Source organism: Rhabdothermincola sediminis (genome assembly GCF_014805525.1).
In the GTDB taxonomy this organism is placed as follows: domain Bacteria; phylum Actinomycetota; class Acidimicrobiia; order Acidimicrobiales; family Acidimicrobilacustridaceae; genus Rhabdothermincola; species Rhabdothermincola sediminis.
In genome coordinates this window covers 112,288-166,869 of sequence record NZ_JACFSZ010000003.1, presented here as the reverse complement: position 1 = coordinate 166,869, position 54,582 = coordinate 112,288, and the positions used below count along the sequence as shown (strand labels likewise).

59 protein-coding genes and 2 tRNA genes (2 of these 61 cut by a window edge) are annotated in these 54,582 nt (G+C 71.2%); 41 read left to right on the top strand and 20 right to left on the bottom strand.

All coding sequences use genetic code 11. From position 1 onward, the window contains the following. Both HZF19_RS03685 and HZF19_RS03680 read left to right on the top strand, forming a co-directional pair. Positions 1-1,050: the 3' portion of an MBOAT family O-acyltransferase gene (locus HZF19_RS03685; protein ID WP_208027389.1), read on the top strand. It extends 435 nt beyond the left edge of the window; 1,050 of the gene's 1,485 nt are visible here — the last part of the coding sequence; the start codon falls outside the window, past its left edge; it ends in the stop codon at positions 1,048-1,050. Between the two features lie 61 nt (positions 1,051-1,111). Continuing rightward, positions 1,112-2,290, top strand: coding sequence for a DUF459 domain-containing protein (locus HZF19_RS03680; protein WP_208027388.1), 1,179 nt, complete (start codon positions 1,112-1,114; stop codon positions 2,288-2,290). Between the two features lie 48 nt (positions 2,291-2,338). On the opposite strand, the gene HZF19_RS03675 is transcribed toward HZF19_RS03680, so the two are convergent. The 4 genes from HZF19_RS03675 to HZF19_RS03660 form a co-directional block, all read right to left on the bottom strand. After that, complete coding sequence (locus HZF19_RS03675; RefSeq protein ID WP_208027387.1) at positions 2,339-2,671, bottom strand: hypothetical protein; 333 nt, start codon at positions 2,669-2,671, stop codon at positions 2,339-2,341. 92 nt (positions 2,672-2,763) lie between these two features. Further along, the gene (gene queF / locus HZF19_RS03670) at positions 2,764-3,150 is read right to left on the bottom strand and encodes a preQ(1) synthase (protein ID WP_208027386.1); all 387 of its coding nucleotides are present in this window, start codon (positions 3,148-3,150) and stop codon (positions 2,764-2,766) included. 108 nt (positions 3,151-3,258) lie between these two features. Then, positions 3,259-5,325 carry a prolyl oligopeptidase family serine peptidase gene (locus HZF19_RS03665; RefSeq protein ID WP_208027385.1) on the bottom strand — a complete coding sequence of 689 codons (2,067 nt, stop codon included), beginning with the start codon at positions 5,323-5,325 and terminating at the stop codon, positions 3,259-3,261. 120 nt (positions 5,326-5,445) lie between these two features. Further along, positions 5,446-6,495: a PHP domain-containing protein gene (locus HZF19_RS03660; protein ID WP_208027462.1), complete on the bottom strand. Its 1,050-nt coding sequence runs from the start codon at positions 6,493-6,495 to the stop codon at positions 5,446-5,448. A gap of 61 nt (positions 6,496-6,556) precedes the next feature. Between HZF19_RS03660 and ychF the strand changes: the two genes are divergently transcribed. From ychF to rsmI, 3 genes are read left to right on the top strand one after another with little or no spacing between them, the layout of a single operon-like run. Further along, positions 6,557-7,633, top strand: coding sequence for a redox-regulated ATPase YchF (gene ychF, locus HZF19_RS03655; RefSeq protein ID WP_208027384.1), 1,077 nt, complete (start codon positions 6,557-6,559; stop codon positions 7,631-7,633). Between the two features lie 8 nt (positions 7,634-7,641). Further along, positions 7,642-7,998, top strand: coding sequence for a DUF192 domain-containing protein (locus tag HZF19_RS03650; RefSeq protein WP_208027383.1), 357 nt, complete (start codon positions 7,642-7,644; stop codon positions 7,996-7,998). Then, complete coding sequence (rsmI, locus tag HZF19_RS03645; RefSeq protein ID WP_208027382.1) at positions 7,995-8,834, top strand: 16S rRNA (cytidine(1402)-2'-O)-methyltransferase; 840 nt, start codon at positions 7,995-7,997, stop codon at positions 8,832-8,834. Before HZF19_RS03650 ends, rsmI begins: the two co-directional genes overlap by 4 nt. A 154-nt stretch (positions 8,835-8,988) precedes the next feature. Here the strand turns inward: rsmI and HZF19_RS03640 are convergent, their stop codons facing one another. Then, positions 8,989-9,435 carry a hypothetical protein gene (locus tag HZF19_RS03640; protein WP_208027381.1) on the bottom strand — a complete coding sequence of 149 codons (447 nt, stop codon included), beginning with the start codon at positions 9,433-9,435 and terminating at the stop codon, positions 8,989-8,991. Positions 9,436-9,479: 44 nt separating this feature from the next. Here HZF19_RS03640 and HZF19_RS03635 point away from each other — a divergent pair, with 44 nt between their 5' ends. The 6 genes from HZF19_RS03635 (at position 9,480) to HZF19_RS03610 (ending at position 14,534) form a co-directional block, all read left to right on the top strand. Beyond that, the gene (locus tag HZF19_RS03635; protein WP_208027380.1) at positions 9,480-9,845 is read left to right on the top strand and encodes a hypothetical protein; all 366 of its coding nucleotides are present in this window, start codon (positions 9,480-9,482) and stop codon (positions 9,843-9,845) included. 3 nt (positions 9,846-9,848) lie between these two features. After that, the gene (metG, locus tag HZF19_RS03630) at positions 9,849-11,360 is read left to right on the top strand and encodes a methionine--tRNA ligase (RefSeq protein WP_208027379.1); all 1,512 of its coding nucleotides are present in this window, start codon (positions 9,849-9,851) and stop codon (positions 11,358-11,360) included. An 18-nt stretch (positions 11,361-11,378) separates the two neighbouring features. After that, complete coding sequence (locus tag HZF19_RS03625; RefSeq protein WP_208027378.1) at positions 11,379-12,140, top strand: TatD family hydrolase; 762 nt, start codon at positions 11,379-11,381, stop codon at positions 12,138-12,140. A 201-nt stretch (positions 12,141-12,341) separates the two neighbouring features. Beyond that, complete coding sequence (locus HZF19_RS03620; protein ID WP_208027377.1) at positions 12,342-12,989, top strand: transglycosylase family protein; 648 nt, start codon at positions 12,342-12,344, stop codon at positions 12,987-12,989. Continuing rightward, positions 12,971-13,801, top strand: a complete 831-nt coding sequence (gene rsmA / locus HZF19_RS03615) for a 16S rRNA (adenine(1518)-N(6)/adenine(1519)-N(6))-dimethyltransferase RsmA (protein WP_372443432.1) — start codon at positions 12,971-12,973, stop codon at positions 13,799-13,801. Before HZF19_RS03620 ends, rsmA begins: the two co-directional genes overlap by 19 nt. A 4-nt stretch (positions 13,802-13,805) precedes the next feature. Then, entirely contained in the window at positions 13,806-14,534 is a 729-nt protein-coding gene (locus HZF19_RS03610) for a 4-(cytidine 5'-diphospho)-2-C-methyl-D-erythritol kinase (RefSeq protein WP_307781129.1), read from the top strand. An 11-nt stretch (positions 14,535-14,545) separates the two neighbouring features. Here HZF19_RS03610 and HZF19_RS03605 read toward each other — a convergent pair whose 3' ends face one another. Both HZF19_RS03605 and HZF19_RS03600 read right to left on the bottom strand, forming a co-directional pair. After that, positions 14,546-14,647, bottom strand: a complete 102-nt coding sequence (locus tag HZF19_RS03605) for a 30S ribosomal protein bS22 (RefSeq protein WP_208027376.1) — start codon at positions 14,645-14,647, stop codon at positions 14,546-14,548. Between the two features lie 49 nt (positions 14,648-14,696). Further along, positions 14,697-14,768, bottom strand: a tRNA-Gln gene (locus tag HZF19_RS03600). A 44-nt stretch (positions 14,769-14,812) separates the two neighbouring features. Between HZF19_RS03600 and glmU the strand changes: the two genes are divergently transcribed. Beyond that, entirely contained in the window at positions 14,813-15,898 is a 1,086-nt protein-coding gene (gene glmU / locus HZF19_RS03595) for a bifunctional UDP-N-acetylglucosamine diphosphorylase/glucosamine-1-phosphate N-acetyltransferase GlmU (RefSeq protein WP_208027375.1), read from the top strand. Between the two features lie 3 nt (positions 15,899-15,901). Then, positions 15,902-16,882 (top strand): ribose-phosphate diphosphokinase, encoded by a 981-nt coding sequence (locus tag HZF19_RS03590; protein ID WP_208027374.1) that lies wholly within the window; start codon positions 15,902-15,904, stop codon positions 16,880-16,882. A 21-nt stretch (positions 16,883-16,903) separates the two neighbouring features. Here HZF19_RS03590 and HZF19_RS03585 read toward each other — a convergent pair whose 3' ends face one another. Next, a complete protein-coding gene (locus HZF19_RS03585) occupies positions 16,904-17,188 on the bottom strand; it encodes a hypothetical protein (RefSeq protein WP_208027373.1) in 285 nt (94 codons plus the stop codon). Positions 17,189-17,286: 98 nt separating this feature from the next. Here HZF19_RS03585 and HZF19_RS03580 point away from each other — a divergent pair, with 98 nt between their 5' ends. The 16 genes from HZF19_RS03580 to HZF19_RS03500 all read left to right on the top strand — a co-directional run bounded on the left by HZF19_RS03580 (position 17,287) and on the right by HZF19_RS03500 (position 35,156). Beyond that, positions 17,287-17,949: a 50S ribosomal protein L25 gene (locus tag HZF19_RS03580; RefSeq protein WP_208027372.1), complete on the top strand. Its 663-nt coding sequence runs from the start codon at positions 17,287-17,289 to the stop codon at positions 17,947-17,949. A 12-nt stretch (positions 17,950-17,961) separates the two neighbouring features. Next, positions 17,962-18,537, top strand: a complete 576-nt coding sequence (gene pth / locus HZF19_RS03575; RefSeq protein ID WP_208027371.1) for an aminoacyl-tRNA hydrolase — start codon at positions 17,962-17,964, stop codon at positions 18,535-18,537. A 74-nt stretch (positions 18,538-18,611) separates the two neighbouring features. Next, a complete protein-coding gene (gene mfd, locus HZF19_RS03570; protein WP_372443431.1) occupies positions 18,612-22,028 on the top strand; it encodes a transcription-repair coupling factor in 3,417 nt (1,138 codons plus the stop codon). 52 nt (positions 22,029-22,080) lie between these two features. Then, positions 22,081-23,133, top strand: a complete 1,053-nt coding sequence (locus HZF19_RS03565) for a peptidylprolyl isomerase (RefSeq protein ID WP_208027370.1) — start codon at positions 22,081-22,083, stop codon at positions 23,131-23,133. 13 nt (positions 23,134-23,146) lie between these two features. Further along, positions 23,147-24,529 carry a MazG family protein gene (locus HZF19_RS03560; protein ID WP_208027369.1) on the top strand — a complete coding sequence of 461 codons (1,383 nt, stop codon included), beginning with the start codon at positions 23,147-23,149 and terminating at the stop codon, positions 24,527-24,529. Between the two features lie 45 nt (positions 24,530-24,574). Further along, positions 24,575-25,864, top strand: a complete 1,290-nt coding sequence (eno, locus tag HZF19_RS03555; protein ID WP_208027368.1) for a phosphopyruvate hydratase — start codon at positions 24,575-24,577, stop codon at positions 25,862-25,864. Then, positions 25,861-26,202: an FtsB family cell division protein gene (locus tag HZF19_RS03550; protein WP_208027367.1), complete on the top strand. Its 342-nt coding sequence runs from the start codon at positions 25,861-25,863 to the stop codon at positions 26,200-26,202. The genes eno and HZF19_RS03550 overlap by 4 nt, the downstream gene beginning before the upstream one ends. A gap of 49 nt (positions 26,203-26,251) precedes the next feature. Continuing rightward, positions 26,252-28,582, top strand: a complete 2,331-nt coding sequence (locus HZF19_RS03545) for a xanthine dehydrogenase family protein molybdopterin-binding subunit (RefSeq protein WP_208027366.1) — start codon at positions 26,252-26,254, stop codon at positions 28,580-28,582. Then, positions 28,582-29,553 carry an ATP-binding cassette domain-containing protein gene (locus tag HZF19_RS03540; protein ID WP_208027365.1) on the top strand — a complete coding sequence of 324 codons (972 nt, stop codon included), beginning with the start codon at positions 28,582-28,584 and terminating at the stop codon, positions 29,551-29,553. Before HZF19_RS03545 ends, HZF19_RS03540 begins: the two co-directional genes overlap by 1 nt. Then, positions 29,550-30,374 (top strand): ABC transporter permease, encoded by an 825-nt coding sequence (locus HZF19_RS03535; RefSeq protein WP_208027364.1) that lies wholly within the window; start codon positions 29,550-29,552, stop codon positions 30,372-30,374. Before HZF19_RS03540 ends, HZF19_RS03535 begins: the two co-directional genes overlap by 4 nt. Then, a complete protein-coding gene (locus tag HZF19_RS03530) occupies positions 30,374-31,132 on the top strand; it encodes an ABC transporter permease (protein WP_208027363.1) in 759 nt (252 codons plus the stop codon). The genes HZF19_RS03535 and HZF19_RS03530 overlap by 1 nt, the downstream gene beginning before the upstream one ends. 71 nt (positions 31,133-31,203) lie before the next feature. Continuing rightward, on the top strand, positions 31,204-31,908 hold the full coding sequence (locus HZF19_RS03525; RefSeq protein ID WP_208027362.1) for a YceI family protein: 705 nt from the start codon (positions 31,204-31,206) through the stop codon (positions 31,906-31,908). Between the two features lie 6 nt (positions 31,909-31,914). Beyond that, complete coding sequence (locus HZF19_RS03520) at positions 31,915-32,634, top strand: pirin family protein (RefSeq protein WP_208027361.1); 720 nt, start codon at positions 31,915-31,917, stop codon at positions 32,632-32,634. Between the two features lie 16 nt (positions 32,635-32,650). Further along, positions 32,651-33,739 carry an XdhC family protein gene (locus tag HZF19_RS03510; protein ID WP_307781127.1) on the top strand — a complete coding sequence of 363 codons (1,089 nt, stop codon included), beginning with the start codon at positions 32,651-32,653 and terminating at the stop codon, positions 33,737-33,739. Between the two features lie 111 nt (positions 33,740-33,850). Further along, positions 33,851-34,408: a hypothetical protein gene (locus tag HZF19_RS03505; protein ID WP_208027360.1), complete on the top strand. Its 558-nt coding sequence runs from the start codon at positions 33,851-33,853 to the stop codon at positions 34,406-34,408. Positions 34,409-34,442: 34 nt separating this feature from the next. After that, positions 34,443-35,156, top strand: coding sequence for a YcnI family copper-binding membrane protein (locus HZF19_RS03500; protein WP_208027359.1), 714 nt, complete (start codon positions 34,443-34,445; stop codon positions 35,154-35,156). A gap of 110 nt (positions 35,157-35,266) precedes the next feature. Here HZF19_RS03500 and HZF19_RS03495 read toward each other — a convergent pair whose 3' ends face one another. From HZF19_RS03495 to HZF19_RS03485, 3 genes are read right to left on the bottom strand one after another with little or no spacing between them, the layout of a single operon-like run. Next, positions 35,267-36,109 carry an FAD binding domain-containing protein gene (locus tag HZF19_RS03495; protein WP_208027358.1) on the bottom strand — a complete coding sequence of 281 codons (843 nt, stop codon included), beginning with the start codon at positions 36,107-36,109 and terminating at the stop codon, positions 35,267-35,269. Then, the gene (locus HZF19_RS03490; RefSeq protein WP_208027357.1) at positions 36,106-36,579 is read right to left on the bottom strand and encodes a (2Fe-2S)-binding protein; all 474 of its coding nucleotides are present in this window, start codon (positions 36,577-36,579) and stop codon (positions 36,106-36,108) included. Before HZF19_RS03490 ends, HZF19_RS03495 begins: the two co-directional genes overlap by 4 nt. Beyond that, a complete protein-coding gene (locus tag HZF19_RS03485) occupies positions 36,576-37,010 on the bottom strand; it encodes a DUF6941 family protein (protein ID WP_208027356.1) in 435 nt (144 codons plus the stop codon). The genes HZF19_RS03490 and HZF19_RS03485 overlap by 4 nt, the downstream gene beginning before the upstream one ends. 29 nt (positions 37,011-37,039) lie before the next feature. Between HZF19_RS03485 and HZF19_RS03480 the strand changes: the two genes are divergently transcribed. Both HZF19_RS03480 and HZF19_RS03475 read left to right on the top strand, forming a co-directional pair. After that, on the top strand, positions 37,040-37,618 hold the full coding sequence (locus tag HZF19_RS03480; RefSeq protein WP_208027355.1) for a nucleotidyltransferase family protein: 579 nt from the start codon (positions 37,040-37,042) through the stop codon (positions 37,616-37,618). After that, the gene (locus HZF19_RS03475; protein ID WP_372443428.1) at positions 37,609-38,331 is read left to right on the top strand and encodes an SRPBCC family protein; all 723 of its coding nucleotides are present in this window, start codon (positions 37,609-37,611) and stop codon (positions 38,329-38,331) included. The genes HZF19_RS03480 and HZF19_RS03475 overlap by 10 nt, the downstream gene beginning before the upstream one ends. A gap of 144 nt (positions 38,332-38,475) precedes the next feature. Here HZF19_RS03475 and HZF19_RS03470 read toward each other — a convergent pair whose 3' ends face one another. Then, positions 38,476-38,637: a hypothetical protein gene (locus tag HZF19_RS03470; protein WP_208027353.1), complete on the bottom strand. Its 162-nt coding sequence runs from the start codon at positions 38,635-38,637 to the stop codon at positions 38,476-38,478. Positions 38,638-38,766: 129 nt separating this feature from the next. On the opposite strand from HZF19_RS03470, the gene HZF19_RS03465 reads away from it, so the two are divergent. From HZF19_RS03465 to HZF19_RS03450, 4 genes are read left to right on the top strand one after another with little or no spacing between them, the layout of a single operon-like run. Beyond that, positions 38,767-39,246 carry a DUF501 domain-containing protein gene (locus HZF19_RS03465; protein WP_208027352.1) on the top strand — a complete coding sequence of 160 codons (480 nt, stop codon included), beginning with the start codon at positions 38,767-38,769 and terminating at the stop codon, positions 39,244-39,246. Next, positions 39,246-40,157, top strand: a complete 912-nt coding sequence (locus tag HZF19_RS03460; protein WP_208027351.1) for a Ppx/GppA phosphatase family protein — start codon at positions 39,246-39,248, stop codon at positions 40,155-40,157. Before HZF19_RS03465 ends, HZF19_RS03460 begins: the two co-directional genes overlap by 1 nt. A gap of 11 nt (positions 40,158-40,168) precedes the next feature. Continuing rightward, positions 40,169-41,266, top strand: a complete 1,098-nt coding sequence (locus HZF19_RS03455) for a pyridoxal-phosphate-dependent aminotransferase family protein (protein WP_208027350.1) — start codon at positions 40,169-40,171, stop codon at positions 41,264-41,266. Next, a complete protein-coding gene (locus tag HZF19_RS03450) occupies positions 41,263-41,853 on the top strand; it encodes a GNAT family N-acetyltransferase (RefSeq protein ID WP_208027349.1) in 591 nt (196 codons plus the stop codon). The genes HZF19_RS03455 and HZF19_RS03450 overlap by 4 nt, the downstream gene beginning before the upstream one ends. Here the strand turns inward: HZF19_RS03450 and HZF19_RS03445 are convergent. The 3 genes from HZF19_RS03445 to HZF19_RS03435 are packed head-to-tail and all read right to left on the bottom strand — an operon-like array spanning position 41,834 to position 44,631. Beyond that, the gene (locus tag HZF19_RS03445; protein WP_208027348.1) at positions 41,834-42,592 is read right to left on the bottom strand and encodes an enoyl-CoA hydratase; all 759 of its coding nucleotides are present in this window, start codon (positions 42,590-42,592) and stop codon (positions 41,834-41,836) included. The genes HZF19_RS03450 and HZF19_RS03445 overlap by 20 nt on opposite strands. Positions 42,593-42,595: 3 nt before the next feature. Then, positions 42,596-43,645 (bottom strand): NAD-dependent epimerase/dehydratase family protein, encoded by a 1,050-nt coding sequence (locus HZF19_RS03440; protein ID WP_208027347.1) that lies wholly within the window; start codon positions 43,643-43,645, stop codon positions 42,596-42,598. Beyond that, positions 43,642-44,631 (bottom strand): lysophospholipid acyltransferase family protein, encoded by a 990-nt coding sequence (locus tag HZF19_RS03435; protein ID WP_208027346.1) that lies wholly within the window; start codon positions 44,629-44,631, stop codon positions 43,642-43,644. Before HZF19_RS03435 ends, HZF19_RS03440 begins: the two co-directional genes overlap by 4 nt. Positions 44,632-44,670: 39 nt before the next feature. Here HZF19_RS03435 and HZF19_RS03430 point away from each other — a divergent pair, with 39 nt between their 5' ends. Then, positions 44,671-45,948 carry an MFS transporter gene (locus tag HZF19_RS03430; protein ID WP_208027345.1) on the top strand — a complete coding sequence of 426 codons (1,278 nt, stop codon included), beginning with the start codon at positions 44,671-44,673 and terminating at the stop codon, positions 45,946-45,948. On the opposite strand, the gene HZF19_RS03425 is transcribed toward HZF19_RS03430, so the two are convergent. From HZF19_RS03425 to HZF19_RS03415, 3 genes are read right to left on the bottom strand one after another with little or no spacing between them, the layout of a single operon-like run. Next, on the bottom strand, positions 45,949-46,887 hold the full coding sequence (locus tag HZF19_RS03425) for a PD-(D/E)XK nuclease family protein (RefSeq protein ID WP_208027344.1): 939 nt from the start codon (positions 46,885-46,887) through the stop codon (positions 45,949-45,951). 43 nt (positions 46,888-46,930) lie between these two features. Further along, positions 46,931-48,364 (bottom strand): bifunctional glycosyltransferase/class I SAM-dependent methyltransferase, encoded by a 1,434-nt coding sequence (locus HZF19_RS03420; protein ID WP_208027343.1) that lies wholly within the window; start codon positions 48,362-48,364, stop codon positions 46,931-46,933. Next, entirely contained in the window at positions 48,361-49,887 is a 1,527-nt protein-coding gene (locus HZF19_RS03415; protein WP_208027342.1) for a hypothetical protein, read from the bottom strand. The genes HZF19_RS03420 and HZF19_RS03415 overlap by 4 nt, the downstream gene beginning before the upstream one ends. 51 nt (positions 49,888-49,938) lie before the next feature. Between HZF19_RS03415 and HZF19_RS03410 the strand changes: the two genes are divergently transcribed. From HZF19_RS03410 to HZF19_RS03390, 5 genes are all read left to right on the top strand, one after another. Then, entirely contained in the window at positions 49,939-50,307 is a 369-nt protein-coding gene (locus tag HZF19_RS03410; RefSeq protein WP_208027341.1) for a hypothetical protein, read from the top strand. Continuing rightward, a tRNA-Leu gene (locus HZF19_RS03405) sits at positions 50,271-50,358 on the top strand. The genes HZF19_RS03410 and HZF19_RS03405 overlap by 37 nt, the downstream gene beginning before the upstream one ends. A gap of 118 nt (positions 50,359-50,476) precedes the next feature. Beyond that, complete coding sequence (locus tag HZF19_RS03400; RefSeq protein ID WP_208027340.1) at positions 50,477-52,948, top strand: spermidine synthase family protein; 2,472 nt, start codon at positions 50,477-50,479, stop codon at positions 52,946-52,948. Between the two features lie 144 nt (positions 52,949-53,092). Then, entirely contained in the window at positions 53,093-53,293 is a 201-nt protein-coding gene (locus tag HZF19_RS03395) for a cold-shock protein (RefSeq protein ID WP_208027339.1), read from the top strand. A gap of 19 nt (positions 53,294-53,312) precedes the next feature. Then, positions 53,313-53,585: a gas vesicle protein GvpG gene (locus HZF19_RS03390; protein ID WP_208027338.1), complete on the top strand. Its 273-nt coding sequence runs from the start codon at positions 53,313-53,315 to the stop codon at positions 53,583-53,585. On the opposite strand, the gene HZF19_RS03385 is transcribed toward HZF19_RS03390, so the two are convergent. Together HZF19_RS03385 and HZF19_RS03380 are read right to left on the bottom strand one after the other, a co-directional pair. Beyond that, the gene (locus tag HZF19_RS03385; RefSeq protein ID WP_208027337.1) at positions 53,563-54,072 is read right to left on the bottom strand and encodes a TIGR00725 family protein; all 510 of its coding nucleotides are present in this window, start codon (positions 54,070-54,072) and stop codon (positions 53,563-53,565) included. The two genes, HZF19_RS03390 and HZF19_RS03385, sit on opposite strands and share 23 nt — an antisense overlap. Further along, on the bottom strand, positions 54,069-54,582 hold the 3' portion of the coding sequence (locus HZF19_RS03380; protein ID WP_208027336.1) for an LLM class F420-dependent oxidoreductase. The gene runs 365 nt beyond the window's last position; the window shows 514 of its 879 coding nt (coding positions 366-879); the start codon falls outside the window, past its right edge; the stop codon is at positions 54,069-54,071. Before HZF19_RS03380 ends, HZF19_RS03385 begins: the two co-directional genes overlap by 4 nt.

Genomic DNA, 54,582 nt, shown 5'->3' with positions numbered 1-54,582 from the left:
ATCGGGCGCGGCGAGTGGCGCAAACCGATGCCGCTGCTCGACTTCGCGGTGTACCTGTCATTCTTCGCCCACCTGGTCGCGGGTCCGATCGTGCGGGCCAGCGAGTTCGCCTGGCAGCTCGACACCCGCCCGGACCCCCGAGCGGTCGAGTCTTCGGAAGCGTTCATGCTGATCTTCCGCGGGCTGTTCAAGAAGGTCGTGATCTCCAGCTACATGGCGACCATCGCGGATCCGGTCTTCCAGTTCCCGCAGGGACACAGCAGCCTGGAGGTGCTCTTCGGCATCTACGCGTACGCGATCCAGATCTACGCCGACTTCAGCGGGTACACCGACATCGCCATCGGTGTGGCCCTCCTGCTCGGGATCCGCTTCCCGCAGAACTTCGACGCCCCGTACCGGTCGCGCTCGGTGCAGGAGTTCTGGCGGCGATGGCACATGACCTTGTCGCGGTGGCTGCGCGACTACCTGTACATCCCCCTCGGGGGCAACCGCAGCTCCCGGTTGGTGGCGATGTTCGATCCCGCTCGGGGGAACCAACCCCGCCGGTGGTTCGTCTACCTCAACCTGATGCTCACCATGCTGCTCGGTGGGCTCTGGCACGGTGCCAACTGGACCTTCGTCATCTGGGGGGCGATCCACGGTGGGGTGCTGATCGGTGAGCGGGTGGTCAAGGCCCGGTGGGCCGAGCGCGAGCCGCTGGGGGTGCCGCCGCGGGTGGTGGCGGTGCTCCAGTGGCTGCTCACGTTCCATGTCGTCGCGCTGGCCTGGGTGTTCTTCCGGGCGACGTCACTCGACGGGGCGCTCGCGGTGCTGGGCCAGCTGGTGCCGGTCACGGGCGGTGCCTCCACGCTGGTGACCCCGTTGCTCGCCGCGACCATCGTGGCGATGCTGGCCTCGCAGTTCGTGCCCCCGAGCATCCCGGAGCAGGTGCAGCGCGGCTTCGGCCGCCTGGCACCGGCCCTGCAGATCGGGCTGGTGGCCGCCGCGCTGGTCGGCATCAACGCGCTCGGGCCGGAGGGCATCGCCCCGTTCATCTACTTCCAGTTCTGATGTCGAGGCGGTGGCGGACGTGAGTGCTCCCACCGGCGAGCGACCGGTACCGTTGCCGCCCATGCAGGTGGCTCGGGAGGTGGCGCCATCGCGCGGGTCGGCCCGCTCGGCTCGTGGAGGTGCGGACCCGTCGCTGCTGGCGCGCCTGCTCCGGGGCCAGCGGCCCGAGCGGCCGGGCACGATGCCGGCGGGCATCGTGCTGGTGGTGGTGGTGGTCGGGTTGCTGCTCGCCGCGCTGCTCAACGCGGACGCCACCCTGCGCAAGAGCAAGGCCCGGGGTGACGGCTTCCGCCAGCACGTGGCGCAGGCCGTTGCCGACGTCAGCGACGCGGTCGGGCTCAGCGGACCTCGCAACGCGCTCGACGAGGCGCTCGGGCGCCGCGCAGGAGGTGGGCCGAGCTACGAGGAACTGCTGGCCCAGAAGGAAGCGACCGAGGCCGAGTCCGGGCCGGCCACCACCGCGCCGCCCGTGTTGCGCCTGCGCACGCCCACACCCGCCGACCCGCTGAAGCTGTGGGTGGGCGGTGACTCCGTGGGCGGCTCGTTCGGGGTGCAGATGCAGCCGATCGCGGATTCCACCGGCCTGTTCAAATCCACCCTCGACTACCAGCTCGGCACCGGCTTGATCCGCCCCGATTACTTCAACTGGCCCGAGCACTTCGCGAAGGACGTGCTTCCCGGCCTCGACCCCGACGTCGTGGTCGTGATGTTCGGCGCCAACGACGACCAGAACCTCGAGCTCGAGGGTGGTCGGGTGGTCAAGAAGTACACCCCGGAGTGGTATGCGGAGTACCGCCGCCGGGTCGGCGCCACGATGGACCTGTTGAAGAGCCCCGACAACGATCGCCTGGTGGTCTGGGTCGGTGCCGTACCGGCAGGTCCGGGGTCGCAGATCTCGAACATGGACGTGCTCAACTACATCTACTGGACCGAGGCCCAGACGCGTCCGTGGGTCACCTACGTCGACACCTTCGCCATCCTCGGCGGGCCCGACCACGTGTTCGCCAAGGAGGTCACCTACGCGGACGGCAAGCTGCGCGGCCCCTACCAGAAGGACAACCTGCACCTGAGCACATGGGGTGCGCAGCGGCTGTCGTGGGCGACCCTGGCGCACATCGGCCGGTTCGTCGACCTCGGTGCCAGCAAGGTGCCGAACCCTCCCCCCTCGGAGACCGCGCCCGCCGAAGTGGTCGAGCGGGAGGAGCTTCCCCGGCCGGAGAACATGCCCGACGGGGTCTGAGCACTCCCGCCCGGCGGCGCACCCGGACCGTCGGATCTGGCGAACGGGTCAGGTCACGGTGAGGGTGGCGTGCATCCCGTGGGCCAGATGCGTCCGCCCGTCGGGCGCGTGGACCACGCAGAACAAGGTGTAGGTGCCCGGGTCGAGCACGAAGGTGGCGTCGCACGTCCGCCCGGGACCGAACGCTTCGAGCTCGAAGGCTCCCGCCGCCTCCAGCGCCGCTTCATCGGGTTCGCCGCCGGGCACGGTGGGCACGGGGCCTCCGCCGGGCAGGAAGGCGACCTCGTGGTCCTCCGTGCCGATGTTGTGCGCCACGAAGGTGACCGCGCCCGCTCGGGTCGCGGCATGGTCGAGGTTGATCACGTAGTCGGCGAGCTCCACGTCGATCCGGTCGGTGGCGCCGGCGGCCAGCTCGGCACCGACCGGCTCGCAGGGGCGCCCGCTCGCGTCGGTGGTGGCGCTGCTCTCGGTGGTCAGGGCGAGGGCGGGTCCGATCGATCGGGCTCGGCAGACGGGTGGCGGGCGGTCACCGTGGTGGTGATGCCACCCCGCACGTTCCAGTGGGTCTCCACGGTCATGCGCCGGGGTGCGATCGCCGCCACCAGGTCGTCGAGGATCCGGTTGGTGACGTCCTCGTGGAAGTGCCCTTCGTCGCGGAAGCTCCACAGGTAGAGCTTGAGCGACTTGAGCTCCACGATCTTGCGGTCGGGCACGTAGGTGACCACGACGGTGGCGAAGTCGGGCTGGCCGGTCATCGGGCACAGGCAGGTCAGCTCGGGGGTCTCGCAGCGCACCTCGTAGTCGCGTCCGGGGTGGGGGTTGTCGACGGCGACCAGGTCTCGTGAAGGGGTTGAGGGCACCCCGTGACGCTATCCGAGCGCTGTCGTCGCTGGATCTCGGAGAGCCGTCATAGCTGCTCGACTTACCCGCTTCTGGGACCTGACGGTTCGCACGAGTGCACAGGTCGCTCAGGTGCCGAGCTGCCAGAAGAGGAAGCCGAGGGCGTCGGCCAGCTCCTCGGCCTGCTTGGACACCGGCTTGCCCTGGCCGTGGCCGGCCTCACGCTCTTCCCGCAGCAGGATCGGACGCTCGGTGCCGCAGGAAGTCGCCGCCTGGAGACGAGCCGCCATCTTGCGGGCATGCATCGGATCGACCCGGCTGTCGCCCTCGGCGGTCGTGAGCAGCACCGCGGGGTAGCAGGTGCCATCCACCACCCGGTGGTAGGGAGAGTAGGCGTGCAGCCACTCGAACTCCTCGGGGAGGTCCGGGTCGCCGTACTCGGGGATCCACAAGCGGGCGATGAGGAAGTGGTGGTAGCGCAGCATGTCCAGCAGCGGCACCGCGATCTGCGCGGCGCGGCACAGCTCCGGGTGCTGGGTGATGGTCGCGCCGACCAACAGACCCCCGTTGCTCCCGCCGCGGATCGCCAACCGCTCGGGAGAGGTCATCCCCTCTGCCACGAGCCATCGGGCGGCGGCCGCGAAGTCGTCGAAGCTTCGCTGCTTGTGCTCGCGCATCCCCGCCCGGTGCCAGGCCTCGCCCTCTTCCGCACCGCCGCGGATGTTGGCCACCGCGTAGATCGCCCCCCGCTCGCACACCGCCACCACCGCGGCCGAGTACGCCGGGCCCATGGTGATCGAGAAGCCGCCGTACCCGGTCAGGATGCACGCAGTGTCCGGCGACGGGATGGTCTGCGCCGCCCGGATGAGGAACATCGTCACCGGCGTTCCGTCGGTGCTCTCGTAGCGAACCTGTTCGACCACGATGTCGCGCGGCGTCTCCTCCCCGCTGCCGTCGTACTGGCGGAGCCGGCTCCAGTCCTGGATTGTGCCCGGACGCCAGCGGTACATGGTCGGTGGCAGCGCGAACGAGGTGAACGAGAAGAACGCCTCGTCCCGGTCGCGGCTGCCCGACAACCCGGCGAGCGACCCGATGCCCGGCAGCTCGACGGGCTCGTGACCGGTCCCGTCGAGGCGATACCGGTCGAGGTACGACACCGCCGAGCGCGAGGACAGCACCAGCAGCGAGTCGGCGGTCGGCACCACCGCCTCCAGGACGTGATCGCTCTCGGGCACGATCGTGCACCAGTGGTCCTGCCACGCGGCCGCGACCGGTGCCGACACCACCCGGCCACGATCGGCATCGAGGGTCGTGACCCCGATGACCTGGTCGCCCACGACGGTGAACGACGAGACGGCTTCGACCCCTTCGATCATGACCGTGTGCGCACCCGTGCTGCGGTCGATGAGGTGCACGTCCACCCGGCTCCACCCCAGCGAGACGTGCAGCAGCATCCACCGCCCGTCGCGGGAGATCGCCACGTTGGTCCACGCGGTCTTGTCGGGCAGCTTGTCCCACACGAGCTCGTCCTGGCGCCAGTGCTGGCCCAGCCGGTGCCAGTAGACCTTGCGCCAGTAGCCCTGCTCCTCGTCGGGAACGGTGTGAGGCTCGGGGTACCGGGTGTACGCGAAGGCCTGCCCGTCGGGCGTCCAGGCGATCGACGCGGCGCGGGTGTTGGGGATGCGGTCGGCCAGCCGCTTGCCGGTCTCGACGTCGAGGACGTGGAGCGTGCTGCGCTCGTCGCCCCCCGACGACAGCCCGTAGGCGACCAGGCGTCCGTCAGGTGAAGGGTGGTACCAGTCGATCGCGGTGGTGGGGTCGCCGGTCAGGCGGTGCGGATCGACGATGGTGCGCGCCAGGCCCCGCGCCTTGGCGGGCCGGACCACCAGCACCGCCTGGTCGTGCCGTCCCCAGCGTTCCAGGGAGAACACCCGGTCGCCCGCGACCATGCACGCCACCGACGATCCGGCGCGCAGGAGGGTGACCAGGCGCTGGTGGAGCGCGTCGCGCCCGGGGACGACCGACAGGATGCGCGAGGTGTGCGCGTTCTGGGCTTCGACCCAGGATCGGGTGGCCTCGGAGGAACCGTCCTCGAGCCACCGGTAGGGATCGGCGACCTCGCGGCCGTGGAGGAGGTCGACGACGTCGTCGCGGCGGGTCGGCGGTGGGGGCGGGACGGCGGAGGGGGTCGCCATGCGCCTCGGCGCGAGGGCCCGTCAGCCGCGGCCGGCGTTCGGCTTGCGCCCGTGGTTCGCCGGCTTGCGGCGAGCGTTGGTCTTGCGCTTCGACGTCTTCTTCGACATAGGTGGGCAACGCTACCCCGTGGGGTGCGAGCCGGCCCATTCGATCAACTCGCCGGCGGTCCAGGTGTTGACGATGCGGCCGAGCGCGATGCGGTGGCGTGCCGCCTTCTCACAGCCGAAGACCTGCCACTCCAGTTGACCGGGAGCGTGCGCGTCGGTGTCGATGGCCACCTTGCAGCCCCAGTCGAGGGCCAGTTCGAGCAGGGGGTCGGGTGGGTCCTGGCGTTCGGGGCGGCAGTTGATCTCCACCGCGGTGTCGAAGCGGGCGCAGGCGGCGAACACCAGCTCCGGGTCGAAGCGCGACGGGGGCCGGGCCACCTCGGGGTCCGAGGCCACCTGCGCCCCACGTGAGCGCAGTTTGCGCCCCGTGCAGTGACCGAGGATGTCCACGTGGGGGCTCGAGACCGCGAGCACCATGCGCCGGGTCATCTGGCGCTCGTCCATGCGCAGCTTCGAGTGCACGCTGGCCACCACCACGTCGAGGCGAGCCAGCAGGTCGTCGTCCATGTCGAGCGTGCCGTCCTCGAGGATGTCCACCTCCATCCCAGTGAGGATCGAGAACGGGGCGAGCACCGCGTTGAGGCGCTCCACCTCTTCGAGCTGTGCCGCCAGCCGGTCGCGGTCGAGGCCGTGGGCCACCGTGAGCCGGGGGGAGTGGTCGGTGAGCACCAGGTACTCGTGGCCGAGCGCTTGCGCGGCGCGTGCCATCTGCTCGATGGTGGCGCCCCCGTCGCTCCAATCCGAGTGGACGTGGCAGTCGCCCCGCAGCGAGGCCCGGTAGGGCCTCGCCTCATCGGTGAGCGGGAGGCGGCTCTCGCGTTCCGCTCGCACCAGGCGCGCCGGCACCAGCCCGGCCAGCGCCTCGGTTATGACCTGCGCGCTCGACGGCCCGATCCCGGGGAGGTCCTCCAGCCGCCCGGCCGCCGCGAGCTGCGCGATGCGCTCGTCGCCCTGCTCGCGCACCACCTGCGCCGCCCGGAGGAAGGCCCGGACCTTGGAGGCCGGCGCCAGGGCCCGGTCGAGGTAGTAGACGATCGCCTCCAGCGCGCCGGCCGGCGACAGCGGCGGTTCCGGCAGCTCGGGCACGGATCGAGCGTAGGAGGTCAGGCGGTACCCTGACCTCGTGGAGCGCTTCGGGTTCGTCGGCTTGCCGAACGCCGGCAAGTCATCGCTGTACAACGCGCTGTCGGGCGGGAGCGCCCTGGCTGCGCCGTACGCCTTCGCCACCACCGACCCCAACATCGGGGTGGCGAAGGTGCCCGATGACCGCCTCGATCGTCTCGCCGCGATGAGCAACTCCCGCAGCGTGATCCCCGCCAGCGTGCAGTTCACCGACATCGGTGGGCTGGTGGAGGGAGCGAGCAAGGGCGAGGGGCTCGGCAACCGGTTCCTCGCCGGGATCCGCGAGGTCGACGCGATCGTCTACGTGCTGCGGGCCTTCGACGACCCGGACGTGCCGGGCTCGCCCGATCCCCTCGAGCACCTCCGGGTCCTCGAGATCGAGCTGAGCCTCGCGGACCTCGACAGCGTCGACAACCAGCTCGGCAAGCGCCGCAAGGCGGCCAGGCACGACAAGGCGATCGCCGACGAGGTGGCCGCGCTCGAAGCGGCCCACGAGGTGCTGGCTGCGGGCACCCCGATCTATCGCAGCGACCTGGCGGCGGCGCAACGTGAGCCGCTCGGGAGCTACTTCCTGCTCACCGACAAGCCCGTGCTGGCGGTGGTGAACGTCGGCGAGGGCGACCTCGATCGCATCGACGAGAAGATCGCGCCGGTGGTCGCCGAGCTCGGCGATCACGGGGAGGTGATCGGCGCCTGCGTGCAGCTCGAAGCCGAAGCCGCGCAGCTCGACCCCGACGAGCGGGCGGAGATGCTCGAGGCCCTGGGGCTCGGGGAGGGAGGCCTGCCCCGTTTCATCCGCGCCGCGTACCACCTGCTGGGTCTGCGCACGTTCTTCACCACCGGGGAGAAGGAGACCCGCGCCTGGACGTTCCGGGCGGGCTGGAAGGCGCCGCAGTGTGCGGGGGTCATCCACTCCGACTTCGAGCGGGGCTTCATCCGGGCCGAGGTCATCCACTGGGACGAGCTGCTCGAGATCGGCTCGTGGTCCAAGGCGCGCGAGCTCGGGAAGCTGCGGGTCGAGGGCAAGGACTACGAGGTGGCCGACGGTGACGTGCTCGAGATCCGGTTCAACGTCTGACCCTCGAGATGGCCTGGCTGGTGCGTGACGAGCAGGTCCTCGCGACGCTGGAGGTCGCGGAGTCGCTGCGTGGCCGCACCCGGGGCCTGCTCGGCCGTGACGGCATCGAGGGCGCCATCCTGCTGCGGCCCGCGAAGTCGGTGCACAGCTTCGGGATGCGGTTCCCCATCGACGTGGCCTTCGTCGACCGGGAGCTGGTCGTGGTGCGCACCTGCCGGTTGCGACCGAACCGGATCACCCTGCCGGTGTGGCGGGCTCACGGCGTGATCGAGGCCGAGGCGGGGGCGTTCGGTCGCTGGGGTCTGGCGCCCGGTGACCGGCTCGAGGTCCGCGGCCTCGACGGAGGCGCTCCGGGGTCCTCATGAGCGCGGCGGGAGGCGTCCTGGTGCTGGTGGGCACGCCGATCGGGAACCTCGGTGATCTCTCCCCGCGGGCCGTCGACGCCCTGCGCTCTGCGGACGTCGTCGCCTGCGAGGACACCCGCCGGGCGGGCAAGCTGCTGGAGCGAGCCGGGGTGCGAGGGCCGGGGTTCCTGGTCGTGAACGACCACACCGAGGCCGCGCAGGTCAAGGAGGTGCTGGCCCGCCTGGCGCGGGGCGAGCGGGTCGCCGTGACCACCGACGCCGGGATGCCCGGCATCTCCGACCCGGGTGAGCGCCTGGTGCGGGCCGCGCTCGCTGCGGGGTTCGAGGTCGAGGTGGTGCCTGGGCCCTCTGCGTTGGTGGCAGGGCTGGTCGTCAGCGGTCTGCCCACGGGCCGGTTCGTCTTCGAAGGGTTCCTGCCCCGCAAGGGCGGTGCTCGGGCCGAGCGTCTCGCCGCCCTGGCGAGGGAGCAGCGCACCATCGTGCTGTTCGAGGCCCCCCACCGACTGGCCCGCACCCTCGCGGATCTGGCCGCCGCGTTCGGGGAGGATCGACCGGTGGCGCTGGCCCGCGAGCTCACCAAGCTCCACGAGGAGGTCTGGCGGGGCCCGCTGGGCGAGGCCGCCCGCCGCGCCAGCGAGGTCGAGCCTCGCGGCGAGTACGTGGTCGTGGTCCAGGGCGCGCCCGCCGGCACGGGGCCGACCGACGACGAGATCCTCGGGGCTCTGGGCCACGAGCTCGCGTCGGGCCGTTCGACCAAGGACGCGGTGGCCGCGGTGGCCCGGCGCCTCGGGGCCGGCAAGCGCCGGGTGTACGAGCTCGCCACCCGCGACGGCTGAGGCGTCCGCTGGCGGGCGCCTCAGCCGTCGCCGATGGCGCGGGTGCCGCCAGGTGTCGTCAGCTGTCGTCAGCTGTCGTCAGCTGTCGTCAGGTGTCGTCAGCTGTCGTCAGCTGTCGTTGATGGCGCCGATGCCGTCGACGCCGTCGACGCCGTCAGAACCCGGTGACCCATCGGCGGATCACCAAAGGGCACGAGACCAGTGGCGACCACCCGTCGGGTGAAGGCTCCACGATGACCATCGCCCGGGAGAAACTCGGATCGATGGCCAGAGCACGGGCGATCCCCTGGTCGACGGCGGTGGCGGTCACCCGGTCGATGTGGCCCGACTCGGAGGCGTACCCGCGCACCACGACTCGGCTGCGCAGCAGGTCGACCCGGACGATCTCCCGGATCGGGCCACTGGCCCCGTCGAGCGCCCGCCAGCAGTCGTCGGGGGTGCGCAGGTCACCGGCCTGGTCGTCGATCGCTTCGGCGAGGGCGCGCAGGTCCCGGTAGGGGTAGCGGTGCAACGGTCCTGGCCCGCTGAGGCCGGTGAGCGACGTCACCACCACCAGCCCCGCGATGGCGGCACCGATGGTTGCCAGCGCGGTCCTGCCCATCGGGGCCAGTCTCGCACGGGAAGCCGGCTCGTAGGCTGGCGTCCGTGGAGCACGGTCCGGCCTTCGAGGACCTCTACGACGAGGCGACCCTCTCCGCCCTCGACGGGTGGGCGCCGGGGCACGGGCGAGAGCCCAGCACCAGGGGCCGGGTGGGGCGAGGCGGTCTGGCCGGGGTGGCGGTGGCGGGGATGGTCCTCGGGGCTCGCAACGTGCTCGACGGCCTGGACGAGGACGAGCCGGTGGTCGAGCTGCGACCCGACGGGGCCGAGCCGGGTGATCGATGGGTCACGTTCGTGTACGTGCCCGGCCTGCCGGCGCGCAGCCGGATCGTGGTGCGCCCCTGGCTGGCACCGGGTGCGTCGGGATGTGCGACCGGTTCGTCGGGGTGTGCCGCGGCCCGTAGCCTGTGAGCCGTGCCGGGCCGCTTCTACGTGACCACACCCATCTACTACGTCAACGACGTGCCCCACATCGGGCACGCGTACACCACTGTCACCGCCGATGCGCTCGCTCGCTGGCACCGACTGATCGGCGACGACGTCTTCTTCCTCACCGGCACCGACGAGCACGGGCTCAAGGTCGCTCGCGCCGCCGCCGAGCGCGGGCTCGAGCCGCTGGCCCACGCGGACGCCACCAGCGAACGCTTCCGCGAGACCTGGCGGCTGCTCGACATCTCCAACGACGACTTCATCCGCACCACCGAGCCCCGCCACCACCGCAGCGTGCAGGCGTTCCTGCAGCGCATCTACGACAACGGCTGGATCGAGAAGGGCACCTACGCCGGCCTGTACTGCGTGTCCTGCGAGGCCTACTACACCGAAGCCGACCTGATCGACGGCAACTGCCCGATCCACGGCAGGCCGGTGGAGTGGCTCGAGGAGGAGAACTGGTTCTTCAAGCTCTCGGCCTTCGAGGAGCCCCTGCTCGAGTGGTACGCGGCCGAGCCCGACGCGGTGCAGCCGGAGGGCAAGCGCAACGAGGCGCTCGGCATCATCCGCCAGGGCCTGGCCGACATCTCCATCACCCGCACCTCGATCCGTTGGGGGGTGGAGGTGCCCTGGGACCCCGAGCACGTGTTCTACGTCTGGTACGACGCGCTGGTGAACTACGTGACCGGCATCGGCTTCGGGAGCGACCAGGAACGCTTCGAGCGCTGGTGGCCGGCGGTGCACCACCTGATCGGCAAGGACATCCTGCGCTTCCACTGCGTGTACTGGCCGGCCATGTTGCTGGCCGCGGGCCTGGCGCCCCCGCACCGGATCTTCGTGCACGGCTTCCTCTTGGTGGGCGGGGAGAAGATGAGCAAGACCCGCCTCAACCAGATCTTCCCGGCCGACCTGGTGGAGGAGTTCGGCGTCGACGGGTTCCGCTACCAGTTCCTGCGTGACCAGCCGTTCGGGCCCGACGGCGACTTCTCCTACGAGGGGATGGTCACCCGCTACAACACCGACCTGGCGAACAACCTGGGCAACCTGCTCTCACGGGTCGCCACGGTGGTGGCCAAGAAGTGCGGCGGCATCGGCCCCGCCCCCCGGCCCGACAGCCCCCTCGCGACCCTGGCGGCCGACGTGTACGAGGCGACCGCCGGCGCCTGGGCCGAGGTCGCCCCGTCGCGGGCGTTGGAGGCCACCTGGCGGCTGGTGCACGACGCGAACGCGCACCTCGAGGCCAACGAACCCTGGAAGATGGACCCGGGCCCCGAGCTCGACGCGGTGATGGGCGACGCACTGGAGGTGCTGCGCATCGTCGCCGTGCTCGCGCACCCGGCGGTGCCACGGACGACCGAGGAGATCTGGCGGCGCATCGGCCTGGCGGGCTCGCCCGCCGACGAGCGGCTGCCGGGTGCGGCGACGTGGGGCCGGTATCCCGGCGGCTTGCCGGTGCAGAAGGGCGCTCCGCTGTTCCCCCGCATCCAGGCCGGCTGATCGCGAAGGCGGTCCCTCGTGCGCTGGATCGACCACCACTGCCACCTCGAGGCCGGCCCATCCGGCGACGCCCTCCTCACCGAGGCCCGGGCGGCGGGGGTGGCCCGCCTGATCGTGGTGGGCACCGATGCCGCGCAGAGCCGCCAGGCGGTGGAGGTGGCGGCTGCGCACGAGGGGGTCTGGGCGACCGCCGGTGTCCACCCCCACGACGCCAGCGGCGGTCTCGACGGGATCGCCGAGCTGCTCGACCGGCCGGAGGTGGTGGCGGTGGGGGAGTGCGGCCTCGACTACCACTACGACCACTCGCCCCGGCCGGTGCAGCGGGAGGTGTTTGCCCGCCAGATCGGCCTGGCGCACGAGCAGGATCTGGCGCTGGTGATCCATACCCGCGAGGCCTGGGAGGACACCTTCGAGATCCTGGCGGCCGAGGGCGTGCCCGAGCGGGCGGTGCTGCACTGCTTCACCGGCGGTCCGCAGGAGGCCCGGCGGGCGCTGGATCTGGGCCTGTCGCTCTCCTTCAGCGGCATCGTCACCTTCAAGCGGGCCGACGACCTCCGGGAGGCGGTGGCGTGCTGCCCGCTGGAGCGGGTCCTGGTGGAGACCGACAGCCCGTACCTCGCGCCGGAGCCGCACCGCGGGCGTCCCAACCGCCCGGCCCTGGTCCCGCTGGTGGGGGCGGCCGTGGCCCGGGCGGGCGGCTGGTCGGTGGAGGAGGTGGCCGAGACCACGTGGCGGAACGCCGAGCGCCTTTACCGCCTCCCGCCGTCATCCGCCTCCTGAGCGGCCACGGACGCCGATCCCGCCACCGGGAATCCGCTTCGAACCACGGCGGAGGGAACCATGACGGAGCGGAGACGAGCGTGTCCCCCCGTTGACGTTCGTCACAAGGGCGTTGCGAAAGTTGCGGTTGGGTTACGGGCCTCCTAGGGTGCGCGCCAGTGCCTCGGGCGGAGTAGGGCCCTTCCTGGGGCGTACGCAGTCATGGAATCCGACAACCACCAGCCCCAGCGGCGCCGGTTCTTCTACGGCGCCCTGGGTGCCATTCTCCTCGGCGCCCTCGCTGTCGCCCTCCTGCCGGTCGCGCAGGCCGAGCAGACGGTCGAAGCCGGCGCGGGTGACCCCAGCGTGCTCTCGCTCGCACCCGAGCCCAGCGTCCCCGTGACCGAGCCGCCGACCACCAGCTCGCTCCCCGAACCCACCTCCGCCACCGCGGCCCCGACCACCACCGCACCGAAGGCCACGACCACCACCACCAAGCCCAAGCCGACGACCACCACCACCAAGCCCCCCAAGGTGCCCGCCGCGCCGCCGACCACCGCCGCTCCCCGGCAGGCCGCGCCACCGCCCCCCAGCACCGGCATCGCCGGGCCCACCGCGGAGGAGGCGGCGTTCCTGGCCTGCGTCCGCCGGCGGGAGTCGGGCGGCAACTACTCGATCGTCTCGTCCAACGGCCTCTACTACGGCGCCTACCAGTTCCTGCGCTCGAGCTGGGACAGCACCGCGATGCGGGCCGGGCGCCCTGATCTGGTCGGCGTCCCCCCGAACCTGGCATCGCCCGCGGACCAGGACGCCATGGCGCTGTTCCTGTACCGCCAGGCGGGCAAGGCCCCCTGGGGTGGCGCCTGCTGAGCCGTCGCCGCATCGGCGAGCTGCTCACCACTCACGGCCTGCGTCCCAGCCGGGCCCTGGGCCAGAACTTCGTCGCGGATCCCAACACCGTGCGGCGCATCGCCCGGCTGGCCGAGGTGGGCGAGGACGATGCGGTCGTCGAGATCGGTGCCGGCCTGGGATCGCTCACCCTGGCGCTCGCCGAGACCGGCGCGTCGGTGACCGCGGTCGAGGTCGACCGGCACCTGCTACCCGTCCTGCGTGAGCAGGTCGAGGCCGCCGGCGTGCGGGTGGTGGAAGGCGACGCCCGCACACTCGACTGGAAGCGGGTGCTCGCCAGGCGCGAGCGATGGGTGTTGGTGGCCAACCTGCCCTACAACGTGGCCACCCCGTTGGTGCTCGATCTGCTGGACCAGGTGCCCCAGATCCAGCGGATGCTGGTGATGGTCCAGCGTGAAGCCGGCGAGCGCCTGGTGGCCGGGCCGGGTGACGAGGCGTACGGGGTCCCCTCGCTCAAGGTCGCGTACCACGCCGAGGCGGCCATCGTCGGCCGCGTGCCGTCCACGGTGTTCGTGCCCCAGCCGCGGGTGGAGTCGGTGCTGGTGCGGATCGTGCGCCGCCCGCGACCCGCGGTCGAGTCGGGTCCCGACCTGCTCTTCTCGCTGGTGCGCCAGGCCTTCGGGCAGCGTCGCAAGATGCTGCGGCGGTCGCTGGCGGGTCGGGTGCCGGCCGACGCGTTCGCCCGGGCGGGCATCGATCCCGAGGCTCGCCCCGAACAGCTCGGCATCGAGGCCTGGGGTCGGCTGGCCGATGCCGTCGCAGCCCTAGGGTGAGCGAGTGGCCTCGGAGATCGTCCTCGCCGCCCCGGCGAAGCTCACCCTCTCGTTGCGCATCACGGGGATCCGCACCGACGGATACCACCTGATCGACGCGGAGATGGTGAGCCTCGACCTGTGCGACACCCTCACGCTCACCGACGGCGACGGCCTGGAGGTGGTGGCGCCGGATGGTGTGGTGGTGCCCGGCGACGACGGCAACCTGGTGCGGCAGGCCCAGCGCCTCGCCGGTCTGCGGGCCCACGTCCGGCTCGACAAGCGCATACCGGCCGGCGCGGGTCTCGGTGGCGGCTCGAGCGATGCCGCGGCCATCCTGCGCGCCGCGGGCTTCGATGACCTGGAGGCTGCGGCCCGCATCGGGGCCGACGTGCCGTTCTGTCTGGTCGGCGGGCGGGCCCGGGTGCGGGGCATCGGCGAGCTGGTCGAGCCGCTCCCGTTCGTGGACCGGTGCTTCACGCTGCTGATCCCGCCGTTCGGGTGCTCGACGGTCGAGGTCTACCGGGCGTGGGACCGCCTCGGGGGACCGGTCGGCGAGCACGGCAACGACCTCGAGCCCGCGGCGCTCGCGGTGGAGCCGCGGCTCGCCGAGTGGCGCGACCGGCTCAGGAATGCGACGGGGCAGCGACCCCGGCTGGCGGGCAGCGGCTCGACCTGGTTCGTCGAAGGCGAGCACCCGGTGGAGGGTGGGCTGGTCGTTCGCACCCTCGCTGCGCAGCGGGTGCCGAGCTGACGAGCGGCGGGCTACTTGCCGGCGGCGCGGCGCTGGAACCGCGTGCGCTTCAGCATCTTCTTGTGCTTCTTCTTGCGCATCCGCTTGCGCCGCTTCTTGATCAGTGAGCCCATGGCGCCGGGCACCTTACCGGGGCCGGTGGATCCAGCACCAATGCGGGAGCTCGGGGGCAGGGACTCGAACCCCGAAGTCGAGGACCAAAACCTCGCATGTTGCCGATTACATCACCCCCGAAGGGCTCCTAGACCCTAGCGCCCGGCGCCGCTAGAACTTCTCTTATGACCGAGGACCGCCCCATCTCCGCCATCGTCCTCGCCGCGGGGGAGGGAACCCGGATGCGGTCGTCGCGACCCAAGCCGCTGCACCTCCTCTGCGGTCGAGCCATGTTGCTCTACGTGCTCGACGCCCTGAGCGAGTGCCGGGTCGATCGGGTCGTGGTGGTGGTCGGCCACGGCGCCGAGCGGGTCACCAAGAAGCTGCAGGAGGAGGCGCCCGACGTGCTGCTCGACTTCGTGGAGCAGCACGTGCAGCGAGGCACGGGCGACGCGGTGAGCGCGGGGCTCACGGCGTTTCCCGACGAGGATGTCGACGAGGGCGACCTGGTCGTGCTGCCCGGTGACACCCCACTGCTGCGGCCCGCGACCATCGCCGCGCTGGTCGAGCGCCACCGCCAGACCGACGCGGCCTGCACCCTGCTGACCGCTCGGGTCGCGGACCCCACCGGCTACGGGCGGGTGCTGCGGGGCAAGGACGAGCGGGTGGCGCGCATCGTGGAGGAGGCCGACGCCACCGACGAGGAGCGGCTCATCGACGAGGTCAACACGTCGATCTACTGCTTCCGTCGCAGCGTGCTCGCACCGGCGCTGCGCCGGCTGAGCCCGCAGAACGCGCAGGGCGAGTACTACCTCACCGATGTGGTCGAGGTGCTCCACGACGCGGGGTACCCGGTGGTGTCGGTGGTCGCGGAGGACCCTGTCGAGACGCAGGGGGTGAACGACCGCGTGCAGCTCGCGGTCGCCGAGGCCGAGTTGCGGCGCCGTACGAACGAAGCGTGGCTACGCAGGGGGGTCACCATGCTCGACCCGGAGCGCACCTACATCGACGCCACGGTCGAGCTGTCGCCCGACGTGACGATCTTCCCTGGCACGATGCTGCAGGGCCGCTGCGTGATCGGCGCCGGCGCGGAGTTGGGCCCCCACACCCGGCTGGTGGACTGCGTGGTGGGCCCGGGGGCGACGGTCGAGCAGTCGGTGGCCCGCGATGCCGAGATCGGCGATCAGGCCCGGGTGGGCCCGTTCGCCGTGCTGAGTCCCGGCTCGCACGTCCCTGCCGAGACTCGCACCGGCCCGTTCTATGCTCTGTGAGTGATGGAGCTCGTTCCGAAGAAGCGCCTGTTCCTGGTCTCGGGTCGGGCGAACCTGCCGCTGGCGGAGGAGATCGCGGCGGCGCTCGACGTACCTCTCGGTGAGCCCAACTTGGCCGCGTTCGCCAACGGCGAGCTCCACTGCCGGTTCGACGAGTCGGTGCGGGGCACCGACGTGTTCATCATCCAGACCCACAGCGCGACCGACGGTGCCACGTTGAACGACGCGCTCATGGAGCAGCTCATCATGGTGGATGCCGCCAAGCGGGCGTCCGCCAAGCGCATCAGCGTGGTCTGCCCCTACTACGGGTACTCCCGCCAGGACCGCAAGGCCGAGGGGCGGGAGCCGATCACCGCCAAGTTGGTGGCCGACATGTTCAGCACCGCGGGGGCGACGCGGGTGATCAGTGTGGATCTGCACTCCGGGCAGATCCAGGGGTTCTTCGACGGTCCGGTCGACCACCTCACGGCGATGCCGGTGCTGGTGGAGTACATGTCTTCGCTCGGTGAGGACCTGGTCGTCGTGTCACCGGACGCCGGGCGGGTGAAGGTGGCCGAGCGCTACGCCAATCAGCTCCGGGCCGACCTGGCCATCGTGCACAAGCGCCGGGCCAAGGGAGCCAAGCACGAGGTCGAGGCCCGGGACGTGGTGGGCGACGTCGACGGCCGGGTGTGCGTGCTCATCGACGACATGATCGACACCGCCGGCACGATCTGCGCGGCGGCCGAGCAGCTCAAGGAGCACGGGGCCACCGAGGTCTACGCGGCCGCCACCCACGGGGTGTTCTCCGGTCCGGCGATCGACCGTCTGAAGAACTCGGTGATCTCCAAGGTGGTGGTCACCAACACCTTGCCGCTGCCCCCCGAGAAGCAGATCGACAAGATCGAGGTGCTCTCGGTGGCGGGCATCATCGCCGAGGCGATCGACGCGGTGTTCGAGGACACCTCGGTGAGCGAGATCTTCGGCGGCGCGAACCAGTCCTGAGCGGCGGCCCGTGCCCGCGGGTCAGTGACGGTGGGCCGACCAGCGCCCGACCGCCACGGTGCCGCCGAGGAACAGCCCCGCCCAGGCCCCGGTCCACACGGCGATGGCGGCTACGGCCCCGAGAGGCATGTCGTAATCCATGCTCGCGGCCACGGCCTTGACCGCGACGGCTACGAGGAGGGTGAAGGCGAGGATCCCGACCATCGACCCCCACACGATCGCAGAGCCGAAGCCGCGGTCATCCTCGTCGGTCGAGGGCGGGGGAGCGGAGTCGACGGCGTGGTCGGTGGATGGGGATGTGGACATGCCGCCAGCTTCATGTGCTCGAGGGCGCTCGCCTAGGGTCGAAGGTCCCCTGGGCGGGTTCGCTCCCCCGATCGGGGGCCGGTAGCATGGCCGGCCTTATGGAGCTGACCTTGACCGCCGAGACGGGGCGCGCCCCCGGTTCCCGCGCCGCCGGCCGACTTCGGGCCGAGGGCAAGATCCCCGGTGTCGTGTACGGGATGGGCGCTGACCCGGTGCCGGTGGCCGTCGTCTGGTCCGAGCTGCGCCGGGTGCTGACCACCGAAGCCGGGGTGAACGCGCTCATCGCGCTCGACATCGACGGTCGGACGGATCTCACCATCGTCAAGGACCTCCAGCGCGATCCCGTCCGCCGCGAGGTGCTCCACGTCGACTTCCTCCGGGTCGACCCGGACGCCCCGGTCGAGGTGGAGGTCCCGATCGTGGTGGTCGGCGAGGCCAAGGAGGTCGAGAGCGCCAAGGGCATCGCCGAGCAGCAGATGAAGTCGCTCACGGTGAAGGCCAAGCCCACCAGCATCCCGGGTCAGATCGAAGCCGATGTCTCCTCGCTCACGGTGGGCTCGGCGGTCACCGTCGGCGACCTCCAGCTCCCCGACGGGGTCACCACCGACGTCGATCCCTCCACACCGGTCGTGGCGGGCGTGGCCACCCGCTTCACCGTGGTGGGGGCTGGCGCCGCCGGGTCGGCTGAAGGGGGCGAAGCCGGAGAGGGTGCTGAGGCGGCCGGTGCCGAGACCGGCGAGGGCGAGGAGAGCGGCGAGTAGCCGTCACGCCCCATGGCAGCCGACCTGCTCGTGGTCGGGCTCGGCAATCCGGGACGGGAGTACGCCGGCACCCGGCACAACGTCGGTTTCGACGTCGTCGAACTGCTCGCGTCCCGCCACGGCGGCCGGTTCCGCCGGAGCCGGCAGCGGGCTCGGGTCGCCGAGGTGCTGATCGACGGCCGCCGGGTGGTGCTGGCCGAGCCGCAGACGTACATGAACCTCTCGGGTGAAGCGGTCGCTCCTCTCGTCCGCCACAACGGCATCGATGACCTCCATCGGCTGGTGGTGGTCCACGACGAGCTGGATCTGCCCGTGGGCCGGCTCAAGGTGAAGGTCGGTGGCGGACTGGCGGGCCACAACGGGCTGCGCTCGATCAAGGCCCACCTCCACAGCGCGGAGTTCGTCCGGGTGCGGATCGGGGTGGGCAAGCCGCCTGACCGGGAGCGGGGTGCCGACCACGTGCTGCAGCGCGCCAGCCGGTCCGAACGCGCCGCCCTCGACGAGGCGGTCCGGGACGCCGCGGACGCGGTCGAAGTGATCCTCGCCGAGGGGCCGCAGGCGGCCATGACCAGGTTCAACGCCACGTGACCGACGACCTGGTGGTGATGCCGTCTCCCGGTGGCGAGACTCGACCGAGGGCCCCGGGCGGGCCCGACCTCGCCATGACCCTGACCGATCTGCCCCTGCTCGTGCGCGACGACCCTGCGATCACGCAGGTGCTCGGGAGCGCCAGCGCGGTGCTGGGCGTCCCGGAGCCGGCCCGTGCCATCGTCATCGCCGGCTTGGCCGGGGTGTCGTCGCGGCGCCCGATCGTGGTCGCGGTTCCCACCACCACCGAGGCCGATCGACTCCATCACGACCTGGCGGCCTTCCTCGGCGCCGGAGACGTCGAGCTGTTCCCCGCTTGGGAGACGTTGCCCTTCGAGCGGGTGAGCCCCGGCGTGGAGACCATGGGGCGGCGGCTGCGGGTGCTGTGGCGGCTGCGAGAGCCCGGGCGCCGGCCGCGGGTGGTGGTGGCTCCGGTGCGGGCGCTGGTGCAGCGCCTCGGCCCGCACGTGGAGGACGTGGCGCCGATCGTCGTCGGCCACGGCGATCAGCTCGATTCCACCCAGCTGGTGGACCGGTTGGTGGCGGCGGGCTACCGCCGCGAGCACCTGGTCGAGCACCGGGGCGAGGTGGCGGTGCGCGGGTCGATCGTCGACGTGTTCCCCTCGACCGCCGACGAGCCGGTGCGAATCGACCTGTGGGGGGACGAGGTCGACCGCCTCACCCGGTTCTCGGTGGCCGATCAACGCTCCACCGCGGATCTCGCCGAGGTGGAGATCTTCCCCAGCCGGGAGCTGCTGCCCACCGAGGAGGTGCGCCGCCGGGCGACGGAGCTCGTCGCCACCCAACCGTGGGGTCGCGAGCAGTGGGAGCGGCTGGCGGAAGGATCGACGTTCGACGGGATGGAGTCGTGGCTGCCGTGGCTCACCGACGAGGAGCACGTGCTGTTCGACCTCCTCGACGAGGACGCGCAGGTCCTGGTGGTCGAGCCCCGGCGGATGCGGGACCGCGCCGCCGACCTGCTCGCCGAGGAGGCGGATCTCGCCCAAAGCCTGTCGCGGACCTGGGATGCCGGCGGGGAGTCGTTCCCACCGCTGCACCTGCCCTTCGACCGGCTGCTGGTCCACACCGCCGCGCCGGTGTGGACGGTGACGACCGCACCGGAGGGACCGGATGTGGTCACGGTCACCGCCCGGGGCTGGGACCCGGTGGTGGGCGACGGGTCGTCGCTGGTGCGCCAGCTCGCCGACCTGCTGGCCGAGGGCTTCCGGGTGGTGGTCGCCGCCGACGGGCCCGGCTCCGCGGCCCGGGTGCGCGACCTGCTGGCCGACCAGGGTCTGCACCTGGCGCTCGAGGGGCCCGGCGAGGCGAAGCTGGCCGAGCCCGGCGGGCACGTGGTGGTGGCCCCGCTGGAGCGCGGGTTCGTGCTGCCCGAGGTGAAGCTGGCCGTGCTCACCGAGAGCGACGTCACCGGTCGCCGCCGGGCACACCGCCGGGCCCGCCCCCGGCGCCGTGGGGCCCAGGGCTTCTTCGACGACCTCAAGCCCGGCGACTACGTCGTGCACCACCAGCACGGGGTGGCCCGCTACGGCGGGATGGTCAAGCGGGCGATCGGCGGGGTCGAGCGCGACTACCTGCTGCTCGAGTACCGGGGCGACGACCGGCTCTACGTGCCCTCCGATCAGATCGACGCGGTGCGTCACTACACCGGTGGCGACTCCCCGTCGTTGAGCCGGCTGGGTGGCAGCGAGTGGCACAAGACGAAGGCCAAGGTGCGGGCCGCGGTCACCGAGATCGCCCAGGAGCTGGTGGTGCTCTACCAGAAGCGGGTGCACACCCCGGGCCACGCGTTCGCCCCCGACACCCCCTGGCAGCGTGAGCTGGAGGAGGCGTTCCCGTTCGAGGAGACCCCTGATCAGCTCAAGGCCATCGAGGAGGTGAAGGCCGACATGGAGTCGCCCGCGCCGATGGATCGCCTGGTGTGTGGCGACGTCGGCTTCGGCAAGACCGAGGTGGCGCTGCGGGCGGTGTTCAAGGCGGTGCAGGACGGCAAGCAGGCGGCGGTGCTGGTGCCCACCACCCTGCTCGCGCAGCAGCACTTCCAGACCTTCAGCGAGCGCTTCGCCCCGTTCCCGGTGCGGGTCGAGGTGCTGAGCCGGTTCCTGACCGAGGCCCAGGCCCGCCAGGTCATAGCGGGGCTCGGGAACGGGGACGTCGACGTGGTCATCGGCACCCACCGGCTGCTGTCGAGCGATGTGCGGTTCGCTCGCCTCGGCCTGCTGGTGGTGGACGAGGAGCAGCGTTTCGGGGTGGCGCACAAGGAGGCGATCAAACAGCTCCGGGCGGAGGTGGACGTGCTCACGCTGACCGCGACCCCGATCCCCCGCACGCTGGAGATGAGCCTCACCGGCATCCGCGACCTCACCCTGCTCAACACCCCGCCCGCGGAGCGCCAACCGATCCTCACCTACGTCGGGGAGTACGACGATCGGGCCGTCGCCGAGGCGATCCGCAGAGAGCTGCTGCGCGAGGGTCAGGTGTTCTTCGTGCACAACCGGGTGCAGGACATCGAGCACGTGGCCGAGGAGCTCCGGGAGCTGGTGCCCGAGGCCCGCATCGCCATCGCCCACGGCCAGATGGACGAGGGCACCCTCGAGCGGGTGGTGCTCGACTTCTGGGAGGGTCACTACGACGTGCTGGTGTGCACGACGATCATCGAGTCCGGCATCGACATGCCCACCGTCAACACCTTGGTGGTCGACCGGGCGGATCTGTTGGGACTCGGCCAGCTCCACCAGCTCCGTGGCCGGGTGGGTCGTGCCGGCCAGCGGGCCTACGCGTACCTCTTCTACCCCCCGGACCGGGCGCTCACCGAGGAGGCCTACGAGCGCCTCAAGACCATCGGTGAGGCCACCGAGTTGGGTTCGGGGTTCAAGATCGCCATGCGTGACCTGGAGATCCGCGGGGCGGGCAACCTGCTCGGCACCGGCCAGTCCGGGCACATCGCCGCGGTGGGCTACGACCTGTACTGCCAGATGGTCACCGAGGCGGTGGCGGAGCTGAAGGGCGAGCAGCCCCGGGAGCCGGCGGAGATCAAGCTGGAGCTGCCGATCGACGCGCACCTCCCGAAGGACTACGTGGAGCGCGAGGAGCTGCGGCTGGAGGCCTACCGGCGGTTGGCCGCGGTCACCAGTGAGGAGGAGGTGGCCGACATCCGTGCCGAGTGGCTGGACCGCTACGGGCCGGTGCCACCGGCGGCCGAAGCCCTCCTGGAGGTGGCGACGCTGCGAGCGGCGTGCGTGCGCGCCGGGGTGCGGGAGGTGACGGTGGTGAAGGGTTCGGGCTTCGGGGGGCCGAAGCTGGTGGCCCGCATCTCGCCGATCCAGCTCAGTGCGAGCCGCACCGTGCGCCTGGAGCGGCTGTTCAAGGGCGCGGTGTACAAGCCCGACGCCGGTCAGCTCCAGCTCCCGCTGCGCAGCGCGCCCGGCGCGGCGAGCGAGGTGGTGGCGGCGCTCGGTGAGCTCGTGGGCTGACCGGTGGGCCGACTGGTGCGGCATCCCGCCGATCCGTAGGCTCGCGATCCTCATGCGTCGTCTTCCCCTGCTGCTCGTCGCGCTCGTCGCCATGCTGCTGCCCGCTTCGTGTGCCACCGGCGGCAGTGGTGTCGGCGCGGCCGACGCCGCCGTGGTGAACGGCGTGGCCATCTCCCAGCAAGACCTCCTCGACGACCTCGACGCGCTGGCCTCCAACGCCACCGTGCGCTCGAACCTCGAGGCGCAGGGGGTGGCGGTCTACGGCCCCACCGAGGGCTCGTACTCCAGCGCGTTCAGTACGCAGGTGCTCAGTTCGCTGGTGATCGACGCGCTCATCGCCGATGAGCTGGCCCAGCGGGGGGTCGAGCCCACCAGCGAGGACCGGGCGCAGGCCGAGCAGCAGATCGGCACGTCGGCGGGGTCGTTCCCGCAGGCGTTCATCGACCGGCAGGTCACCAGTCTGGCCAACCGCCTCGCGCTGGAGCGGGAGCTGGCGGCCGAGCCGCTGGGCGAGGTGACCGATGACGAGGTCCGCGCCTACTACGACCAGAACATCGATGCCATCGTCGAGCGCAACGGGGAGTTCGCGTGCCTGAGCCACATCCTGGTCGACACCAGGGAGCAGGCCGAGGCGGCGCTGGCTCGCATCGGAGCCGGCGAGGACTTCGCCGCCTTGGCCCGGGAGGTCTCCAAGGACACGGGCAGCGCATCGGCGGGCGGCGACCTCGGCTGCCAGCCCCGGGGCCAGTTCGTGGCCGCCTTCGAGGACGCGGCGTTCGCCGCGACGCCGGGTGAGGTGACCGGCCCGGTGGAGACGGAGTTCGGGGTCCACCTGCTCCTGGTGCGGGCCAAGGGGGTCCCGCCGTTCGAGGAGATCGCCACCGCCATCCGCCAGTACCTGGAGCAGCAGCGGGCCTCGGGGGCGAACCCGGCGTTCGACGCCTGGCTGAGCGACGCGGTGCGCCGGGCGGAGGTGACGATCGACCCGAAGTGGGGGCGGTGGGATCCGGAGCAGTACCCGCAGGTGGTGGTGCCCCCGGAAGGCGCGGCGTCACCGACCACGTCGGTGCCCGCCCTGTTGGGCCCGTCCGACACTGCGCCCTGACGAGGTGGCCGTGGTGGCCGTCCCCCGAGTGGTCGTCGCCGGGCTCGGCCCCGCGGGCGCCGACCTGGTCACCTCGGAAACGCTGGCCGCCATCGAGCGGATCGAGCGCCGGTTCGTGCGGACCCGGCGCCATCCCGCGGTGACGGTGGTGCCCGATGCCCGCTCCTTCGACCACCTCTACGACTCGCTGGACACGCTCGACGCGGTGTACCGGGGCATCGTCGAGAAGCTGGTCGCCGCCGCGAACGAAGCGGGGGAGGTGCTCTACCTCGTGCCGGGCTCACCGGTGGTGGCCGAGCGGAGCGTCGAGCTGCTCGGGAGCGACGATCGGGTCGAGGTCGAGGTGCTGGCGGCGCTGTCGTTCGCGGACCTGGCGTGGGCCCGCCTCGGGATCGATCCGGTCGCGGCCGGCGTCCGGCTGGTGGACGGCCAGCGCTTCGCGGTCGACGCCGCCGGCGAGCGGGGCCCGTTGCTCGTGGCCCAATGCGACTCGCCCGACGTGCTTTCGGAGGTCAAGCTCACCCTCGACGCCGGAACCGAGCCGTGTCTGCCGCCGGACGCCACGGTGACGGTGCTGCGCCGCCTTGGGCTTCCCGACGAGGTGGTGGAGCCGGTGCGGTGGGTCGAGCTGGATCGCGTCGAGGCCGACCACCTCACCTCCCTGTGGATCCCCGCCCTCGCCGCGCCGGTCGCCCGCGAAGTGGCCCGCTTCGCGGAGCTGGTGGCGGTGCTGCGCCGGGAGTGCCCGTGGGATCGGGAGCAGACCCACGAGAGCCTCACCCGGCACCTGGTGGAGGAGACCTACGAGGTGCTCGACGCCATCGACGCGGTGGCCGAGGACCGCCCGGGTGCCTACGAGCTGCTGGAGGAGGAGCTGGGGGACCTGCTGTTGCAGGTGGTCTTCCACACCACCCTGGCCGAGGAGGCGGGGCAGTTCACCCTCGCCGACGTGGCGAACGGCATCCACGACAAGCTGCGGGCCCGGCATCCCCACGTGTTCGGCGACGTCGAGGTGGCCGGCCCGGAGGACGTGGCCCGCAACTGGGAGCGGATCAAGCAGGCCGAGAAGGGCCGCGAGAGCATCTTCGAGGGCATCCCGACTCACCTGCCGGCGCTGTTGTACGCCCTGAAGGTGCAGAAGAAGGCGGCGGCGCTGGGCGAGCGGGGGGTGGCGCTCCCGGAGCCGCCGACGCTCGCGTCGACCGACGTGGGCGAGCGACTGTTCGCACTGGTGGACGAGGCCCGCCGGCACGGGATCGATCCCGACGCCGCGCTGCGCGCCGCGGCGAACCGGTACCGGAGGGCGGTCGAGGAGCGGGAGGCCGCAGGCCCGCCGCTGGGTTCGGTTCGGCCTGCAGGTCGTCAGGGTGTGGATCCTGGATACCCCACCTCGTAGGCAACACGTGCCACTATTCGCACACACGTCACAGGAGCAACAGCAGTGAGCATCATCGAGCACATCGTCGGGCGCGAAGTCCTCGACTCGCGGGGCAACCCCACCGTCGAGGTGGAGGTCCTGCTCGATTCCGGTGCCCGCGGCCGGGCGATCGTGCCGTCGGGCGCCTCCACCGGCCAGTTCGAGGCGGTGGAGCTGCGCGACGGCGACGAGCGCTACGGCGGCAAGGGCGTGCAGCGGGCCGTGGCCAACGTCGAGGAGGAGATCGCCGACGTGCTGGTGGGCCTCGATGCGTTGAGCCAGCGCGACATCGACCGGGTGCTGGTCGACCTGGACGGCACGCCGAACAAGGAGCGCCTGGGGGCCAACGCGATCCTCGGGGTGTCGCTCGCGGTCGCGAAGGCCGCCGCTGCCGAGCTCGAGCTGCCGCTGTACCGCTACGTCGGTGGCACGAACGCGCACGTGCTACCGGTGCCGATGATGAACGTGCTCAACGGCGGGGAGCACGCGGACAACAACGTCGACCTGCAGGAGTTCATGATCATGCCGGTCGGCGCGGCGTCGTTCTCGGAGGCGCTGCGTTGGGGGGCCGAGACCTACCACGTGCTGAAGAAGGTCCTGCGCGAGCGGGGCCTGTCCAGCGCCATCGGCGACGAGGGCGGCTTCGCCCCGAACCTGGCCTCGAACGAGGAGGCCGTGCAGTTGTTGCTGGAGTCGATCGAGCGAGCAGGCTTCACCCCGGGCGAGGACATCGCCCTGGCCCTCGACGCGGCGTCGACCGAGCTGTTCCACGACGGCCGCTACGTGCTGGCCGGTGAGGGGCGCACCCTCGCCCCCGACGAGATGGTCGCCTACCTCGACGACCTGGTCAGCCGCTACCCGATCGTCTCGGTGGAGGACGGCATGGCCGAGGAGGACTGGGAAGGCTGGAAGCTGCTGACCGAGGCCATCGGCGGGCGGGTCCAGCTGGTGGGCGACGACGTGTTCGTCACCAACACCGAACGGCTGGGCCGGGGCATCGACGCCGGCGTGGCCAACTCGATCCTGGTCAAGGTGAACCAGATCGGCACCCTCACCGAGACGCTGGACGCGGTGGCGATGGCACACCGCGCCGGGTACACCGCGGTCATGTCGCACCGCTCCGGCGAGACGGAGGACGCCACGATCGCGGACCTGGCCGTGGCCACGAACTGCGGGCAGACCAAGACGGGTGCGCCGGCGCGCACCGACCGGGTGGCCAAGTACAACCAGCTGCTGCGCATCGAAGAGGACCTCGCGGAAGCGGCGGCCTACTGGGGATCGGCCGCGTTGGCCAGGGAGGCGGCTGGCGGGTGAGGCTCCTTCGCCGGCTGGCCTGGCCGCTGCTGATCGCGGTGGTGACCTGCGGGGTGCTGTTCCTCGGGGTGTTCCCGACACGTACCTACCTGAGCCAGCGGGCGGCGATCGCCGCTGCGGAGGACCAGCTCGACGAGCTCACGGCGCGCAACGCCGAGCTGCAGCACCAGGTCGATCTGCTGGGCACCGACGCGGAGGTCGAGCGCCTGGCGCGCGAGCAGTTCGGACTGGCGCGACCCGGTGAGGAGGTCTACCAGGTGCTCCCGCCGCCCGAGGACCCGGTGGAGGTGCCCGACGTGTGGCCCTTCAACCGGCTCCGCCAGCGCGTGGAACCATAGGAGGGCACCGGCGTCCAGCGTTCGAGCTCGACGGCGGTAGCCTGCCCCGGTGGCCGAACTGGGGGAGCGGGTCGCTCGGGTCGAGGACCGGAAGTTCTTGACGGTGGGCGGCACGTACTGTGCGGACGTGCGCGACGAGCGCCTCGACGGCGCCGCGTACGTGACCTTCGTCCGTTCGACGATGGCCCACGCCCGCCTCGCCGGCGTCGACGTCGAGGAAGCTCGCGCGGCTGACGGGGTGCTCGGGGTGTTCACCGCGGACGACCTCGACGATCTGGCCCCGGCTCGCCCGTACATCCCCGGCATGATCCCCGACGCCATGGCTCGACCCTGGCTGGCCACCGGCACCGTGCGCTTCGTCGGCGAGCCCATCGCTGCCGTGGTCACCGAGTCCCCGCTGCAGGGGGAGGACGCGGCCGAGCTGGTGATCGTCGACTACGAGCCGCTTCCCGCGGTGGTCGACGTCGAGCAGGCGCTGCGCGACGAGGTGCTGCTGTTCCCGGAGGTCGGCACCAACACCGCGATCGCCCCGCCACCGCCTGGTCCGGACCTCTTCGAGGGTTGCGAGGTGGTGGTCCGCCAACGGCTCGTGAACCAGCGCCTCGCCGCCTGCCCGCTCGAGGTGCGCTCGGCCGCGGTGGCCTGGAGTGGCGGCCGGCTGGTCATGTGGATCAGTACCCAGGCCGCGCACTCGGTCAAGACCAAGCTGGCCGAGCTGTACGGCCTCGACGAGGGCGACGTGCACGTCATCGCCCCCGACGTCGGTGGTGGGTTCGGGGCGAAGATCAGCCCCACCCCCGAAGAGCTCGTTCTGCCCAGCCTCGCCCGCCGTCTCGGGAGGCCGCTGCGGTGGACCGAGACCCGCTCGGAGAGCATGGTCGGGATGCCACACGGCCGGGCCCAGGTGCAGGAGATCACCATCGGAGGCCGGCGTGACGGGACCATCGAGGCCTACCGGCTGTCGGTGGTCCAGGACTGCGGCGCCTACCCCAGCATGGGATCGGTGCTCACCTTCATGACCCGCACCATGACCACCGGCGTCTACGACATCCCTGCCGCGCAGTTCGAGGCCCGTTCCGTGGTCACCAACACCACCCCCACCGAGGCCTACCGGGGGGCGGGGCGCCCGGAGGCCACCGCGGCGATCGAGCGGGCCGTCGACCTCTTCGCCGCCGAGATCGGCCTCGACCCGATCGAGGTGCGGCGCCGCAACCTGGTGCCGGCGGAGAAGTTCCCGTACACGACCGCGGTCGGCACCGTCTACGACACCGGCGAGTACGAGCGGGCGCTCGACCTGGTCCTCGACGCGGCCGGCATCGATCAGCTCCGGGCCGAGCAGGCGGCTCGCCGCAGCCGTGACGGCACCCGCCTGCTCGGCATCGGGGTGAGCGTCTACGTGGAGATCACCGCCGGCCCGGGCGCGGGCCAGGAGGAATATGCCAAGGTCGAGATCCACCCGGACGGCCGGGTGACGGTGCTCACCGGTTCCTCGGCGCACGGGCAGGGGCACGCCACGTCGTTCTCGATGATCGTGAGCTACCTCACCGGCATCCCGCTGGAGCGCATCGAGGTGGTCCACGGCGACACCGACCGGGTGGCCGAGGGCAGCGGCACCTTCGGGTCGCGCTCGCTGCAGGTCGGCGGCTCGGCGGTCCACGAGGCGACGAGCCGACTCATCGACCGGGCTCGGCTGGTGGCCGGCGGCCTGCTCGGTGTTCCCGCCACCGACGTCTCGCTCGACACCCGCACCGGGCGTTTCCACGTCGGCGGCCTTCCCGAGGTGGACTGCAGCTGGTCGGACGTGGCCGCTGCGGCCGGGCTCGAAGCGGCCGCTGCCGCCGGCCCCGCGACCCGTGCCGGACTGGCCGAGACCGTGATGTACTCGACCACCAGCCCCACCTTCCCCTTCGGCGCCCATCTCGCGGTGGTGGAGGTCGACGTCGAGACCGGGAGGGTGGAACTGGTGCGCATGGTCACCTGCGACGACGCCGGGCGCATCGTGAACCCGCTGATCGTCGAAGGCCAGCGCCACGGCGGCATCGCCCAGGGCGTCGCCCAAGCGCTGCTGGAAGAGGTCCGCTACGACTCCGACGGCAACCCCACCACCTCAAACCTGGCCGACTACGGGATGATCTCCGCCGCCGAGCTTCCCTCGTTCGAGCTGGTCACCCTCGAGACCCCCACGCCGATCAATCCGCTCGGGGTCAAAGGGATCGGCGAGTCAGGAACGATCGGGGCCACCCCCGCCGTGCAGAGCGCGGTCATCGACGCGCTGGCGCACCTCGGGGTGCGGCACATCGATCTGCCCCTCACCGCCGAGCGGGTCTGGCGGGCGATCGAGGCGGCGAACCGAGCGAGCGATCCGATGGAGGTGTGCTGATGTCCCCGGTGGTCGAAGCGGAGCGGCTGGTGCGCCGCTTCGGCAACCTCGTCGCGGTCGACGGGGTGGACCTCACCGTCGAGCAGGGCGAGATCTTCGGGTTCCTCGGCCCGAACGGGGCCGGCAAGTCGACCTGCGTGCGCATGCTCACCACACTGCTCACCCCTACCAGCGGGACCGCCCGGGTGGCAGGTTTCGATGTCGTGGCCCAAGCGCCCGCGGTGCGTCGTGCGATCGGGGTCGCCCTGCAGGACGCGGCCATCGACCCGCTGATGACCGGCAACGAGTTGCTGCGCTTGCAGGCGACCCTGCACGGTCTCGGCCGGAGTGAGGCGAAGGCTCGGGGGGCAGAACTGCTCGAGCGGGTGGGGCTTGCTGCTGCCGCCGACCGGCGGGTGGGCACCTATTCCGGGGGCATGCGCCGGCGCCTCGACCTCGCGCTGTCGCTGATCCACCAGCCGGCGGTGCTCTTCCTCGACGAGCCGACGACGGGACTGGATCCGATGAGCCGCATGAGCCTCTGGGACGAGGTGCGCAAGCTCAATCGTGACCAGGGCACCACCGTGTTCCTCACCACCCAGTACCTCGAGGAGGCCGATCAGCTCGCGGACCGGATCGCCATCATCGATCGAGGGCGGATCGTGCGCGAAGGCGAGCCCGCCGAGCTCAAGGAAGCCGTCGGCGCGCCGACACTGACCCTGAAGGTCGACCCCGCGCACCACGAGATCGCCCGCCAGCAGCTCTGTGCTCGCTTCGGCGCCGAGCGCCCCGCTCTGCGGGCTGGTGAGCTGGCCATCGGTCTGGACGGCGGAGCCCAGCAGATGACCGAGGTGGTCCGCCTCCTCGACGAGATCGGTGCATCGATCGAGCACATGGAGCTCTTGCAGCCGAGTCTCGACGACGTGTTCGCCGATGCCACGGGGCGGCGCCTGGAGGGCGCGGAGCCCGAGGAGGCGGTGGCACCGTCGTGACCGCCACGACCATTTCCCCGGGGGGGCGGCTTCCGATACCGGTCGCTGCTGCCCAGACGGCGGAGCTGGCCCGCAGGTCGATCGTCGGCACGGCCCGCCAGCCCGCCATGTGGTTCCCGGCGATCGTCTTCCCCCTGCTCATCGCCGCAGTGAACGCCGCGGCGTTCAACCGGGCGCCGCAGGCGCTGGCATCGCTGGGTTTCCCCCCGGTGGTGTCCTTCCTGCAGTTCCTCCTGCCCGGCACCCTCACCCAGGGGGTGATGTTCGGTGGCATCATCGGAGGGTCCGATGTGGCCCTCGACATCGAGAACGGCTTCTTCGAGCGCCTGCTCGCCTCACCCGTGGCCCGCACGTCGATCCTGGTGGGGCGTCTCGCCGGTTCGGCGGTGCTGGGTGCGTGCCAGGCGTTGATCTTCGTCGGCGTGTTCGTGGTTTTCGGCGCACCCATCGAGGGCGGGTTGGCGGCCGTGGTCGTGTTGGTGGTGACCGCCATGCTGCTCGCCCTGGCGGTGGGGGGTTTCGCGGCGGCGATCGGGTTGCGTTCCGGTTCCCAGGAGGCGGTGCAGAACGCGTTCCCGTTGTTGTTCGTGCTGGTGTTCGTCAGCTCGGCGTTCTTCCCCACCGCCCTCATGAAGGGCTGGTACCAATCGGTCGCGGAGCGCAACCCGATCACGTGGATGATCGACGGCATGCGGGCACTGGTGGTGTACGGCTTCGACTGGACCGACGCGCTCAGCGCGGTGGCGGTCGCGGCAGGGCTCGCGGTGGTGGCGGCGCTGATGGCCAGCCGGCAGTTCCGTCGCCGGCTGAGGTCGGCGTGATGACGGCGGTGGTGCGTCAGCTCGCGTGGCGGGGGGTGATCGGGCTGGTGCGGGTGCCGGTCACCGTGATCCCGGTGGTGGTCATGCCGGTGTTCTTCACCTTGGCGTTCAGCGGTGCGTTCAGCGCCATCACCGACATCCCTGGATTCCCGACCGGCAACATCCTCGACTGGATGGTGCCCTTCGCCGTGCTGCAGGGTGCCGCGTTCGCGGGGTTCGGTGCTGCGTTCGGGGCCGGGCGAGACCTCGAGAACGGCTTCTTCGACCGCCTGCTCACGGCCCCCGTGGCCCGCCCCGCGCTGGTCGTCGGACCGTTGGTGTTCACGATGCTGCGCTCATTGCTCCCGCTGGCGATCGTCCTGCCGGTGGGTTATCTGGGTGGGGCTCGCATCCACGGTGGACTGGCGGGGTTCGTGATGTTGCTGGTGGCCACGTTGGGGGTGGCCGTGCTGGCAGGGTTGTGGGGGCTCGGCGTGGTGTACCGGGCTCGATCGCAGCGAGCCGGTGCACTGGTGCAGGCGGGGATCTTCGTGGCGATGTTCCTCTCGGTCGGTCAGGTGCCCCTGGAGGTGATGACCGGCTGGCTGCACTGGGTCGCAGCCCGGAACCCCTTCACCTACGTGCTCACCATGGCCCGGCAGGGCTTCCTCGGTGAGGTCACCTGGCACGACACCTGGCCGGGCCTCGTCGCGCTCGCCGTCAGCGCGGTGCTCCTCGGTTGGTTCGCGCAGCGGGGTTTTCGCCGCCTCGTCCCCTGACCCGGTGACGACCGCGGCTAGGGCGTAGATTGGCCGGGCGGTTCGCCCGCCCGCACGGGGAGTAGCAGCTCATGCAGAAGTCGGCCAAGTACGCCCTGATCGCCTGCCTAGCCGTGGTGCTGCTCGGCGGTTTCGCCTTCTGGTGGTTCGTGCTGCGCTCCGACGCCCCCGAGCGGGCGAGCGTGCCGGTGCGCACGGAGTCGACCGTCCCGACCGATCCGACCGACCCTGGCGGGGCATCGTCGCCGGACGGCACGTGGCGCATCGCCCCTGCGGACGACGTGTTTGCCGGCTACCGCATCCAGGAGCTCTTCGCCGGAGAGACCATCAAGAACACCGCGGTGGGGCGCACCCCTGCGGTCACCGGCACGATGACCATCGTGGGTGGATCGGTGGCCGAGGCCAGCATCGAGGCTGACCTCACGAAGCTGGCCAGCGACCAGAGCCGTCGGGACTCGTTCATCCGTGGCAACGCCCTGCAGACCGACGCCTTCCCGACCGCCACCTTCCGGCTCTCCGAGCCGATCGCGCTGCCCTCGGGGATCGCGGTCGGCCGGTCCGTCGAGGTCACCGCGGTGGGCGAGCTCACCCTCCACGGGGTGACCAATCGCGTGGAGCTGCCGCTTCGAGCGACGTGGAACGGCTCCACCATCAGCGTGGCCGGCGGTACCCAGGTGATCCTCGCCGACTACGGCATCGACCCGCCTCGCCTGCCGATCGTCACCACCGACGATGTCGGTGAGCTCGAGGTGCAGCTGGTGTTCGAGCGGGTGTGACGCACCATGGCCGGGGGCGCGACATCGATCGACGTGCGGCGGGCCGGGGAGCGATTCCACACCGACCTGGGCTGGCTCGATTCCTGGCACAGCTTCAGCTTCGGCGGGCACTACGACCCGACCAACACCCACCACGGCCTGCTCTTGGTGCACAACGACGACGTGGTGGCCCCCGAGACGGGGTTCCCCCCGCACTTCCACCGGGACATGGAGATCGTTACCTGGGTGCTCGACGGGGAGCTCGAGCACGGCGACACGCTCGGGAACCGCGGCGTCATCCGCCCGGGAGTCGCGCAGCGCATGAGCGCGGGCGCCGGCATCCGCCACTCGGAGATGAACCCGAGCGCGGCGCTGGCGGTGCATTTCGTGCAGATGTGGGTGGTGCCCGACACTGAGGGCTTGGAGCCCTCCTACGAGCAGGTCGATGTCGAGGCCGACCTCGAGCGGGGAGGGCTGGTGGCGGTGGCGTCGGGTCGACCGGGGCATGGCGCGGTGACCATCAACCAGCGTGATGCCACGCTGTTCGCCGGTCGGTTGGTGGCCGGCACAACCGTGGTCGTCGCCGACGCGCCGCATGTGCACGTCTTCGTGGCCGTGGGGGGCGGTGAGTTCGAGGGAGCGGGACCGCTGGCGCAGGGTGACGCCGTCCGGCTCACCGCAGCCGGGAGCCGCACCTTCACCGCAGGGCCGGACGGCGCGGAAGTGCTCCTGTGGGAGACCGCGTGATCGGAGGGACGTGCCGGTGAGGGGCCTCACCGGCGAACTGGCCCGCTGGCGGGCCCAGGGCTTGCGGGTCGCCCTGGTCCGGGTGGTGGAGGTGGACGGTTCGGGGCCGCGGCTGCCGGGCGCGGCGATGGCGGTCAGCGAGCGAGGGGACGTGGCCGGCGCCGTGAGCGGCGGCTGCGTGGAAGCGGCGGCGGTCGAGGAGGCCCGGCGGGTCCTGGAGGATGGGCAGCCGAGGCTGGTGTCGTTCGGCTACAGCGACGACGAGGTGTTCGCGGTGGGCCTGACCTGTGGTGGCACGATCCGTGTGTTCATCGAAGTGGTCGACTGGTCGCTCGTCGGTCGCCTGGCCGGCGCGCTCGACCAGGGCGGGGCGGTCGCGATGGTGACGGTCGTGGACGGTCGTGGTCGCGGGTCGTCGATCGTGGTCACCCCTGACGCCGTCCACGGATCGCTCGGCGATCCGGATCTCGACCGGGTGGTGGCCCGTGACGCCCGTGGTGAGCTGGCAGCCGGGCGCTCGGTGGTTCGCCACTACGGCGAGCACGGCGAGGCCCGGGAATCCGCGATCACGGTGTTCATCGACGCGCACACGCCACGGCCGCGCATGGTCGTCATCGGCGCGGTGGACTTCACCGCCGCGCTGGTCGCGCAGGCGAAGCTGCTCGGTTACCACGTGACGGTGTGCGATCCCCGGGAGGTGTTCGCCACCCGAGAGAGGTTCCCCCAGGCGGACGACGTGGTGGTCGACTGGCCGGACCGGCTGCTCGACCGCCTCGGTGCTGAGCTCGGCCCCCGCGACGCGATCTGCGTGCTGACCCACGACCACAAGTTCGACGTGCCCGCCATCGTGGCCGCCCTGGGAACGGAGGTGGGCTACCTCGGCGCGATGGGCAGCCGGCGCACGCACGCCGAGCGGGTGGAACGGCTGCGAGCGGCCGGGGTGCGTGCTGAGCAGCTCAGCCGGCTGATGGCCCCCATCGGGCTGGATCTCGGGGCCCGCACACCGGAGGAGACGGCGGTGGCGATCTGTGCCGAGATCATCGCCGCCCGCACCGGCGCGGCGGTCCCGTCACTGCGCGACGGCGAAGGCCCCATCCACCGCTGAACAGCCCCCTCGTCTCCTCGAACTGTTCATGGATTCGCGGCCCGCGACCCCGCGTGGGTGAACAGTTCGGTCTGGTGGGCCGCGGAACGCGGAGCTGGCTAGCGTGTCCCGATGCGTCCGGCTCGGCTGCTGATCCCTATCGCCGTGCCGTTCAGCTTCGTCCTCGGCCACCTGGCCGGTTTCGCGGTCGCCCACGATGACTCGTCGGCCAAGCAGCCCGTGGAGGCCGGTCACGAGTACCTTGCGTCGCTCGGTCGGCTCGCGATCCCGCTCCTGGTCGCATCGATGTTCCTCGCTCTGTGGTCCGGGATGCGCGGGCGCGCGGTTGCTCCTCGCTATGGGCCGACGGCCTCCCAGCTCGTCGGGGTCTTCGTCTCGGTCGAGCTGGTCGAGCACTTGGCGCTCGGGTGGAGTGTGACGCACATCCTCACCGAGCCGGCGCTGTGGGTAGGAGTGCTCACCCAGTTCGTGGTGGCCGCCGCGCTGGTCGTGGTGTTGCACCTCCTGGTGAGGGTCGGGGAGCTGCTGGCCTCTCGGGGCCGACGGGCGTGGGCCTTGGTCGGGTCACCGGTGACAAGAGCTCCTCGTCCGTTGGTACACGCGATCGAGCTGACTCCGATCTCCCGGCGTGGGCCACCACTCGGTCGGCTCGCTCGAGTGTGTTCCTGACCACGTCAGCTCTTCGACGAAAGGATCGATGATCATGCGTAGGACTTCGCGCGCCCTGATGGGCTTCGTACTCAGCGCGACCCTGATCGGACTCGCGGCCGGTGTCGCCGTCGCGCACGTCACCGTGAACCCCAAGGAGGCGGCACAGGGAAGCTTCACCAAGCTCACGTTCCGGGTGCCCAACGAGCGGCCGAACGCAGCGACGGTGTCGGTGGCGGTGCAGCTCCCCCAGGACCACCCAATCCAGTACGTCAGCGTCAAGCCGGTTCCGGGCTGGACGGCGGAGGTCGTGAACCGGCGCCTCGACACACCGCTGATGAGTCACGGGGAAGAGGTGGCCGAGGTGGTCGACCGCATCACCTGGACCGGTGGGCGGATCGAACCGGGCCAGTTCCAGGAGTTCGAGATCTCCGCGGGACCGCTTCCCACTGGCGTCACCCAGCTGGTGTTCCCGGCGCTCCAGCGCTACGACACAGGTGAAGAGGTGGCCTGGATCGAGCCGCCGACCGCGAACGGAGAGGAGCCGGAGCATCCAGCCCCTGTCCTCACACTCACCCCGAGCACCGGCGACGAGCACGGCTCGGGCGCCAGCTCCTCCGGTGAGACGGCCACGGACGAGTCGGCCGAGGCGTCCCATGAGAACGGTTCCTCGTCCAGTGATGCCACCTCGTGGGTGGCGGTCGGGCTCGGCGTGGTGGCCATGGTGCTCGCACTCGCCGCGTTCGCCCGGAGCAGTCGAACCGCCTGACCAGCTCACCAGCTGACTAGCCGACTAGCTCACCAGGCGCCGAACTGTTCATCGGGGCGCGGCCACGAGCCGCGCCCCGATGAACAGAACCGCTGGAGAGAGGGGCGCGATCAGTCGTCGGCGACGGTGAGTGGCACAGCCTCCTGCAGGGCGCGCCGCACGAGCACCCGAGCCAGGTGTTCCCGGTAGGCGGCAGTGCCGTTGTCGTCGGTCGGGGGCTCGGTACCCACCGCGGCCAGTGTCGCCGCGTCTTCCGGGCTCGCCCCGCCCTCCAGCGCCTCGACGACCGCGGTGGCGAGCAGCGGTGTGGTGCCCATGTTGACCAGGCCGACCCCGGTGTGGGTCGCGGAGTGCACGGCCGCCACCCCCACGATGGCCCAGTCCTGGGCCCGCCGAGTGAACTTCTGGAACGACCACCCCGCGCCGGTCAGCTTGGGGATCCGGATCTCGACGAGCATCTCGGTCGGTTCCAGCACCGACTCCAGGAAGCCTCGGAAGAACCCGGTGGCGGGGATGAGCCGCTCCCCGCCGGGCCCCTGGGCCACGAGCGTCCCCCCCATTGCCAGCACCGCCGCAGGGAGATCGGAGGCGGGGTCCGCGTGGGCGAGTGACCCACCGATCGTGCCTCGGTGGCGCACCTGGGGGTCGCCGACGTGGCTGGCGGCGTGGGCCAGCAGCGGGGCGTGCTCGGCCAGGACCGGCGAGACCTCGAGGTCCCGATGCCGGGTGAGGGCACCGATGGCCAGGTGGTCGCCCGTGTCGCGGATGAACGACAGCTCCTGCACCCGACCGACGTCGACCAGCACCGCGGGCGCGGCCAGGCGCATCTTCATGAGCGGGATCAGCGAATGCCCGCCGGCGAGCAGCTTGGCCTCGTCGCCGTGCTCCGCGAGCGAGGCCAGCGCGCCGTCGACCGTGTCGACCCGCTCGTAGTCGAACGCCGAGGGGATCACGGCTGCTCCTTCGCGGCGCGCAACACCGCCCGCACGATGTTGTGGTAGCCGGTGCAGCGGCAGAGGTTTCCCTCCAGTCCGCGGCGCACATCCTCCTCGGTGGGCTCGGGCGTCTCGCACAGCAGCGACACCGCGGCCAGGACCATGCCAGGAGTGCAGAACCCGCACTGCAGGCCGTGTTCCTCCTGGAATGCCTGCTGGACGGGGTGCAGTTCCTCGCCGCAGGCGAGGCCCTCGATGGTGGTGACCGAGCACCCGTCGGCTTGGACGGCCAGCAGCGTGCAGGACTTCACCGACTCCCCGTCCAGCAGCACCGTGCACGCGCCGCACGATGATGTGTCGCATCCCACGTTGGTGCCGGTGAGTCCCACCACGTCGCGCAGGTAGTGGACCAGCAGCAGCCGGGGCTCGACCTGGTCGGCGTGCGGCACCCCGTTGACCTGGATCTGCACCGAGACCGTCCCGCTCATGCTTTCACCCCGAAGCTCGCCTGCCAGGTCGGCTCGCTGGTGCCGTCGATGGCCAGGCGCCACGTGTAGCGGCGTCCGGGCTGGACGGGCAGCGCGTGGAAGTTGATTCCCAGTGGCACCGGCAGCGGTGTGCCCGCCGGCCAGCCCGGCGGCCGGCCAGCCTCGAACTGCCCTCCGATGAGGAACGGCGTCTCGTTGTGCATGACGGGCATCCCATCTTCGTCGAGTAGCTCGAGCTTCCAGTCATGGGTGATGTTCGCGCGATCCCACGGCACCTTTATGAGCAACGCGACCGCGAGCGGCTGGGGTTGTGGCCCGATCACCTGTACGCCTCCACCGAGCACGTAGAGCTTGCCGTCGGCGACTTGCGCCGCGTCGGCGAGCAGCAGGGTGACATCGACCAACGGTCGTTCGAAGGGGAAGTCGCTCACCGAGCCCACGCTACCTACCCTCGTGGACCATGACCGCACCTGCATCCGGGACGGTGGTGGCGGTGGTCTTGGCGGCCGGCGGCGGGAGTCGGTTCGCCGGGTCGGACTCCAAGTTGCTGGCGCCGTTCCAGGGGCGGCCGCTGGTCACCTGGGCGATCGACGCCGCGCTGCGCGCCGGGATCGGGGAGGTGATGGTCGTGGAGGGTCCGATCGATCTGGGCGGCGTGCTCCCAGCCGGGGTCACCCGGGTGCGCAACGAGCGGTGGAAGGACGGCATGGCTACGTCACTCGGGTCTGCGCTGGAGGCCGTGCGGGGATGGGACGTTGCCGCCATCGTGGTCGGCCTCGGTGACCAACCCCGGGTCCCGCTCACCGCGTGGCGGGCGGTGGCCAGGTGCACCGACCGCCCGATCGCGGTGGCGACTTACGGCGGCCGTCGTGGGCATCCGGTCCGCCTCGCCCGCGAGATCTGGGATCTTCTCCCGGTCAGCGGTGACGAGGGGGCCCGGGTCCTGATGCGGGCCAGGCCCGAGCTGGTGACGGAGGTAGCGTGCGTCGGGGACCCGAGCGATGTCGACACCTTGGAGGACCTAAGCCGGTGGAGCTGACGAACGAGTTCGAAGTGAGCGCACCCGTCGAGCAGGCCTGGTCGGTGCTCACCGACCTCGAGCGGATCGCCCCCTGCCTACCAGGCGCCAAGCTGGAGGGCGTCGAGGGGGAGGACTACCGAGGGGTGGTGAAGGTGAAGGTCGGTCCCATCACCGCCCAGTACCAGGGCACGGCCAGCTTCGCCGAGCGTGATGACTCCTCCTGGCGGGCGGTGCTGCGAGCCGCGGGTCGCGACACCAGGGGTCAGGGCAACGCCAGCGCCACGATCACCGCGCAACTCGTGCCGGACGGCGAGCGAACCCGGGTCGAGATCCGCACCGATCTCACCATCACCGGCAAGGTGGCCCAGTTCGGTCGGGGAGCGCTGGCCGAGGTGAGCGAGAAGCTGCTCGCGCAGTTCGTGGAGAACCTCGAGAGCACCGTGCTCGGAGGTGCTTCCGATGTCGTGCCGCCCGAGCAGACGCCGACCGAACCGGCATCGGAGCCCACGAGGCCCCAAGCCGCCGAGCCGGCTGAGCCGCACGTGTCGGCAGAGGAGGAGAGCAACGGCCGGCTCCAGCTGGATCGGCCGGAGCCCGAGCCGATCGACTTGCTCGGTGTGGCCGGTCCATCGCTGCTCAAGCGGATGCTGCCCCTGCTCGGGGTCGTGGCCGCGGTCCTGGCCCTGGGAGCGGTCATCCGCCGGTCACGCCGGCGCCACCGGGTCGGCTGAGCAGTGGTCGCTCGTGGGTGAGCCCCAGCGGAGCAGATCGCCAGGACGCGGTCGATGCCAGCCCGTGAAGGTCGGGGTGGCGGTGACGGCTCGGGATGATGGTCTGGCCCGGCTCCGGTGTCACATCATCGATTTCGACCGACATCAGCCGTCGCAATCCATCCAGCGCAGTCCGAGGGCAGGTGCGCCGTAGGCGCCGTAGCAGGTGTCGAGCACCTCGTTGGCGCTGGCCGGTAGCACGGTGGCACTCATCGCCGCCAAGGCCAGCGCAGCGCTGGCCGCGAGGCGGGGGATCTTCCGAGACACAACAGACCTCCCAGGTAGGTGGATCAGCGCTGAAGCTCGGAGCCGACCTCGTCACGGGCGAGCTGCGGCGGCGAGTCGTGAACCCGGGCTCGTGCACCGGAGGTCGCGAAGTGAGCGAGAATCAGGAAGGTGACCCATGCCGACGATGAACAGGTGACGGGGCTGCTCGGCCGCCCTCCGCAGGGCGAGTACGAGGTGGTGGTGCGAGACCGGCAGGGCACTCCGGTGGTCATCCGCAACGCCCCGTTCCTCGACGACGGCACCCCCATGCCCACCCGGTACTGGCTGGTGAGCCCTGAGCTCCGCCGCCGGGTGGGGGAGCTCGAGTCTGCCGGTGGGGTGCGGCAGGCCGAGGCGGAGGTCCACCCCGGCGAGCTGGCCGCGGCGCACGCCCGCTACGCAGCGGAACGGGACGCGGCGATCCCCGCCGATCACCTCGGGCCCCGACCCTCAGGTGGGGTAGGTGGCACCCGCCAGGGGGTCAAGTGCCTCCATGCGCACTACGCCTGGCACCTGGCCGGCGGGGACGACCCGGTCGGCCGATGGGTCGCCGCCCATCTGGAACGCCCCGAGAGCGTGGTCGGAGGAGACGCGGGAGGCGACGCCTGATGAGCGCGCCGGTGGCCGCCATCGACTGCGGCACCAACTCCGTGCGACTCCTGGTGCGCGGCCCGGATGGGCGGGCGCTCGAGCGCCTGATGCGCATCACCCGGCTCGGGGAGGGCGTCGACCGCAACGGACGGCTCGAGGGCGCGGCGATCGAGCGGACGCTGGAGGTGCTGCGCGAGTATCGCTCCGTCATCGACCGCCACGGGGTCGAGCGGTTGCGGGTCGCGGCCACCTCTGCGGCCCGCGACGCGGTGAACCGCGACGACTTCTTCGACGCGGTGTCCGAGCTCGTCGGGGTCCGGCCCGAGCTGCTCTCCGGCGAGGAGGAGGGTCGGCTCTCGTTCCTCGGTGCGACCAGCGAGCTCGACCCGGGGCGGGGCCCGTTCCTGGTCGTCGACATCGGAGGCGGCTCGACCGAGTTCGCCTACGGAACCACCGCCTGCGAGGCCACCATCTCGGTCGACATGGGTTGCGTGCGGATGACCGAGACCTACCTGCACCACGACCCACCACTGCCCGAGGAGCTCCTGGCGGCCATCTCGGTGGCCGACATCCACCTCGACGACGTGCTGCGGTCCATCCCCGGCGCGGCCGGCGCGGCCACCCTCGTGGGCCTGGCCGGCACGGTCACCACTGCCGCGGCGGTCGAGCTCGGCCTGGCCACCTATGACCGCGACCGGATCCACCACTTCGTGCTCACCAAGGACGCCGCCGAGGACGTGTTCCGCACGCTGGCCACCGAGCCGCTCGCGGATCGGGTCCACAACCCCGGCTTGGAGCCCGCTCGAGCCGACGTGATCGTGGGCGGCATGTGCGTGCTGGTGGCGATCATGCGCCGGCTCGGCTTCACCGAGTGTCTGGTCTCGGAGGCCGACATTCTCGACGGCTTGGCCATGAGCATCGCTGGCTAGGCTCGCCCGCGATGGCGCGCTCCGACCGCATCCTCATGGGGCCCGGCCCGTGCAACCCGTACCCGGAGGTCGCCGAGGCCTTCGCACGCCCGATGCTCGGTCACCTCGACCCGGAGTTCCTGGAGCTGCTGGACGAGACCGGTGCCCGCCTCCGGCAGGTGTTCCGCACCGTGAACCCGCTCACCTTCCCGATCAGCGCGACGGGGTCCGCGGGTATGGAAGCAGCATTCGTCAACGTCGTGGAACCCGGCGACGTGGTGGTCGTGGGGGTGAACGGGGTGTTCGGGGAGCGGATGTGCGACGTGGCGGCGCGCTGCGGGGCGGAGGTGGTCCGGGTCGAGGCGCCGTGGGGTCGGCCGCTCGACCCCCAGGCGCTGCTGGACGCCCACCCGTCACCGAAGGTGATCGCGCTGGTGCACGCCGAGACCTCCACCGGGGTCCGCAACGACGTGGCTTGCGTGGGTGCGGCGAAGGGGGATGCCCTCCTCGTCGTGGATTGTGTGACCTCCCTCGGGGGGATCCCCGTGGAGATCGACGGCTGGCAGGTGGACATCGCCTACAGCGGAACCCAGAAGTGCCTCGGCGCGCCGCCGGGGTTGGCGCCGTTCACTGCCGCCCCCCGGGCGGTCGAGCAGCTGTTGGCCCGGCCGCGGTCGTGGTACCTGGACCTGAACATGATCGCCCGCTACGTCAGCGGCGAGGGTGCTCGCGCCTACCACCACACGGCACCCATCTCGATGGTCTTCGCGCTGCACGCTGCGCTCGGCGCGCTCCTCGATGAGGGTCTGGACGCGGCTTGGGCACGTCACCGCAGCTGCGGCCAGGCGTTGCAGGAGGGCCTGGAGGCGCTCGGGCTGGAGCTCTTCGCGCAGGAGGGCCACCGCCTACCCCAGCTCACCGCCGTGTGGGTGCCCCTCGACCGGCTCCCGGCCGGCATCGACGAGCCCGCGGCCCGGCGACTCCTGCTGGAACGTTACGGGATCGAGATCGGTGGTGGCCTCGGCCCGTTCGCCGGGAAGGTGTGGCGGATCGGTTGCATGGGCCACACCGCCAGCATGCGCAACGTCACCCTCCTGCTCGGGGCACTCGAGGAGCTGCTGGGCCGATGACCACGCTGTTCGGGCGCAGGGTCCTGTTGCGGCCGTTGACCGTCGCGGATTTCCCCTCCTGGCAGGAGGTCCGGCGGCGCAACGTCGACTGGCTCACCAAGTGGGAGCCGGCGCGGGTGCCCGGCCAACCCGACGTGGTCGAGGATCGGGAGGCGTTCGCCGTGCGCTGCAGCGCTCGCCAGCGCGAGCGCCAGCTCGGCACCGGCTACGGCTTCGGGATCTTCGTCGATGGCGAGCTGGCGGGGGAGATCAACCTCTCGTCGGTGCAGCGGGGCCCGTTCCAGAGCGCGTACATCGGTTACTGGATCGACGAGAAGCGGGCCGGCAACGGCTACGTGCCCGAGGCGCTGGTGGTGCTGCTGCGCTTCGTGTTCGAGGAGCTGCACCTGCACCGGGTGCAGATCGCCATCATCCCTCGCAACGCCGCCAGCCGGCGGGTGGTGGAGAAGCTGGCGATCCGAGAGGAGGGCACCGCGCTGCGCTACCTCGAGATCAACGGGGTGTGGGAGGACCACGTCCGCTACGCCATGACGGCCGAGGAGTGGGCGGAGCGGCGCGAAGAGCTGCTCAGCGCGTGGGTCGACTGATCCGCAGCGTCAGCTCGGCGAGCCGGGTGGCGAACTCGGGCTGGTCCATCGACCACAGCTGCGGGCCGAGTTCACGCTCGACGGCCGTGTCGTGGTCGGCGATGCCTGCCACGTCGCGCAGGGTCTGCTTGGTGCGCCGGGCGAGCTCCCGTGGTACGGCGGCAGCCCGGCCGGCCAGCGCCTCGGCTTCGTCGAGGAGCTCGCCATCGTCGACGCAGCGCCACGCAAGACCGCGTCGCGCCGCCCCGTCGCCGTCGAGGACCTCGCCGCACAGCACCATCGCCGTCGCGACCTGCTCACCAACCAAGCGGCGGAGCATCCAGGTGTGCCCGCCGCCGGGATGGACCCCGAGCTGCAAAAACCGGGTGTCGAAGCGCGCCGACCGGGCGGCGATGCGCACGTCGCAGGCCAGAGCCAGGTTCATCCCTGCGCCGACGGCGGGACCGTTCACCGCGGCGATGGTCGGCACCGTCATGCGGGCCACCCGGAGGAACCCCTCGTAGATTCCCCGCAGGCCGCTCTCGCGAGAGCTCCCGAGCTCGGACAGGTCGGCGCCGGCACAGAACGCCGGTGGCGCACCGGTCACCACCACCGCCCCGACCTCCTCGGAGGCGTCCAGCGCGTCGAGGGTCGCCACCAGCTCTCCGACGAGCGTGGTCGACAGCGCGTTCCGCCGCTCGGGGTCGTCGAGGGTGACCACCGCCACGCCATCGTCGACACGTAGGTGAACCACCGGCATCGCTCAGCCCACTCCGGTGTCGCGCACGATGGCCGGCGAGTGGCGGAAGAACTGCTCGACGTCGCGCTCGTAGCGGTAGGCGGGCTCGGTGCCCCCGACGGTCTGGCGCAACCGCAGCGCCTCCACGAAGGCCTCCACGGCTCCGGCCGAGGTGTACAGGTACTCGAAGCCGGCCCGCTTGAGGCGCCGGTTGTCCATGCCTCGGCCGTAGCGCAGCAGGTCGAGCAGCTCCTCGGGCAGCGGCACCCCGATGCGCCTCAGCGGCCAAGTGGCCAGCTCGGTGCCGACGGGGGGGAGGGGGCAGGTGCGCTTGCCGCAGATCGCGGCCACCTCGCTCCAAGGGATCAGCCCGTCACCGGCGACGTTGTAGATGCCGGGCAGGCGGCGCTCGAGCACGAACAGGATCGAGCGGATCACGTCGTCCTCGTGCACGAACTGGATGCGGGGGTCGAAGCCGAACACCGAGGGAACCACCGGCAGCTCGAGGGCTCGGGTGATCGGGGTCTCGATGTCGGGACCGAGGACGTTCGAGAACCGCAGGAGGGTCACGTTGACGTGTGGGTTGTCCTCGGCGAAGTCCCTCACGTAGCCCTCGACGGCCTCGAGACTCTGCTCGATCGCGGTGCGCGGCGGGTGGCTGCGGGGTGTCTCCTCCGTGAACCAGACGGGATCCTCGATGGCCGTGCCGTACACCCAGCCGGAGGACTTCACGACCACGTCCCGCACGGTGCTCCCCGGGGTCGACGCGGCGGCGAACAGGTTCATCGTGCCGATGACGTTGATCTCGTGCATCGTGCGCCGGCTCATCTGCGTGGAGTCCACGACGAGGAAGGTGTGCACGATGGTGTCGATCCGGGCGGCTCGCACGATGCGGGCCAGGATCGAGTAGTTCTCGTCGGTGCGCACGTACTCGGTGCGCTCGAGTTCGACCGAGGGCTCTCGGGTGTCGAGTCCGATCAGCACGTCGACGGAGGGGTCGCCCTCCAGGTGTTTGGCGACCAACCCACCCCAGAAGGTGGCCAGCCCGGTGATGAGCACCCGCCGCCCGCTCATCCGAACCACACCGATCGGCGCTTGCGGAGCATGTCGTAGAGCGCGGCCTGGATGAGCTCGCGGATCTGCTCGCTCTCCTCCATCACCCGGCTGCGGGAGTAGCGGTCCTGGTCGGGGGGAACGTCGAAGTGCACCGGCGGTAGGACCCGGAGCCGGAACTTGGCGGGGAAGTAGCCGACGGTACCGAGCAGCGGCCCGAGGAGCAGTTGGTTGGCGGTGATCGGGAAGTAGGGGATGCCGAGCGCCTTGGCCAGCGTGGCGGACTTCCAGACGATCGGCATCGACTCCTCGGCTCCGACCACCGCGATCGGCACCACCGGAACGCCGGCTCGCATCGCGATCTCGACGAAGCCGCCGCGCCCGAAACGCCGCAGGCGGTAGCGCTGGCTGTAGTGCTTCGCCGGGCCTTTGCTGCCCTCGGGGAAGACCAGAACGAGTTGCTGCTGTTCCCGCAGGAGCCGGTAGGCGTTGTCGGGATGGGCCACCACGCCACCTAGCCGCGACCAGTACACCCCGATCACTGGAAGGCTCTTGAACAGGTGGTCGGCGAGGCCGTAGACGGGACGGCCCAGTTCGGTCTCGATGCCGTGCATGATCACGGGCGCATCGCTCGGGATCGCCGCCGCGTGGTTGGCGACGAGCAGTGCGCCGCCCTCGGTCGGGATGTGCTCGAGGCCTTCCCACTCTGCTCGGAACCACTTCGAGTAGACGGGCTCGTAGAGCTTGCGTGCCAGCTCCCGCATGTGCTCGGAGCGGCCCCATTCGTCGACGTCGCTGCGCCGGGGGTCCTCGAGGCGCTCCCGGGCGTGGTCGGCCGCAGGGACCGGGACCAGCGTGCTGCCGCTCGACGGGTCGACTCTCCCCACGTCCCCGGCGAGCTCGGCCGTCTCCTGCAAGGTCTCGAGCGTCTCCGCCAAGGTGGCCTCCAGGCGCTGCTCGGCCGCGGCGATGCGCTGTTCGTCGTTCATCGGTTCGCCGGGCGCCACCCCCTCATCGTAGGGGAGTCCCGGCGGTACGCTCACCAGGTGCCGGGCCCTCCGACCCGTCCGGGGCTGCGCGAGGCGCTCGCCGCGTTCCGGTACCGCAACTACACGCTGTTCTGGGTGGGAGCCCTCCTGTCGAACTCGGGGAGCTGGATCCAGAACGTCACTGTCCCGTACGTGGTGTTCCACCTCACCGGATCGGCGTTCTGGGTGGGGTTCGCGGGGTTCGTGCAGTTCCTACCCGTCGTGGTGGTGGGACCGATCGGCGGCTCCATCGCCGATCGCTTCCATCGACGCAGCGTCCTGCTCGTCACCCAGAGCGCCCAGGCCGCGGCCGCAGCGGTGCTGGCGGCCGTGTGGGCGGCGGGGGTGCGCCAGGTGTGGGTGATCGTCGGGCTGGTGGCGCTGAACGGGCTGATCGGCGGCATCAACATCCCCTCGTGGCAGGCGTTCGTCAGCGAGCTGGTCCCCAGGGAGGCGCTGCTCAACGCGGTGACCCTCAACTCCACCCAGTTCAACGCCGCCCGGGCGTTCGGCCCGGCGCTGGGTGGCCTGGTGCTGGGCACCGCAGGACCCGGATGGGCGTTCCTCGCCAATGCGGCGTCGTTCCTGGCGGTGATCGGGGCGCTCCTGGCCATCGACGTGCCCCGCCCCGGGCGCGAACGGGTCGGCGGTGCCGGTGTGCGGCGCGAGTTCGCCCGGACCCTGCGGTACGTCCGCGGCTGCCCGGGCATCCTGGCCTGCCTGGTCATCGTGAGCGCGCTCGGCGCGCTGGGCAGCCCCGTCTTCCAGCTCCTCGTCGTGTTCGCCGACGACGTCTTCGGGGTGGGCGGTGTCGCCTACGGCCTGCTCGCCGCCTCGCTCGGGGTGGGGTCGGTGCTGGCTGCACCGCTCGTCGCGGGGCCAGGTTCGGGGATCGCCCGGTCGGTGCTGGTGACTGCCGCCGTGGTGGTCTACGGCACCGCCATCACTGCGTTCGCGCTGGCTCCGGTGTACCTGCTCGGGTTGCTCGCGCTACTCGTGGCCGGCGGCGGCTATCTCGCGCTGGCCTCGACCCTCAACACCACCATCCAGGTTCAGGTGGACGAGGACATGCGGGGCAAGGTGCTCGCCCTCTACATCATGTTGCTCACTGCCTCGTTGCCGGTCGGTGCACTCGTGCAGGGGTCGTTGGCCCACCTGGTCGGCCCGCGCCTCACCGTGGCGGCGGCCGGGATCGCGTTCCTGCTGATCTGCGGCTGGTTGCGCGCCGGTACCGGGTGGGTGGCGCGGATGGATGACGAAGCTGCTGCCTCCCCGCAGGCGGGGCGGGATTCCTGATCAGCCGCGGTCCTCGTCGAGGTGGGCCCGGCCTTCGGCACACTCCTCGAGCGCGGCGCACCACCGGCACCGTGACCCGGGCTGGCGGTTCGCTACCGCGTGCCCGTGGAGAAGCTCCACGAGTCGCCGTACCCCGTCAGCGGTGCGTCGGACGGCTGCGTGCAGCACGTCCGTGGAGACCGGCTCGACGTGCGCTCGACCGCTGTCGAGGTAGTAGGAGGCGAGCAGCCGAGGGGGGACGCCGAGCCGGATCGTGTCGAGCAGGGCGTAGAAGCGCAGGTCGTCGACGTGGCTGGGGTGGGCGCCCCCGGTCTTGAAATCGACCAGCACCTTGCTCGCCTGCGAGCCGCGAGGTCGGCCGAGGGTGAGGTCGACCTGCCCGGAGAGCACGATCCGCCCATCGGCGAGTTCCACACGCCATCGGGGCTCGAGGACCGGGCACCAGTCAGACTTGAGCGGCGGGAAGCACTCCATGAACGTCGTGACCCGCTGGGAGGCCTCGCTCCGCAACTCGGCGACATCGGCTTCGGGTCGGGTCTGGAGCCAGCCGGCCAGCCCGTCGACCCCTTCGGTGAGGCGGGCGATCGCCTCGTCGACCAGGTCGGCCGGGTTCGGCTTGCCCTGCCAGTTGAGCAGGAGTTCGATCGCCTTGTGAGCCACCTTGCCCCGGGCCCGGGGCACCGACCAGGCGAACGGCTCGGCACGCTCTGCCAGGGCATGCGCCTCACAGGCGTGGATCTGGGTGAGGTGGTGCTTGGAGACGAACAGCGGGTCACCGTCGGGCACCAGGGCGGCGACCGGGGCCAGCTCGTCGACGAGGGCCTGCAGTAGCTCGGCTGCCAGCGACGACTCGAACACCGGCCGCTCGGCCCGCGTCGCGCCCAGCAGGGCCAACACCTCCCGCTGGGCGGGGTTCAGGTCGGGGTCGTCGGCCGCCACGCGTTCGAGCGTACGCAGGAGCGGGGACACCCGCCGCCACCGGTCAGGCTGGTTCCAGCTCGTAGACGAACTGGTAGCCGAACAGCGTCGGCCACAACGCCACCGCGGCCCGGTCCAGCGTCGGGAGCGCACCGCCCCCCGCGCCGGACGTCCGGCCGTCCGAGCTGCCCCGCGCGGTGACCTCGAAAGGGATGCCGGTGGCGGTACGGCGCCGGATCCGGTAGCCGCATCCCGTTACGAGCCGTTCGAAGCTCGCCCGGGTGAAGAACCGCAGGTGGCCGCGGTCGAGGATGCCGCGGCGGTCGTAGTCGAATCGCCCCGACAGCACGCGCAGGCGCGGGTACCAGTGCCCGAAGTTGGGCACGCTGGCGATGAGCACCCCACGAGGGCTGAGCAGGTCCCGGATCTGGGTGAGGAGGCGCTTGGGCTCCGGCAGGTGCTCGAGGACGTCGGCGGCGATGACCACGTCGAAGCCGTCACCCACCTCGGGAGGGATGCCCCCGGCCAGGTCGGCCTGGTGGAACTCGTCGAGGCGCTCACCGACGCCCTCGCACTTCTCGACGTCCACGCCGATCACCTGGTGGCCCGCCAGGCGCAGCGCCTCCGCCAGGTGGCCGGCGGCGCAGCCGAGGTCCAGCACCCTGGCGGGTGGCCGGTTCGCCATCCAGGACAGGATCCGATCGTGCGAGGAGCCGGGACCCGGCTTCATCTCGTAGTCGGTGTGCGCGAACGCCGACTCGCCGGTGCCGAACCCCATGCGGTGTAGCCGGTAGCGCAGCGCGTCGACCGTGACATCCCGGGCGTAACCGAGGCCGTTGACGTGGCAGATCTCGTCGCCGTAGTAGGTGGGGATCGGGATCTCTCGGATCGACTTCCCGGCCTCGTGGAGCTGGATGATGATCTCGGTGTCGAAGTCGAAGCCGTCCGAGTTCCGCTCGAAGGGGATGTCCCGCAGCGCGCCCACGCTGTAGGCCCGGTAGCCGCTGTGCCATTCGCTGAGCTCCGTGCCCACGAGGGCGTTCTCGACCCTGGTGAGGATCCGGTTGCCCACGTATTTGTAGAGCGGCATACCACCCCGCCTGGCGGCGCCTTTGACCATCATGCGAGAGCCGAAAACGGCGTCGCACTCGTCCGCCTCCAGAGGCGCCACCATCTCGGGGAGCATCTCCGGCGCGTACTGGCCGTCGCCATGGAGCAGCACCACGATGTCGAGCCCGTGGTCGATGGCCCAGCGGTAGCCGGCCTTCTGGTTGCCGCCGTAGCCCAGGTTGCGAGCATGGCGGATCACGGTCAGCGGGAGGTCGGTGAGGGTCTGGTAGCCGAGCCCGACGAGGTAGGTGGCGTCCTGGCTGGCGTCGTCGCAGACCAGCACGTGCTCGACCCTTCGGGCGAAGTCCGCCGGGATCCGATCGAGGACTTCGTGGAGGGTGGACGCCGCGTTGTACGCGACGACGAGGATGCCGATCTTCTTGGTCATGGTGAAGGCTCCATCCTGCCGCCCGGCGCCACCGATGGTAGATCCCGGCGGGATGATCGCCGATCCTCGACGCTCGAGGCCTGGCCTGGACCCCGGTCGCGCACCAGGAGCGCGTCGAGCAGGGCGGCGGCGATGACCAGCAGGCCGATCCGCAGCAGGTGCGTGGCCGGCACCGCATGGCGGGCGATCTCGTAGGCCGAGGCCAACCACACCTGGAACAGGAACGCGCCGCTGGCGACCACGATGACCGCCCCGGTGGCCACCAGCGGCCAGGAGGGGCGGGCCCGGCGGGCGAGGGCGACCAGTGCCAGCACGGCGGTGGCCAGCACCCAGGCGGTGACGTCGGTTCGCAGGACCGACGAGGTGGAGCCCCGGAACCACAGCCGATCGAAGGGTCCGGGCAGGACGTCGAGCTCCTCGCCGTAGACGGGGTTCCACGGCGAGGCCAGCATCACCGGCGCTTGGTCGAGGTATTGCCCGAGCACCCGCGTCGGATGGGTGAGGGTGTAGCGGATGATCTCGCCCTGCCCCCGGTGCTCGAGCCAGTCGAGCCAGTCCGGCCGCTGGCGCAGCTCGGCGAAGAACTCCTGCCATGCCCAGTAGTCGTCGATCGTGGTGCCCGTGTACGAGCTAGGGGCGCTCATGCCCTCCCAGTCGGGCATGCCCCGTTCGGCGAACCACGACTCGGCCTCGGGGTCACCCAGGTAGCGCTTGTAGAAGTTCTGGCCGAACGCTTCCTGGAAGTACGAGACGCCGTAGCCGTCGCGGGCCCGGTAGGCGTCGTTGATCCGAGGCGAGACGAGCGCCGACCATCCTGCCACCACCAGCAGGCCTGCGACCAGGCCGAGCTTGAGTCGCCGGTGGTCGCGCCGCAGGGCCCACAGCCCGCAGACCGCAGCGAGCCCGAGGGCCACGGTGTACTGGAACGGCCGGCTGATGACCCACAGCGTGCTGGCGGCGAGGGCCAGGATCGCCGGCACGAGCGCCGGTCGGGTGGCGACCCGGATCCACGCGGCGACGGCCACCGCCACGATCGACAGCGTCAGGGACTCCGACAGGATGGCCTGGTCCCAGCCCGCGACCTGGGGGGTGCTGCCCAGCAGGAGCACGGCCCCGAACGCCCCGTACCGGCCGATCGGGGATCGCATCGCGCCGGCCAGTACCCAGGCCAGCACCAGCCACGCCCCGATGGACACCACCACCTGGGCCGCCACCCTGGCTTGGTCGCTCGGGAACAGCGCGTAGAACGCCGGCACGACCCACGACCGGGGAGCGCCACCGGTGAAGCTGAGCACCGGGTACGGCTCAGGGGGCTCGGCGGCCCGGTAGGTGGCGGAGTCGGGGAAGGTCATGGGCTGCACGCCCCAGGCCGCCGCGATGCGCAGCGCAGCCCAGAGGGCGGCGATGACCACGAACGGGGCAGCAGGGTGGGCGGCGAGGGTGCGCAGCCGGCTGACGGCGGGGAGCCTCGTGGGCTGCTCGTCGGAGCTCCCGGTGGAGCCGGGATCGCTGGGGGAGACCACGCCGGCGGTCGAGGGTACTGACTGTCAGTGGGCATCGGCAAGATGGTGGAGATGGAAGCCACCAGCCTCCGGTTCGCCGCTGCCGCCCGGGTGCTCGGGCACGCGGCCCGCGCCGATGGTCTGATGGTGCCGGGTTTCCGCAGCCCTCCCCGGCTGCCGGGGGTCGAGCGCTCGTTGTGCCGACGGCCCGGCGGCGCGGCGACGGTGTCGGTGCGCGTCAGGGGTCGGCCGTGGCTCGCCGTCCTGGCTGACATGATCGAGGGGGTCGTGGTCGCCAACAGGTTGTCGGGTGCCGATGCCGACCGGTGCCGCACCGTGCTGTGGGGAGCGGTCGAGCGCTGCCCCGATCTCGCCGATCCCGCCGGGGCTACGGTGGCCATCGGGCCCGGGTGGCGAAATCGGCAGACGCAGGCGGCTTAAACCCGCCAGGTGGCTACCACCGTGTGGGTTCGACTCCCACCCCGGGCACCACGGCGGTGAGGCTTCGGCGGGTCCAGGCGGGCACGAGGCCGAGGTTAGGCTCGGTGGGTTCCCTGCCCCGGGCCCTGCGCGCCGGGGACGGCCACACCAGAGAGCTGCGCCCTCCCCCATGACCGAGACCATCGACGCCCCGGACCGCTCGACGCATGTCGAGGACGACCTGGACGACTTCCCCGAAGACGACGAGAGCCGGGGCGGCCGGCGCTACTACGCCGAGATCCTGCTCATGTGCTTCGCCTCGCTGCTGCTCGAGGTGAGCTACACCCGCATCGTCTCGTTCAAGCTCTACTACTACTACACGTTCCTCGTGATCGGGCTCTCGCTGCTCGGTCTCGGCACCGGCGGGGTCATCGTCGCCATCTCTCGCCGCCTGCGGCGAACCCCCACCGACACCGTGATGACCGGTGGGCTCCTGGTCGCCGGGCTGAGCGTGCTCGTGGGCTTCGTCGTGGTGGCCCGCACTCCCATCGACAGCCTCATCATCTGGGACTACGGCACCCGCGCCTCCGTCGGCAACCTCGCACTGCTGATCGTGATCTGCCTCGCGCTGTTCGCCTCGTTCGTGGCCATCGGGGTGATGATCTCCACCCTCTTCGGCCGCCGAGCGAGCGACGTCGGTCGGTTGTACTTCGCGGACCTCCTCGGCGCGGGCCTGGCCTGCGCGTCGGTGGTGTTCCTGCTGTTGTGGATCGGGCCGGTCACCACCATCCTGCTTGCCGGGTTGATCCTCTCGCTCACCGGGCTGCGCCTCGCGTGGCGGCGGGGGCTGGCACTGCGGATGGCCGGCATGACGCTGTCGGGGGTGTTCGCGCTCGGTGTGCTGGCGCCGTCGCTGGTGCCGAAGGTGCGTGCGGATTCCACCAAGGCCCACCACTACGAGTCGGACCTGTTCAGCCGGTGGGGCGCGATCTTCCGGGTCGACGCCTACGAGGTCAGCCCCGACGCCCGTCTCCTGCTGCACGACGGCATGCTCGGCTCGGCGGTCCACCGCTGGGACGGCGACCCGTCCACGCTCGGTCGCTTCGACCGCGACCCCCGGCGGTTCCCCTTCGCGACCAGTGGCACCACCCGTGACAACGTCATGATCATCGGGGCCGCCGGAGGCAACGAGGTCCTGGCCTCGCTGCACTTCGGGGCCGAGCAGATCGACGCCATCGAGCTCAACCCCGTCACCTACTCGCTGGTCACCGACGAGTTCGCGGACTACAGCGGCCACCTGGCGGAGAACCCGAAGGTCAACTACGTCAACGGCGACGGTCGGTCCTTCCTCAAGCGATCCTCGGGTGACTACGACCTCATCTGGTACCCGGCCCCCGACAGCTACGCCGCCACCAACGCCGCCTCCTCGGGCGCGTTCGTGCTGTCCGAGAGCTACCTGTACACCACCGAGACCATCGAGGAGTCGCTCGCGCACCTCACGCCGGATGGCGTCGTGGCGGCGCAGTTCGGCGAGATCAACTTCGAGGCCAAGCCGAACCGCACCACCCGGTACGTGAGCACGGCCCGGCGAGCGCTCGAGAACAGCGGTGTCGACGATCCCGGCCGGCACCTCCTCGTCATCACCTCGCCGACGGAGGGCCCGGGCGCCCTCTCCACCATCCTCGTGAAGCGGGAGCCGTTCAGTGACCAGGAGGTCGCCGACATCCTCGCGTCCATGGACGCGGTGCCGGGTGCGGTGCTGCGGTACGCGCCGGGCCATCCCGTCGAGGGCGAGACGGCCACGATCGTGGCCACCGCGAGTCCCGCCGAGCTCGAGGCTTGGTACGCGAGCTACCCGTACGACATGCGCCCCATCACCGACAACGGGCCGTTCTTCTGGCACTTCACGCCGTTCTCGACGGTGTTGAAGCACTTCGGCGATCCCATCAACCCCTACGACACGGAGGACTCGGTCGGTGAGCGGGTGCTGCTGCTGCTGCTCGCGATAGCGGTGGTGCTCGGGGCGGTGTTCCTCCTGCTGCCGTTCGTCACCGTGCGGCGGATCTGGTCCACCCTGCCTCGCAAGGCCACCTCGGCCGTGTACTTCCTCGCGCTCGGCATGGGGTTCATGTTCTTCGAGGTCTCGCTCATCCAGCGGCTGGTGCTCTTCCTCGGCTTCCCCACCTACTCGCTCACGGTCACGCTGGCGTCGATCCTGCTGTCGACCGGCGTCGGGGCCTTGCTCAGTGAGCGGGTGGCGGGTCGGGCGCAGCGGATGATCGTGCCGCTGCTCGTCGCCCTCGGCGTGCTCACCGCGTTCTACCTGGTCGGTCTGCCGGCGATCACCGACGCGTTGCTGGGTTGGCCGTTGGTCGGCCGGGTGCTGGTGGCGCTGGCACTGCTCGCCCCGCTCGGCTTGTGCCTCGGCATGTTCATGCCCCTCGGTCTACGAGCAGTGGCGGGCATGACCGACCACCCGCGTGAGTACGTGGCGTGGGGCTGGGCGGTGAACGGCTTCGCATCCGTGGCCGGCGCGGTGCTCACCACGATCCTGGGGATGATGTTCGGGTTCGACCTGGTGCTCGTGCTGGCCTTCGTGGTGTACGTGGGGGCCTTGGCGTCGCTTCGAGCGCTCACGGGAGCGGCAGAGGCCGCTGCCTGATCGGGTGCGGTCGGGCTGGTGGGAAGGTTTCTCCCTCCGGTGCACGGCACCCGCCCCGTTCGGTCCTAGACTGCCCCGCAGCGAGGAGGTCAGTACCGATCTGCTCGAGTTCATACAGGCGTTTGCAAGGAGCAGATCAGCATCATGGCCACTGGCACCGTCAAGTTCTTCAACGCGGAGAAGGGCTACGGCTTCATCTCCCGCGAGCAGGGCGACGACGTCTTCGTCCACTACTCGAACATCGAGGGGCAGGGGTACCGGACCCTCGAGCAGGGGCAGACCGTCGAGTTCGAGGTCGGCCCCGGCCGCAAGGGCGAGGAAGCCCGCAACGTCCGGGTCGTCTGACCCGGGTCTGGACGCCCTGGTGGCGACCCGTCGCAGCAGCTTCGAGAAGCGCGAACGCGACAAGAACAAGAAGGCCCGGGCCGCCGCCAAGCGCGAGCGGCGCCAGGACCGCAGCGGCGCGGCCTCCGCCGAGCAGTCTGGTGTGTCACCGGCGACCCCGGTCGCCGGTGACCAGCAGGCGGTGCTCGATGCGCTGGCCGCGCTGCACACCGCCTACGACGACGGCCGGGTGACCTTCGAGGACTTCGAGGAGCAGCGAGCGGAACTGCTCAGCCGCCTCGACGTCTCCTGAACGCCGCCCCCAGCGCGGCCTCCACCGCTGCCGCCGGGCTCGCGGCCCGCACGATCGAGCCTTCAGCCGTCCCTCCACGGCGCAGCTCCCACGCCCCCAGCCCGACGACGGTCCGGCCGGCGACCAGCGCGTGGCCGATCTCCGACAGGGTACCGAACCCCCCGTCGAGGGCGATGACCGCGTCGCCGTTCATGACCACGAGCGCGTTGCGGGTCTCGCCCATGCCGGTGCACACCGCGACGGACACCCAGGGGTTGGCCTCGGCTCGGTCCGGCCCGGGAAGGATGCCGACGGCCACCCCGCCGGCGAGCACCGCACCCTTCGACGCGGCCTCCGCCACCCCGCTGCGCCCCCCGGTGACCACCACCGCGCCGTGCTCGGCGAGCAGCCGCCCCACCTCCTGCGCGGCGGCCATGGTGGGCTGGTCGGCATCGGAGCCGCCGATGACCGAGACGTAGAGCGGCTCGTGCCCGCCGCTGGCGCTCACGCCACCTTGGCGATCACGTCGTCGCCGAACCTGGCCAGGGCGGGGCCCACCTCCTCCGGGTCGAAGGCCAGCGGCGGGATCACCACCCGGTGCACACCCAGGTCTTCCTCGAGCTCGCGCAGCGCCGCCACCGGATCCGGGGCGAACGCGGCCGCGCCGCCCGTGGTCAGCTCGATGGCCTCGGGATCACGGCCGGCTTCCAGCGCCGCGTCGCGCATGATGCCGAACAGCTCCCGCAGGCGTTCGTTCGAGCCCTTGCCGGGGAAGAAGCCGTCGCCGAGGCGGCCGGCACGCCGAGCGGCGGCATTCGAGTGGCCGCCGACGATGACCGGAACCGTCCCGGCGACCGGCTTGGGTCGAGACACGGCGCGGCGGAACGAGGTGAGCTCCCCCTCGAAGCTCGCTTCGTCCTGGCTCCACAGGGCCCGCATGACCTCGATGCACTCGTCGAGTCGCTTGCCGCGCCCCTCGAAGGGCACGCCCAGTGCGTCGAACTCCTCTCGCAGCCAG

What these genes read in the sequence shown, in the direction of transcription:
- HZF19_RS03680 (WP_208027388.1), top strand. Translation starts at nt 1,112, where the DNA reads ATGCAGGTGGCTCGGGAGGTGGCGCCATCGCGCGGGTCGGCCCGCTCG.
- HZF19_RS03665 (WP_208027385.1), bottom strand. Translation starts at nt 5,325, where the DNA reads ATGGCGACCCCCTCCGCCGTCCCGCCCCCACCGCCGACCCGCCGCGAC.
- HZF19_RS03650 (WP_208027383.1), top strand. Translation starts at nt 7,642, where the DNA reads ATGGCCTGGCTGGTGCGTGACGAGCAGGTCCTCGCGACGCTGGAGGTC.
- rsmI (WP_208027382.1), top strand. Translation starts at nt 7,995, where the DNA reads ATGAGCGCGGCGGGAGGCGTCCTGGTGCTGGTGGGCACGCCGATCGGG.
- HZF19_RS03640 (WP_208027381.1), bottom strand. Translation starts at nt 9,435, where the DNA reads ATGGGCAGGACCGCGCTGGCAACCATCGGTGCCGCCATCGCGGGGCTG.
- HZF19_RS03620 (WP_208027377.1), top strand. Translation starts at nt 12,342, where the DNA reads ATGGAATCCGACAACCACCAGCCCCAGCGGCGCCGGTTCTTCTACGGC.
- HZF19_RS03605 (WP_208027376.1), bottom strand. Translation starts at nt 14,647, where the DNA reads ATGGGCTCACTGATCAAGAAGCGGCGCAAGCGGATGCGCAAGAAGAAG.
- glmU (WP_208027375.1), top strand. Translation starts at nt 14,813, where the DNA reads ATGACCGAGGACCGCCCCATCTCCGCCATCGTCCTCGCCGCGGGGGAG.
- HZF19_RS03590 (WP_208027374.1), top strand. Translation starts at nt 15,902, where the DNA reads ATGGAGCTCGTTCCGAAGAAGCGCCTGTTCCTGGTCTCGGGTCGGGCG.
- HZF19_RS03585 (WP_208027373.1), bottom strand. Translation starts at nt 17,188, where the DNA reads ATGTCCACATCCCCATCCACCGACCACGCCGTCGACTCCGCTCCCCCG.
- HZF19_RS03580 (WP_208027372.1), top strand. Translation starts at nt 17,287, where the DNA reads ATGGAGCTGACCTTGACCGCCGAGACGGGGCGCGCCCCCGGTTCCCGC.
- pth (WP_208027371.1), top strand. Translation starts at nt 17,962, where the DNA reads ATGGCAGCCGACCTGCTCGTGGTCGGGCTCGGCAATCCGGGACGGGAG.
- mfd (WP_372443431.1), top strand. Translation starts at nt 18,612, where the DNA reads ATGACCCTGACCGATCTGCCCCTGCTCGTGCGCGACGACCCTGCGATC.
- HZF19_RS03565 (WP_208027370.1), top strand. Translation starts at nt 22,081, where the DNA reads ATGCGTCGTCTTCCCCTGCTGCTCGTCGCGCTCGTCGCCATGCTGCTG.
- HZF19_RS03540 (WP_208027365.1), top strand. Translation starts at nt 28,582, where the DNA reads ATGTCCCCGGTGGTCGAAGCGGAGCGGCTGGTGCGCCGCTTCGGCAAC.
- HZF19_RS03530 (WP_208027363.1), top strand. Translation starts at nt 30,374, where the DNA reads ATGACGGCGGTGGTGCGTCAGCTCGCGTGGCGGGGGGTGATCGGGCTG.
- HZF19_RS03525 (WP_208027362.1), top strand. Translation starts at nt 31,204, where the DNA reads ATGCAGAAGTCGGCCAAGTACGCCCTGATCGCCTGCCTAGCCGTGGTG.
- HZF19_RS03520 (WP_208027361.1), top strand. Translation starts at nt 31,915, where the DNA reads ATGGCCGGGGGCGCGACATCGATCGACGTGCGGCGGGCCGGGGAGCGA.
- HZF19_RS03505 (WP_208027360.1), top strand. Translation starts at nt 33,851, where the DNA reads ATGCGTCCGGCTCGGCTGCTGATCCCTATCGCCGTGCCGTTCAGCTTC.
- HZF19_RS03500 (WP_208027359.1), top strand. Translation starts at nt 34,443, where the DNA reads ATGCGTAGGACTTCGCGCGCCCTGATGGGCTTCGTACTCAGCGCGACC.
- HZF19_RS03490 (WP_208027357.1), bottom strand. Translation starts at nt 36,579, where the DNA reads ATGAGCGGGACGGTCTCGGTGCAGATCCAGGTCAACGGGGTGCCGCAC.
- HZF19_RS03480 (WP_208027355.1), top strand. Translation starts at nt 37,040, where the DNA reads ATGACCGCACCTGCATCCGGGACGGTGGTGGCGGTGGTCTTGGCGGCC.
- HZF19_RS03460 (WP_208027351.1), top strand. Translation starts at nt 39,246, where the DNA reads ATGAGCGCGCCGGTGGCCGCCATCGACTGCGGCACCAACTCCGTGCGA.
- HZF19_RS03455 (WP_208027350.1), top strand. Translation starts at nt 40,169, where the DNA reads ATGGCGCGCTCCGACCGCATCCTCATGGGGCCCGGCCCGTGCAACCCG.
- HZF19_RS03450 (WP_208027349.1), top strand. Translation starts at nt 41,263, where the DNA reads ATGACCACGCTGTTCGGGCGCAGGGTCCTGTTGCGGCCGTTGACCGTC.
- HZF19_RS03445 (WP_208027348.1), bottom strand. Translation starts at nt 42,592, where the DNA reads ATGCCGGTGGTTCACCTACGTGTCGACGATGGCGTGGCGGTGGTCACC.
- HZF19_RS03440 (WP_208027347.1), bottom strand. Translation starts at nt 43,645, where the DNA reads ATGAGCGGGCGGCGGGTGCTCATCACCGGGCTGGCCACCTTCTGGGGT.
- HZF19_RS03420 (WP_208027343.1), bottom strand. Translation starts at nt 48,364, where the DNA reads ATGACCAAGAAGATCGGCATCCTCGTCGTCGCGTACAACGCGGCGTCC.
- HZF19_RS03410 (WP_208027341.1), top strand. Translation starts at nt 49,939, where the DNA reads ATGGAAGCCACCAGCCTCCGGTTCGCCGCTGCCGCCCGGGTGCTCGGG.
- HZF19_RS03400 (WP_208027340.1), top strand. Translation starts at nt 50,477, where the DNA reads ATGACCGAGACCATCGACGCCCCGGACCGCTCGACGCATGTCGAGGAC.
- HZF19_RS03395 (WP_208027339.1), top strand. Translation starts at nt 53,093, where the DNA reads ATGGCCACTGGCACCGTCAAGTTCTTCAACGCGGAGAAGGGCTACGGC.